Raw genomic sequence first — 56,286 nt, 5'->3', positions numbered from 1 at the left:
GAGGCGAATGTCCAGCAAACAAGCTTCGCCGCGGGAGCAGAGCCGAGAGTATCCCCACAAAAAAACACAAAAAAACAAGCAGGCGGGCCGCAACAAAACTGTCGATCATGCCAGCCCCATCGAGCCGAAAAGTGCACAGACCGGTGACAAAAACCAACAGCATGACCCATGAAATAAGCATCACGTATCAAATTACGCGAAAAACGAAAAAGCGCCTTGCGGCGCTTTTTCAGATGTCAAGATAATACTTTTGTGAAACACTACGAATTAACCACCCGTGGCAGCCTTGGCAACAGAACAAGTACCCGAAGCCATGTTGCAAGTCACGGTACCGGTACCCGGCTTTTTAGCAACAACGGTAAAGGTTCCGCTCAAGGCTGTCGGTGTGGCGATGGTAGTGTTACAAGCTGCGGCGGTGTGAGCCGGAACAACACTATTACCGTCCGTCAAGGCAACAAAAGCAGCATTGGCATATGCCTTGGCTTCAGCCAGACAGGCATTATCGCCAGCCTTTCGTGTGTAGTCGTTATAGGCCGGCAGTGCGACAGCAGCCAGAATACCGATAATCGCCACAACGATCATCAGTTCGATCAGGGTAAAACCTTGTTGAACCTTTTGCATTTGAATCTCCTTTGTAAAGGCGGGAAAACCGCTGTTTAACTACGAGCACCATCTATGCCAAACAACCACAACTCCCACAAAAACACAATAAACACGATAAATCATATAGTTAAAAGACAAATGGGCTTTGCGAAGCCAGAACAGGAATGAGGAACTGACTTATTTTGTCACCCTAACAGTGCCGCGAATTGGCAATTTTCGGATATCACTTCCTTTTCGAAGTCCTATCAATCAACTGCTTTAACAAGCTTCTGTCAGAAAACTCTCGGCATACGCCTGAAAAACACGCTCCGAGACAAATAACCGATACAAGTCAGGATCAATGTGCCCGTCGCCGCATAGACGATCCATGATTTTCAATGCCTCTGGCAAACGCATCCCAGCCTTGTACGGCCGATCCTTGGCGGTCAACGCTTCAAAAATATCGGAAATGCCCATCATGCGGGCCTGCCAGCTCATTTCTTCGCGCTTGAGGCCTTTCGGGTAGCCTTTGCCGTCCATGCGTTCGTGGTGGCCGCCAGCGTATTCCGGCACATTTTTCAGGTGCTTCGGCCAGGGCAGTTGTTCCAGCATGCGGATGGTGGCGACGATGTGGTGGTTGATGATTTCGCGCTCGTCGGCGGTCAATGTCCCGGCCCGGATACTGAGGTTTTCCAGTTCGTTGTCGCTCAGGAAGGGCACCTCTTCGCCCCGCTCATTACGCCAGTGATAGTTCTGCGCAATTGCGCGAACGCGCGCAAGGTCCTCATCGCACATGCGCTCGCTACCCATGTTGGCAAAGCGCAGGAATTCGCGCTCGGCGTCCAGCGTCGCATTGTTTGCCGCGAGTTTTTCCCGGACCTGGGCCGCATCGGCGCCATCGATGATTTCTTTCAGCGCGGCGATTTCGGCATCGCGCTTGAGCACTTCAAAACGCGTATCAACCAGATGGATACGGTCAAAGATGGTTTGCAGCTTGGTGGCCTTGTCGACAACGTGAACCGGTGTCGTGATCTTGCCGCAATCGTGCAGCAGGGCAGCGATGCGCAGTTCGTAGCGATCCTTGTCGGTCAGGTGGAAGTCGGCGAGCGGACCTTCGCTGGTCGCATTGACCGCCTCGGCGAGCAGCATGGTCAGCTCCGGCACGCGCTGGCAATGACCGCCGGTATAGGGCGACTTTTCGTCAATCGCCAGATTGATCAGTTTGATGAAGGACTCGAACAAGCCCTCCAGTTGCTGCACGAGTTGGCGGTTAGTCAGCGCGATCGCGGCTTGCGAGGCGAGCGACTCGGCAAGGCGTTGATCCGCCTGGGAAAACTCGACGACGTCGCCGGTTTGCGGACTGAGTGCGTTGATCAGCTGCAGGACACCGATGATTTCGCCTTCGTGGTTCTGCATCGGCACGGTCAGGAAGGAATGCGAGCGATAGCCGGTCCGTTCGTCGAATTTGCGCGTGCCGGAGAAATCGAAGCCGGCTTCGCAGTAGGCATCGGCAATATTGACCGTTTTGCCATTAATTGCGGCGTGGACCGCCACCATGCTGTCGTTCGCAGAACCATCTTCGCGATACAGCGCCAGATCGGGAAACTTGCCCGACGTCGGTGGCGCATCGCTGCCACCGAAGGCAATGTCCAGCGAGTCGGTGCGCACGATCTCGAAATGCAGGCGCTGCCTGTCTTCGGAAACCAGATAGAGCGTACCGCCATCGGCGCGGGTAATGGTCTTGGCAGCAAGCAGGATTTTTTCGAGCAGCCGGTTCAGGTTACGCTCGTTGGAAAGCGAAGCGCCGATGTCATTGAGCTGTTCAAGACGGCAAAAAAGATCATCAAGGGTTTCCATGCTCGGTTCCTATTTGATACACACCGCTCTGACCTGCTTGCTATCGGTGATGCCCTGCATGATCTCGTCGATGCCATCCATTTTCAGGGTTCGCATGCCTTCGTTCAAGGCACAGGCAAGAATATCGGCGACCCGGGCCTTTTCCTGAATAATTTTTCCGTGGCATCGCTGCCGGCCAGCCATTCGTGCAGACCGACGCGCCCCCGCTAGCCGGTAGCGCTGCACGCCGGGTAACCGCAAGCGCGACAAAGCGTGAACTGTCCATCCTTGGCGTAGCGACTGTGCCACTCCTGCCGAATCGCGTTCAAACGCGGCTTCCGGATCCTTTTTCCAGGCATCGGCGTGGGCCAACTCGGCACAGCATTCCTGCAGCAAAGCCTCGATCTCGCCAGCGTCCGGCTGATAGGCCTCCTTGCAATCCTTGCACAGGCGCTTGCCGAGACGCTGGACGAGAATGCCGAGCAGCGCATCGGAAAAGTTGAACGGATCCATGCCCATGTCGAGCAGGCGGATGATCGATTCCGGCGCCGAGTTGGTATCCAGTGTCGCAAAGACCAAGTGCCCGGTCAGCGATGCTTCGATGCCGATACCGGTGGTTTCCGGATCGCGCATTTCGCCGACCATGATGACGTCCGGATCGAAGGTCAATACCAGCAGGCCTTCTACCATCTCTTCGAGCGGCAACCAGGCATTGGCATCGACGTAGTCACGCTTGATGTTGCGTAGGAGATCGACCGGCTTGATGCGATCCGCACGAAACAGCTTGCAGATGTCCTGCGATAGTTCGAGCATGATCTGGTCGACATTGCTCGTCGCATGCACCCGGTTGGTCACGGCCTGCAACTTTTTCAGAAACAGCAGGCGGCTGGCGACATCAGTCATTTCTTCTCCAATTATCCAGTCGACCGGACAGACAGCCTTTGCGGCGAGACCAGGCAAGCTGGTGGTGCACCATTCAGCGGCATTTCAAAACTCGAAAACTTGATTGTTCTGCAGCATGCGCGGCCGGTAATCGGCGAGGCCGGTTTCGATTTCTGTCATGGTCAGTTCAATCTGCCCCGGCTTCAGGTGCGTGATGTGGATTTCACATGCACGCGCCAGGCTCTGCAATTCCGCCGCCAGCAGGCTGGGGCAAAGATGCTGCGACAACCTCGCCAGCCCCTCCTCGCGATTGGAGAAGGCGCATTCGATGAGCAGGTATTTGAGATTCTCTATCCGGTTGACCGCCTGCCAGAACGCAGGACAGATGCCGGTATCGCCGGAGAAAACCAGGCTGCCGGCACCGGAATCAAGACAATAGCCGACCGCCGGCACCGTGTGCTCGACCGGCAAAGCGGTGATGCGGCGACCATCAATGCTCAGTGTTTCCGCCAGCGCAATGCTCTGGAAACGCATGACCGGATGCTCGGCATTTGGAATCTCGGTAAAGTCAGGCCAGATCGACCAGTTGAAGATGTGTTTCTTCAAGACGGTCAACACGGCGGCAGAGGCATAAACGGTCAGCGGCTTCTCGCGCCGGTCGGCCACGGTATCGATCAGCAGCGGCAATGCGGCGATGTGATCAAGATGGCAGTGGGTCAGGAAAACGTGGTCGATGGCGGCCAGCTCGGCGATCGACAGATCAGCGACACCGGTCCCGGCATCGATCAGGATATCGTGATCGACGAGCAGCGAAGTGGTCCGCAGGTGCTGCCCGCCGATGCCGCCGCTACAGCCAAGGACTCTGAGTTTCATCGCTATTTCACCTGGAAGACGGTTACCCCATCCCAACCTTCACCCGGCGGATGCGCCCGCAGATGGGCAATCCGCTCGATATACAACTCGTACAGCCGGCACGCCGAAAAGCGCTCGCGCAGGATGCACAGTTGCAGTTCGGCCTGATCCCAGTCCTGCACCCGGTAACGGCTCAGCGCATGCTGCCACAAGCCCAGCTCATCGCGGCTGGCGGCCGGCAATTCGGCGCTCAGGCCAAGCGGCTCGTAAATCGCGACCGGTGCGTCCTTGCCCTTGACACGTACCCGGTCAAGTTCGCGGAAGGTGATGTCATCGACCTGGCGCCGTGTTTCCTCACCGACCACGATGTCGACACCGTATTCCTTGGTGATGCCTTCGAGACGCGAAGCGAGATTGACCGCATCGCCCATCACCGTATACGCCTTGCGGACCGGCGAGCCCATGTCGCCGACCGTCATCGTTCCGGTATTGATCCCGATGCCGGCCTGCAAGGCCGGCCAGCCACGCGCCCTGAACGGTTCAGCCAGCTCGCGCAGGCGCTGCCGCATGCCCAGGGCGGTCAACACCGCGTGGCGGGCATTTTCCGGATCATTCACCGGCGCCCCCCAGAAAGCCATGATGGCATCGCCGATATATTTGTCGAGCGTGCCGCGCTGCTGCCGGATCACTTCGGTCATCGCCCCGAAATACTCGTTCATCAGCCGCGCCAATTCCTTCGGCTCCATCCCCTCGGACATGCTGGTAAAGCTGCGGATATCCGAGAAAAGCACGGTCAGTTCCTCGTTCTGCCCTTCCATGCTGTAGCTCTCGGGATTCTTCGCCATTTCGTCGACCAGTTCCGGCGGCACGTACTGCCCGAACAACTCGGCGAATTGCCGCTTGGTCCGCGATTCGACGAAATAACCCCAGGACATGTTGAGGCCATAGAGAATCAGCACCGACAGCACGCTGGCCGCAAGCGGCATGACCAGATTGGCCGACGACCACAGGAGCATGTTGATGCCAAGCAGCGCGAACAGCGTCGCGACGGCCAGCAGGGTTGCCCGGAAAGGCGAGAGCAAGGGCAGCAACACGACCAGCATGCCGCCAAAGAGCAGCAACTGGATGACGTCGATGGCCAGAACGAAGCCCGGCTTGTCCTTGATGCTGCCTTCAAGCATGCCGGCAATCAGGTTGGCATGCACCTCGACCCCGGGAAAACTCCCCCCCACCGGCGTCGACCGCAAATCCATCAAGCCTGGCGCCGTTGTCCCGACCAGCACGATGCGCCCGGCTAGTTGCTCGGCAGAAACCCGGCCACGCAGCACGTCGACCACCGAGATGTAGGGGAAGCTGCGTTCATAGCCACGATAGGGAATCAGCGCCGAAACATGTTCGTCGACCGGAATGCGCAGCGAGCCACGCGGCGAATCGACCTCCAGCCACTCGATTGCCGACTCGGCATCGGGAAAACCGGGACGGAGTTCGCCATGACCAAGCAAGGTACGCACTACCGCCAGGGACAGCGCCTCGTAATAGGCCCCCTGGTATTCGACGACCAGCGGCACCCGCCGCGAATTGCCGTCGAAATCGACCAGCGGATTGAAATGCCCGGCACTGCTGGCCGCCGCCTGCAAGGCCGGCAGGTTGGCACCGTAACCGGACCACGAAACGAAGGGGATCCGCCGCCCGGCAAAGGCACCAGGCGGAAAGGCCGGCGCCGGCAGGGCACCGTTACGCTGGGCGTTGTCCTGGCTGGAAAAATAATAGCCCAGCACCACCGGTCGACCGCGCAGGGTATCGGCAAATACGCGGTCGTAATCCAGCGTCGAGCGCAGATCCTGCAAGGCCCGCTGATAGCTCGGCTCGTTTTTCAACTGCTGGCGACCGATGCTCTCCAGCACCTTCAACCCGGAACTCTCGTCCGGCTCGGCAAACACGACGTCGAAGCCGACCACCGCAACCTTGTAATCGTCGGTCAGGCGCCGCACCAGCTCGGCCAGCGTATTGCGCCCCCAGGGCCAGCGCCCGACTTCGGCCAGGCTCTTCTCATCGACGTCGACGATGATGATGCGCTCATCGACCGTGCGCGGCATGGTCAGACGCAGGCGGACATCGTAGAGATAGGCATCCAGCGCCGAAACAAAGGGAATTTGCCAGGCACGCCCGGCATGACCGAGCAGTACCAGCATACAGAGCGCGCCGAGCACGAAACGAACGAGATGTTTTTTCATGGCCGCGGCGCGCCGGACATCAGGTCTTCAGGAAAAATTCCATCTTGATGCCGGCAATCTCGATAACATCGTGATCCTTGAGCTGATAGGCTTGGGCATCGAGCACCTCGCCATTGACGATGGGAAATTGCGTCCCTTCGACATGCGTGATGAAAAAGCCGTTCGGCCGCTTGGCGATCACCGCCACCTGCAGACCAGGCTTGCCCAGCGTGGTCAGTGTCTTGGTGAGTTCCAGCTCCTTGCCCATGTTGGCACCGCTGAGCAGTTGCACGGCGGCCGAGGCAACGGCAACGCCAGCCACGTTGCTGCGCGTCCCGACATTGCTGCGCGTGGCGCTCTCGACCAATTGCATGTCCTCCGGACGCAGGGGCGTGGCGCGCGGCGCGGCAGCCCTTTCATGCTCGTCGATGGTGGCAGCGGTATCGCTGAGATCTGCCATGTACTTGAGCTTGTACTTGCCCAGTTCGACAACATCGTTGTTGCGCAGGAAGTGCTTCTTGATCGGCTGGCCATTGACCAGCGTCCCGTTGGTGCTGTTCATGTCCTCGAGAAAAGAGTCGTTGAGGATGGTGACAATCGCCGCGTGCTCGCCGGAGATGGCGAGATTGTCGATCTGGATGTCGTTGTGCGGCTTGCGACCGATGGTCAGGCGCTCCTTGTCGAGCTGAATTTCCTTCAGTACCAGACCGTCCATTGAAAGGATCATTTTTGCCATGTTGCCAGCCTCATCTCATTTGAACCGGGCCAGCAGCTTTTGCCACCAGCCGCGTGGTACGGCAAAACTGCTGTGTACCCGTACCAGAATTACCGAAATATTATCCCGACCGCCATTGCCGTTGGCCAGTTCGACCAGTTCCTCGGCCGCCAGCGACAAATCGCCCCCCAGCACCCGCAGGACATTGGCGATTTCCTCATCGTCGATCATGTCGTTCAGACCATCCGAACAAACCAGGAAAAGATCGCCCGGCAACACAGCATGTGCGTGGATTTCCGTTTCGACAAAGGGATCGACCCCGAGCGCCCGGGTCAGCAAATTCTTGTTGTGCGAATGACGCGCTTCCTCTGCGCTAATCATGCCACCATCAAGCTGTTCCTGTAAGAGGGAGTGATCCCGTGTCAGTTGCTCGAAACGACCATTGCGCAAGCGATAAAGCCGGGAGTCACCAAGATGCGCGACCAGCACCCGGTTATCGTAAAAGTGGGCAGCAACCAGGGTTGTTCCCATGCCGGCGTATTGCGGCTGGCTCTCGGACGCGTTGAACACCGCCACATTGACGGCCGAAACTTCGTCAAGCAGGCGCTGCTGCAAGAAATCCGCCGTCATGACCTCGCCATCCGGCACGGATGGCGGGCTCAGGAACTGGGTCAGGTTGCTGGCCAGCAGGGTGGTGGTCATGCCACTCGCCACTTCGCCGGCGTTGTACCCGCCCATACCGTCAGCCAGGATGGCCAGTCCGAGACTGGCATCGGCAAAAACCGCATCTTCGTTATGCGAACGAACCATACCCGGATCGGTACGGGTAACCATTTCCAGCGCGTCGGCAAGCCTCATGGGCTGCACTCCAGACGTATTTTTTTCAAGAGACGTGACTTTCTGGCGAATTCAGGCAGGCACGCAGGGCAGCAGCCATTTCCGCCCCCTGCTGGTAGCGCTGCGCGGGGTTCTTGCTGAGCGCCTTGGTGATGACCGCCACAATACCAGCAGGCAAGTCAGGTTTGATACTCAAAATATCCGTGGGCGACTCGTTGGTGATCCGGAACATCAGTTGTGCCATGGATTCGCCGCTAAACGGCAGTTGACCGCTGCACATCTGATAAAGCATGACGCCGAGCGAAAAGAGGTCGGAACGGCCATCGATCTTCTTGCCGGCGAGTTGCTCGGGGGACATGTATGAGGGCGTGCCCAGCACCATGCCGGTCCGCGTCCGCGACGAGTCGGTGATCCGGGCGATGCCGAAATCGGTGACCTTGAGCTGGTCGCTGTCTGGTTCATACATGATGTTGGCGGGCTTGATGTCGCGATGCACGACATGGTTGCGGTGCGCATAATCCAGCGCATCGGCTACGCGGGCGACAATCGACACCACTACGGGCAAGGGCAACAGTCCAGCCGGCCTGGTCTGCGGCACGAGATCGCGTCCGCTCAGGAACTCCATGGCGATGTAGGCCAGATCATGCTCTTCGCCGGCATCGTAGATGGTGACGATATTGGGGTGATTGAGACGCCCGGCCGTTTCTGCCTCGCGGAAGAAACGCTGTTTGACCTCGTCCAGCTCGTCGGCGTCGAACTCCTGCGCCAGCGCCATGGTCTTGATCGCGACGACGCGATTGATCTTCGGATCGCGCCCTTGATAGACCACGCCCATCGCGCCCTTGCCGAGTTCCTTCTCGATCTTGTAGCGCCCCAGCATGGCCTGCTCGACGCCCATGACCAGCGTGCCGTTAACCGTCTTGCCGTTCGCACCGGCGAGTAGCACGGCTTCCGACATCTGCTTGGCGCGCTGCAGGCGTTGTGCCACATCGCGGAATTGCGGGTTGAAGTCGGCGACATAGCGGAACACTGCCTCGGCCTTGTTGAACTGCCGCTTGCGCTCGTAGTCGAGCGCCAGGTTGTACATGTTTTCCAGCAGGCCGGCGTCCATCGGACACTTGCGGAACTTGTCGAAGGCCATGTCGAGCTGGCCCTGCCCCTGAAAAGCCAGTGCCAGCATGCGGTTCGACTCGGCGGAATCGAGTTCCGATTTTTCCTTGCTGCGCTCGGTGACGAGATAGCGCTTGGTGGTCAGCAGGAGATGGCCGAGCAGCAACAAGCTGGTCGCACCCATCAATTGCACCCAGATTCCGGCTCCCAGCATCAGCCCGAAGTGACTGCCGAGCAGCGCAAAAAGGCAAAGCAGCGTCAGCAAACCGCCGGCGGCGGCTGACAGACGCGGCAACAGCAGGATCAGATAGAGGCCGACCGCGACCTTCGCCGCCAGGCTGGCCCATTCAGCCCAGGCCGGCGTCAGGAAAAAGTGCTCCTGCAGGATGCTCGACACGGCATGCGCCAGGGTCAACACCGGCGCCATGCTTGGCGAAACCGGCGTCACCTGCGCCGAGCCGACACCGGCGGCCGTGGCACCAATCAGGACGATCTTGCCGGCATACTTGCCGGGCGGAATCTTGCCGGACAGGACATCGTAGAAAGAATCGACCGGAAACGCCGGTCGACCGTCCCGATCCTTGTAAAAATAGGTATGCATCGCCGTCGACCGGTCGGTCGGGATACTCAGCTTGCCGAGCCGGACTTCGCGCCCCAGTTGCACCGTGATGTCGGCCGGCCCGAGATTCAGGCTGCGCGCGGCAATCGCCAGCGACAGCGCCGGGTAGAACTGATCGAAATACTGCACGACCAGCGCTTCCGCCCGGATCCCGCCATCAACGTCAGGCAAGGTATTGAGGTGGCCGAGCGCCTGCGCCTTGCTGCCCAGCAGCTCGATCGGCATTTGCACCTGCGACGCCGGCAAGGCCATGCCGCCGCCATCCGCCACCTGCGCCAAACGATTGGCCTGGATGAAATCCGGCAAGGGTTTGTCCGGCCGCCCCTGCGCCGCTTCCAACCGGAAAAGCAGCGGCAACAGGACATTGCCGGCATTGGCATAACTGCTCGCCAGGCGGACATCGGTATTGAGCGCCGCCTCGGCTTCGCCGAGCACGGCCGATATTTTTTCCAACTCGGGCGATGGTGCAGCATTTTCACCCTTGCTCTGCTCGACCATGTCGATCAGGCGGGTAACGTAGCCATAGCCGGCATCAAGCTGCGGCTCGGAGAAGAAGATGGTGTTGGCGACCAGCTTGACCTGCGCGCCGGCCAGCCGATCGGTCAGGCGGGCATGCATATCGCGTGACCATGGCCAGCGACCAAGGTTGGCAATACTCTGGTCATCGATGGCGATCACAGCAATGCGATCGGAAGCGGTCTTGTCTGAAGCCTGCACCGCCAGGTCGTAGGCCTTGCGCTCCAGGCTCTGCAGCAGATCGCCGCCACCGGCGAGCAGCATCAGCAGGGTGAGGACAACCCCGAGAAACCAGTCCGACTTCCAGAACGCGGCTTTCGCCATCCTCCCAACCCCTTAAAATCACCGCTGGCATATCGCCCGGGCATCTTTTTACGCCAGGCAAGGCCGGCGGTCAAACCTTACCGCAAGGGAATCTCCACCCCCAGCCCCTGCGCCTCGGCCGCGGCCAGCACGCGCAACGCCACCGCCAGATCCTGGATGGCCATGCCTTGCGATTCGAAAACGGTAATCTGGCCGGCGTCCGTACGGCCGGGATGCCGACCGATGATCACATCACCCAGTTCGAGCATCTGCCGCGGATGCAGACGCCCCTTTTCGAGCAGCGGCAGCAGGTCACCCGCTTCGGCCAGCGCCGTCGGCACGGCATCGACGGCAATCAGGTCGCAACGCTTCAGGGCCGCTTCCGACAACTCCTGGCGAATCAGCGCATTCGAACCGGCTGCATTGATATGCGTTCCCGGCTCCAGCCATTCGGCGTCAAACAACGGCTGCGCTGCGGTGGTTACGGTTCCGATCAAGTCGCTGCCACGCACGAGTTCTTCGGCATTGGCCGCCGGCTCGACCGCAACACCGGTCGCCTCGCTCATGCGCTGGCAAAAAGCCTGCAACTTGTCGGTCTTGCGACTGAACACCTTGACCCGCTCCAGCGGCAGGGCGGCGCAGATAGCGCGCACATGGCCTTCCGCCTGCCAGCCGGCACCAAACACGCCGGCCACGGTCGAATCCGGCCGCGCCAGCCAGCGCGCAGCCAGGCCGCTGGTCGCCCCGGTCCGGATCATGCCGAGATAATCAGCCTCGATCACGGCGCGCAATTGACCGCTGGCCGCATCGAACAGGTGCACCAAAAAACGGTTGCCGCTGCGATTGCTGGTATAGGCCTTGTAACCAAGTACGCCCTGGGCCGGCAAGGCACCTTGCAGGATATGCAGTACCGTTTGCGGCAAGCGCGAGCGGGCGCGCGGCGTATCCAGGGCTTGACCGAGCGCCAGGTCACGATGTGCCGATTCGACCCCTTCCAGAGCCATCTCAACGGTCAACAGCTTTTTTACATCATTTTCCGAGAGAAACAGGGCCACGCCGAACTCCTAACATCTCTAAAATCATTACATCAAACGATGGTGACATCCTGACGCGCCAGCATCCGCTGCTCAAGCCAGCGTCCAAGCACCACGACCAGCAGCGCACCAACGGCGCCAGCCACCTTTGCTGACCAAAGCGGCAGCGGCGGCAGCAAATCAAGTACACCGGGGTCGGTGAATATCATCTGGCCGGCGACATAGCCGAGCAAGGCAGCACCAAACAGCACGATGGACGGGAAGCGCTCCATCCAGTGCAGGATCAACTGGCTCGACCAGACGATGAGCGGAATGCTGACCGCCAGCCCGAAGAGCAGCAAGGCCAGACTGCCGTGGGCAGCACCGGCGACGGCAATCACGTTATCGAGGCTCATGACGAAATCGGCAACAACGATCGTCTTGACCGCTCCCCACAAGTGGGAGGATGGCTTGATGTCGTGCCCCTCTTCGTCTTCCGGCAGCATCAGCTTGACGGCAATCCAGATCAGCAGCAAACCGCCGCCCAGCTTCAACCAGGGCAGGTTCATCACCAGCGCCGCAAAGACAGTCAGCACGACGCGCAGGCTGACGGCACCGGCCACCCCCCAGAAAATACCTGTACGCCGTTGTTCCGGCGCCAGATTGCGACAGGCAAGTGCAATCACCACGGCGTTATCGCCAGAGAGAACGATATCGATCAGGATGATCTGACCGACGGCAATCCAGAATGCAGCAGAGAAAAAATCAAGTTCCATGAATACCAGACGAAAAAAAGGCGGACATGCAGCCCGCCTTTTTGGTTGAGCAAGGCTCGAATTTTACAGCAGAGCCTTCAACAGCTTGGCCATTTCGGACGGATTGCGCGTCACGGTGAAGCCGCAGGCTTCCATGATTTCCAGCTTGGCATCTGCCGTATCGGCACCACCGGAAATCAGGGCGCCAGCGTGGCCCATACGCTTGCCGGCCGGTGCGGTAACACCAGCGATGAAGCCAACCACCGGCTTCTTCATGTTTTCCTTGCACCACATGGCAGCTTCGGCTTCGTCAGGACCACCGATTTCGCCGATCATGATGACAGCGTCGGTATCCGGATCGTCGTTGAAAGCCTTCATGACGTCGATGTGCTTCAGACCGTTGATCGGGTCACCACCGATACCGACGGCAGACGACTGGCCCAGACCGATTTCGGTCAATTGGCCAACGGCTTCGTAGGTCAGGGTGCCGGAGCGCGAAACCACGCCGATGCGACCCTTGCGGTGGATGTGACCCGGCATGATGCCGATCTTCACTTCATCCGGGGTGATCAGGCCAGGGCAGTTCGGGCCGAGCAGCAGGGTCTTCTTGCCGCCAGCGGCTTCCTTGGCCTTCATCTTGTTGCGCAGGATCAGCATGTCGCGAACCGGGATGCCTTCGGTGATACAGATGGCCAGATCGAGGTCGGCTTCAACGGCTTCCCAGATCGCGGCAGCGGCACCCGGGGGCGGCACGTAGATCACGGAAACGGTAGCGCCGGTTTCGGCGGCAGCTTCCTTGACCGAAGCGTAGATAGGAATATTGAAGATGGACTCGCCGGCCTTCTTCGGGTTCACGCCGGCAACAAAGCATTCCTTGCCGTTTGCGTATTCCTGGCACTTTTCCGTATGGAACTGACCGGTCTTGCCGGTGATGCCCTGGGTAATGATACGGGTGTTCTTATTGATGAAAATGGACATTCAATAGCTCCTTACTTGACCGCAGCGACGATCTTGGTGGCGGCTTCGGCCATGGAATCGGCAGAAATGATAGGCAGACCGGAATCCTTGAGGATCTGCTTGCCCATGTCTTCGTTGGTGCCCTTCATGCGGACGACCAGCGGCACGGCCAGATTGACTTCCTTGGCAGCGGCAACGACGCCGGCAGCAATGGTGTCGCACTTCATGATGCCACCGAAGATGTTGACCAGAATGCCCTTGACCTTGGTGTTCTTGAGCATGATCTTGAAGGCTTCGGTCACCTTCTCGGTCGTGGCACCGCCACCGACGTCGAGGAAGTTGGCCGGCTCGGCGCCGAACAGCTTGATGGTGTCCATCGTGGCCATGGCCAGACCGGCACCGTTCACCAGACAGCCGATGTTGCCGTCGAGGGAGATGTAGGCCAGATCGAACTTGGAAGCTTCGATTTCGTCGGCATCTTCTTCATCCAGGTCGCGCATGGCGACGATTTCCTGCTGACGATAGAGGGCGTTGGAGTCGAAGTTGAACTTGGCGTCAATGGCCTTGACGGTGCCGTCGCCTTCGTGGATCAGCGGATTGATTTCGGCCAGCGAAGCATCGGTTTCCATGTAGCAGGTGTAGAGCTTCTTCAACGTGTCGATACACTGCGGAATGGAGGCTTCCAGCATACCCATGCCCTTGGCCAGTTCCAGGCCTTGCTCGTCGGTCAGGCCGACCAGCGGGTTGACGAAGACCTTGACGATCTTTTCCGGGGTGTTGTGGGCAACTTCTTCGATGTCCATGCCGCCTTCGTAGGAGGCCATGATCGCGACAGACTGCGTGGCGCGGTCGGTCAGCGCTGCAACGTAGTACTCGTGCTGGATGTCAGCGCCTTCTTCGATCAGCAGGTGACGAACCTTCTGGCCTTCCGGACCGGTCTGGTGCGTGATCAGCTGCATGCCGAGAATCTGGCTGGCGTATTCGCGCACTTTTTCCAGGGAGGTTGCGACCTTGACGCCGCCACCCTTGCCACGGCCACCGGCGTGAATCTGGGCTTTGACGACCCAAACCTTGCCGCCCAGGGTTTCTGCTGCCTTGACCGCGTCATCGACGGTCGTGCAGTGAATCCCGCGCGGAACCGTAACGCCGAATTTTTTCAGGAGTTGTTTGCCCTGATATTCGTGAATTTTCATGCGCTTTCCTTGCGTTTAGTTGAGTTGCGAGCAATGAGCAGTGGCCGAGTTTCCCCCTGACCCCGCCCGGTTATACCGTCTTGGACCCAAAATATTACCACATACGGCAAAAATCATTGCGGGCCAAAATTCATAATTACGGCGCCGATTCCGTACCTCGAACCGCCTGCCATAGCAACGGCCCCAGCAAGAGCGCGGCACACACCAGGCTGGCCACCGAGCCGAGCCAGAAACCGTCGATGCCGAGCGGAGGCGAAGCGTGATAACACAGCCACCAGCCGCCCCACAGGCCGACACCCCAGAAACAGAAAGTCTGGATCAACATCGGCACGAAGGTCACCCGGTAGGCACGCAAAACATGGCCGGCAACCGTCTGCAAGGCATCAAAGAACTGATAGAGGGCAATATAGGCAACCAGACTCATGGCCACCGCCCGCACACCAGGATCATCCGTGTAGGCAGCCACCAGCGGCGCTGCTGCCAGCCAGAGCAATCCACCGAGCAGAGTCGACAAGCCGGCGGCGAGCAGCAGGCCGGCACCGATCACGGCATGCGCCCGCGGCCAGTCGCGCGCCCCGACCGCCTGCCCGACAGCGGAAAGCGTCGCAATCGCCAGCGACAGGGGAAGCATGTAACAAAGCGCGGCCAGATTGGCGACGATACGATGCCCGGCCACGATCTCTGCCCCCAAGGGCGCGACAAACAGGGCAATCAGCGTAAACGCCGTAATCTCCACCAGATTGGAAAAGCCCATCGGCAAACCAAGGCGCAACAACTCCCGCCAGGTTTTCCCGTCCGGCTTTTTCCAGTCGGAGAACGGCCGGTAACGCACCCCCAGCGGCCCGTAGGCGAGATACGCGCCGGCCGCCAGACAGGCCACCCAGGCGATCACGATATTGGACAGGGCGCAGCCGGCCACACCCAATGCTTCGCCCAGCCAGCCTTGCAGGGCGAAGCCCCAGGCCAGGACAGCATGCAGCGGCAGCGCCGCCAACCCGATCACCATCAGTACGCGCGGTCGCCCCAGTGCATTACAGAAGGCATAGAAAGTCCGATAGCAAAGCGAGGCCGGCAAACTCCAGGCCAGCATCGCGAGGTACAACCGGACCTTGCTCTCGACCGCCGCTTCCATTCCCGCCATGCCGAGTACAGCACCGGGATGGGTCAGAAACAGCACGCCCGGCACACTCAGCAGCAAGGCCAGCCAGAATCCCTGCTGCAGGACACCGGCCACCTCCCCGTCGCGCCGCGCGCCGTGCAGGTGCGCAACCAGCGGCGCCACCGCCTGCAGAATGCCGACCAGCGCGAACACCACCGAAATGTGAATACCGCCGCCAATGGCCACCGCCGCCAGGTCGAGCGGACTGACATGGCCGAGCACGGCGGTATCGACCACCATCATGCCGATGGAGGAAAGCTGGGCGATCAGGATCGGGAAGGCATGGGCAAGAAGCCCGCGGACGGCGGCAAGAAGCATGACGGGAATTGTCGCATGCGGCATTTGCCGGCCAGCGGTCGACCGGCAAAAACATGCAGAATTGATCTGGCTCAAGCGCGGCTTCCGGTCGGCAAACGAAAATTCGGGGCTGAGGAGGAGTTACATAATGAATAAAGGCCTGCACGCCATAGAAACCGCCAGCCGCGACGAAATCGTGGCACTCCAGACAGAACGTCTCAAATGGACACTGCAGCACGTCTACGCCAATGTGCCGCACTACAAGGCAAAGTTCGACGCCGCCGGCGTCCATCCGGATGACTTCCGCCAGTTGTCCGATATCGCCAGATTTCCGTTCACCACCAAGCAGGATCTGCGCGACAACTACCCCTACGGCATGTTTGCCGTACCGCGCCAGGACGTCGTGCGCATCCACGCCTCGAGCGGCACGACCGGCAAGCCGACCGTCGTCGGCTACACGCAGAAGGACATCGACACCTGGGCTGAGTTGATCGCCCGTTCGATCTACGCTTCCGGCGGGCGCAAGGGCGACATCGTGCATGTCGCCTACGGCTACGGCCTGTTCACCGGCGGCCTGGGCGCCCACTACGGCGCCGAAAAGCTCGGCTGCACGGTGATCCCGATGTCCGGCGGGCAGACCGAAAAGCAGGTCCAGCTGATCTGCGATTTCAAGCCGAACATCATCATGGTGACGCCGTCCTACATGCTCAACATCGCCGACGAGTTCCGCCGCCAGGGTATCGATCCGCGCAGCACCGAATTGCGCATCGGCATCCACGGCGCCGAACCGTGGACCGACGCCATGCGTGGCGAGATCGAAAAGGCCTTTGATATCGACGCCATCGACATCTACGGCCTGTCCGAAGTGATCGGCCCGGGCGTCGCCAACGAGTGCGCCGAGACCAAGGACGGCCCGGTGATCTGGGAAGACCATTTCTACGCCGAAGTCATCGACCCGCTGACCGGCGAAGTCCTGCCCGATGGCAGCGAGGGCGAACTCGTTTTCACTTCGCTGACCAAGGAAGCGATGCCGGTCATCCGCTATCGCACCCGCGACCTGACCCGGCTGCTGCCGCCAACCGCCCGCTCGATGCGTCGCATCGGCAAGATCACCGGCCGTTCGGACGATATGCTGATCATCCGCGGCGTCAATGTCTTCCCGTCGCAGATCGAAGAGTTGATCCTCCGCCAGCCCAAGCTGTCGCCGCATTACGTGCTGGAAGTCACCCGCGACGGCCACCTCGACTCGATGAAGGTGAATGTCGAGCTGAAGCCCGAATTCGAGTTTGCCAGCGGCCCAGAAAAGGAATTCGTGGCGCACGACCTGCAGCACCACATCAAGTCCTACATCGGCATTTCGGCCAAGATCGACGTGGTCGAAATCGGCGGCATCGAGCGCTCGGTCGGCAAAGCCAGGCGCGTCATCGACAAGCGGCCAAAATAAGCGACAAGCTGAAAAACGGCGGCACATGGCCGCCGTTTTTCATTGCACTCAGACGATGCGCGCCTGCAGGCGCGCCACGCCGTCAACTCCTGCCGCCAGCACATCACCCCGCAGCAGAGGGCCGACACCGGCCGGCGTACCGGTATAGATCAGGTCGCCGGCCGCCAGACATACCGACTGCGACAGATTGGCAATGATGTCCGCCACTTTCCACATCATCGAGGCGAGATCGCCGTCCTGACGGACCTGCCCATTGACCGTCAGCCAGATCCGTCCACTGTCCGGATGGCCGCACTGCGCAACCGGCTGGATCACGCTGATCACCGCCGACTGGTCGAAGCCCTTGCCCATGTCCCAGGGATGGCCTTTCTCCTTGGCGCGCGCCTGCAGATCGCGCCGGGTCAGATCGAGGCCGACCGCGTAGCCGAAAATCAGCTCTTTTGCCGCGTCGACCGCTACGTCGGCACCGCCGGCGCGCAATGCGACAACCAGCTCGACTTCATGGTGCAGATTGGCCGTCTGCGGCGGATAGGCCACCGCCAGTTCACCGTCACCACCCACAAGCGCATCGCCCGGCTTCATGAAAAAGAACGGCGGCTCGCGTCCGTCGGCCTGATCGATCGCGCCCATTTCGCGCGCATGCTCGGCGTAATTGCGCCCGACACAAAACACGCGGCGCACCGGAAACAACTGATCGCTACCCGCAACCGGCAAAGCCGAATTGGCAACCGGAGAAAAAACAAATGGCATAAAATTCACCCTGAACGAAAAAGCAGCTGAGAAGTGTGCAATATTTCACCCATCTGTCGCCAGTACAATGCCGGAATGGAATTAACGAGAACAACAGGCCGCCTCGCAAAAACAAAGCGAGCCACCCTGCCCCTGATGCGCCGCCTCATGCTCGCCAGCACCTTGCTGAGCAGCGTTGCCGGCGCTGCAGGGCTCGGTGAAATCAACCTGCACTCGCGCATCGGTGAGGAATTGCTGGCGGAAATCCCGCTGACCGGCAACGCCAGGGAAATCAACGATGCCGCCTGTTTCACGCTGGCCCCGATCCCTGGCGCCGACCTGCCGGTCATCACCAATGCCCGCATTCGCTTGGTGCAGAACAGGAATGGAACACACCTGCTGCTCATCGGCAGCAAGCCGCTCGCCGAACCGGTCTTCAGCATCAATCTGAAAGCCGGTTGCGGCATTGACTTGCAGCGCACTTACGTTCTGATGCCGGAAGCGCCGCTACCGGGAACCGTCGCAATCGAAAGCAATCCCGCGCCTCGCAGCACACCGCCGCGGCCAGCACTCGCCCCGGCCTCGCCGCCCGCGACCAAGACAAGCCAGGCGCCCAACCGCGGCAAACAGGCTAAAGCCGCGCCGCCCTCCAAGGCACCTGAACGCCGCGCCGCCGCCAATTCGACGCCACCGCGCCCGCAGACAAGCAGCGAAATCGCACCGCGCAGCACGCAAGCCATGCCGAGCACAGGCGACCGTCTGGTACTGAGCGCAGCACCGGTCGACTTCGGTATAGCCGAAAATCCACCGGCGGCCGGCAATCCGGGCTCCGAGATGGAACAACGCGTACTCAGGATGGAAACCTCGCTGAGCACGCTCAACCAGGAAATGGATGCCCTGCACACTTCGCTGACCCTGAGTACCGAAATGCTGACCGCCAAGCATGAGCTGCAACTCGCGCAAAGCCTGCAGCAGCCGGCCATCACGACCAGCGCACCGGTCCCGGCGGCAGCCCGCAGGGGATCCGGCAACAACTGGCTGCAGCTCCTGCTCAGCACGCTGGTCGGCGGCCTGGTCGCCGCCGGAGTTGCCCATTTCGTCAGCCGCCGCCCGACGACGCGGGCCGCCCGCTAGACCGGATTGTCGATATCGATGAAACGGCAGTCGAGAGCGAACTTTTCGCTCAGATGCGCCGCCAGTGCCTGCACCCCGAAACGCTCGGTCGCATGGTGGCCGCAAGCCAGGTAGGCGACGCCGCTTTCCCTCGCCAGATGCACGGTCTGTTCGGAAATCTCGCCGGAAACATAGGCATCGACCCCGAGCGCGATCGCCTGCTCGAAATAGCCCTGCGCACCGCCTGAACACCAGGCAATCCGCCGGATCGGCCGCGCCGGGTCGCCGATCAGCAAGGGCTGGCGTCCCAGCAATTTTTCCAGCCTGGCGGCCAGTGCGCCGGCATTGTCCGTAGCGGTCGACTGCCCCAGCCAGGCAATTTCCTGCTCGCCAAAACGCCCCTCCGGCAGCCAGCCCATGCGACTCGCCAGTTGGGCGTTGTTGCCGAGCAGCGGATGGGCATCGAGCGGCAGATGATAGGCCAGCAGATTGATATCGTGATTGAGCAAGGTACCCAGGCGGCGTTTGCGTATGCCGGTGATACGCCCATCCTCGCCTTTCCAGAAATAGCCGTGATGCACCAGAATGGCATCAGCAGCACAGTCGACCGCTGCGTCGAGCAGCGCCTGACTGGCCGTCACCCCGGCCACGATGCGCCGGATGACCGGGCGTCCTTCCACTTGCAGGCCATTTGGGCAATAATCCCGGAACTTGGCGAGCTCAAGTAATCCATCCAGATATTCCACCAGCGCTTCACATTTCACGATACGGTCTTTCATGCAGAGGTTGTGGCTGATTTTTGCACAAACGGTGACTGTTGCGGTCGCCATTCTGTTCGTCGTCACCACCCTGAAACCCGAGTGGCTGCCCCATCGCGGCGGCGTCGTCGCCCTCCAGGAAGCGCCCGCCATTGCCGGCGAAGAAGCGCGCACCCCGGGTTCCTACCGTGATGCCGCGCGCTCGGCCCTGCCCTCCGTCGTGCATATCTACACGACACAGGAAATCAAGGCGCAACGCCATCCGCTGTTCGATGACCCGATTTTCCGCCATTTCTTCGGCGACCGCCCGGAAGGCCAGCCGCAGCGCAATTCCGGGCTCGGCTCGGGCGTCATCGTCAGCGCCAACGGCTATGTCCTGACCAACTACCACGTCATCGAAGCGGCCGACGACATCCAGGTTTCATTGAACGACGGGCGCACGCTCAAAGCAAAAGTCATCGGCAGCGACCCCGAGTCCGATCTCGCCATCCTGCAGATCAAGGCCGACAAGCTGCCGGCCATCTCCTTCGGCCAGATGGACAACCTGCGCGTCGGCGATGTCGTCCTCGCCATCGGCAATCCGTTCGGCGTCGGCCAGACGGTGACCATGGGCATCGTCTCGGCACTCGGCCGTTCGCACCTCGGCATCAACACCTTCGAGAATTTCATCCAGACCGATGCGGCGATCAACCCCGGCAATTCGGGCGGCGCCCTGGTCGATATCTACGGCAACTTGGTCGGCATCAACACTGCGATCTACTCGCGCACCGGCGGCTCGCTCGGCATCGGCTTCGCCATACCGGTCTCCAGCATCAAGAGCATCATGGAGCAGATCATCCAGAACGGCGCCGTCACGCGCGGCTGGATCGGCGTCGAAGCCCAGGAAATCACCGCCGAACTCGCCGAGTCCTTCGGCCTGCCCGACACCGAGGGCGCGCTGATCGCCGGTGTCGTACGCAGCAGCCCGGCCGACAGCGCCGGCATCCGCCCCGGCGACGTCCTGCTCGCAGTGGCCGGCAAACCAGTCAAGGATCCGCAGGTCATGCTCGACCTGATCGCCGCCCTCAAACCGGACGAGCGCACGCCCTTCCGCCTGCGCCGCGACAAGAACATTCTCGAAGTCCAGGTCAAGATCGGCAAACGGCCGGCCCTGCGGGCACCCCAGGAGTAAGCCATGTGCCAGCTACTGGGCATGAATGCCAACGTCCCGACCGATATCTGTTTTTCGTTCACCGGCTTCCAGGCCCGCGGCGGCGCCACCGACGTGCATTCCGACGGCTGGGGCATCGCCTTTTTCGAAGGCCGGGGCACGCGGCTCTTCCTCGACCCGAATCCCTCCTGCACCTCACCGGTGGCCGAACTGGTTCGCCAGTATCCGATCAAGTCGACGAACGTCATCGCCCATATCCGCAAGGCGACCCAGGGGGCCATCGGCCTCGAGAACACGCATCCCTTCCGGCGTGAACTGTGGGGGCAATACTGGATCTTTGCGCACAACGGCAATCTGCTGAATTTCGCGCCCGAACTGGATGGCAACTTTCTCCCGGTCGGCCTGACCGACAGCGAGCGCGCCTTCTGCTGGCTGTTGCAGCAATTGCGCCAGCGCTTCGGCAGCCATTGCCCGGCGCATGCCGAATTGTTTGCCGCCCTGCACGCACTGACTCTTGAGGTCGCTCGCCACGGCGAGTTCAATTTCCTGCTCTCGAATGGCGACTGGCTGTTTGCGCATGCCTCGACCCGGCTCAGCTACATCATCCGGCAGGCGCCGTTTGCCGAAGCACACCTGAACGATCAGGACATTACGGTCGACTTCCGTGCCCTGACCAATTTCCATGACCGGGTTGCCGTCATTGCCACCCTGCCGCTGACCGACAATGAACGCTGGCAGGAAATGCCGCCCGGCACCCTGTGGTGGTTTGCCGAGGGCGATGTCGTGGAGAGGCGGGAAACCATGCCCGGCCCCGTCAAGAAGGCCGGCTGACTACTTTTCCAGGTTGCGGAAAGCGGCTTCGGCAGCATCCATTTCGGCCTCGGCAGCCGCGTCGACCGCTGGGGCGCGAGGCTTGGAAACCAGATGCGAGGCCAGGATGCCCAACTCGTAGAGCAGGCACATCGGAATCGCCAGTGCCAGTTGCGACACCACGTCCGGCGGCGTCACCACCGCAGCGACGACAAATGCGCCGACGATGAAGTAGGAGCGCCATTCCTTGAGCTTTTCCACGGTCACCACGCCGAGCTTGACCAGCACGACGAGCGCCACCGGCACCTCGAAAGCCAGGCCGAAGGCGAGGAACATGGTCATCACAAAGGACAGGTAGGCTTCGATATCCGGCGCCGGCGTGATGCTCTTCGGGGCAAAACCGGTGATGAAATGGAAGACCTGGCCGAACACGAAGTAGTAGCAGAAGGCCATGCCGAGCATGAACAGGAAGGTGCTGGAAATGATCAGCGGAATGCCCAGGCGCTTTTCATGGTCGTACAGACCGGGCGCGATGAAAGCCCAGGCCTGGTAAAGGATGAACGGCAGGGCAAGCACGAAGGCGACCATGGCGGTCACCTTGAGCGGCACCATGAACGGCGTGATGACGCCGATCGCAACCATCTTGGTCCCTTCCGGCAGGGCGCTCGTCAGCGGCGCCGCCAGGAAATCGTAGATATCACCAGGACCGGGGTAGAAGCAGAGAATGCCGAGCACCACGCCAACCGCGATCAGGCTGCGTAGCAGGCGATCGCGCAATTCGACCAGATGCGAAATGAAAGACTCTTCCGGGCTGTCGCTCATGCTGCGGTTTTTTCCGGCGGGGTAACGACAGACGGGGTGGCAACAGGCGACTCTTGCACGGCAGACTGGGCTGTTGCCTCAAGCTCGGCAACCGCCGACTGAGCTTCCTGGAAGGGCGAAGCCAGCGTACTCTGGGCTGCGTCAAACTCGCTGCGCACCGAGCTTTCCAGCGTGCGGGCCGATTCGGCAACCTGGGACTGCAGCTTTTTCAGCTCGTCCAGTTGCATCTCGCGACTGATGTCGGATTTGACATCATTGACGTAGCGCTGCGCCCGCCCGAGCAGGAGGCCGAGCGTGCGCGCCACCTTGGGCAGGCGCTCGGGACCGATGACGACCAGCGCCACGATGGCGATGACGATGAGTTCAGAAAAGCCGATATCGAACATAGATTCCTGGGATCGAGGATTCAGGAGCGCGGATCGAGCAACATATTCACTCGATCCTCAATCCTGACAACTGGCTCCTAGCCCTTGGTCTTTTCCTTGACTTCAACATCGATGGTCTGGCCACTGACCTGCTGCGTCGCCTGCTCTTCAGCCGGTTTGTTGTCAGCCGTGGCTTCCTTCATACCATCCTTGAAACCCTTGACGGCGCCGCCCAGGTCCTGGCCCACGTTACGCAATTTCTTGGTGCCGAAGACCAGCATGACGATGACCAGAACGATCAACCAGTGCCAAATGGAAAAACTGCCCATGACTTTCTCCTAGATACGTTTCAGCATCGGACCGACCGGGTCCGGACCGCCGACGATATGCGCGTGTAGATGCGGCACTTCCTGCTGCCCCACACGACCGGTGTTGATGATGACACGGAAGCCGTCCGGGCTTCCTTGCGCAACGGCAATTTCGTTGGCCTTGGCGAGAATCTTGCCGAGCACCAGCGTATCCTCGGGCGTGGCCGTGGCCAGTGAGGTAATGTGCTTTTTCGGGATGACCAGCACGTGGACCGGTCGGGCCGGGTTGATGTCGTTGAAGGCGAGGATGTCTTCGTCCTCGAACACTTTCTTCGCCGGAATCTGGCCCGCCACGATCTTGCAGAAAATGCAGTCGCTCACTTGGCGCCCCGTGCCGCCTTTTCGTCGATACCGGAAATGCCTTCACGCCGGCGCATTTCCTGGGAAACGTCCTCGATGCTCAAGCCGTAGAAGGCGAGCAGGACGAGTACGTGGTAGATCACGTCGGTCGATTCCCAGACGATGTTCAGACGCTTGCCATCCTTGCCGGCCATGATCAGCTCGGCGCACTCTTCGCCGATCTTCTTCAGGATCGAATCCGGGCCTTCGGAGAACAGCTTGGCGGTATAGGATTTTTCCGGGTCGGCGTTGCGACGGGAAGCCAGCGTCTCGGAGAGACGGTGCAGGATGTCATGCGTGCTCATTTTGCGTAGATTTCCTTAGGGTCTTTCAAAACCGGATCGACGGGAACCCATCGTTCCGCCTGTAATTCATTGAAGAAGCAGCTTACCCGTCCTGTATGACAGGAAATATTGCCGACCTGTTCAATCGACAGCAGCAGGACATCACCATCACAGTCGGTACGGATCGACTTGATTATCTGGAAATGTCCGGACTCTTCGCCCTTGCGCCACAGGCGCTTGCGCGAACGCGACCAGTATACCGCGTTGCCCGAACTGACCGTTTCCTGCAGCGACTCGCGATTCATGAAAGCGAACATCACGACGCGCCCGTTCTCGTCCTGGGCAATCGCCGGAATCATGCCGTCGGCGTCCCACTTGAGCGCCTCCAGCCAGGGCAACGCGTTATCGAGGTCGCTCACAGGCGAACCTCGATGCCGCGGCCGGCCATGTATTCCTTGGCCTGGCGCACGGTGTATTCGCCGAAATGGAAGATGGAAGCGGCGAGCACGGCATCGGCCCGACCTTCGGTGACGCCGTCGGCCAGGTGCTGCAGATTGCCGACCCCGCCCGAGGCGATCACCGGAATCTTTACGGCATCGGAAACGGCGCGAGTCAGCGCCAGATCGAAACCATTCTTGGTGCCGTCCCGATCCATGCTGGTAAGCAGGATTTCACCGGCGCCGAGCATTTCGACCCGTTTTGCCCAGTCGACCGCATCGAGGCCGGTATTGTTGCGACCGCCATGCGTAAATACCTGCCACTGGCCCGGTGCCGTCTGCTTGGCATCGATCGCCACGACGATACATTGCGAACCGACCTTGCTCGACGCGTTGAAGACGAGATCCGGATCATTGACCGCAGCGGTGTTCATCGAAACCTTGTCGGCCCCGGCGTTGAGCAGGCGCCGCACGTCCTCGACCTTGCGCACGCCGCCACCGACGGTGAGCGGAATGAAGACCTGCTCGGCGCAGGCTTCGATGATGTGCAGGATGATGTCGCGCTGGTCGCTGGACGCCGTGATATCGAGGAAAGTCACCTCGTCGGCGCCCTGCTCGTTGTAGCGGCGGGCGATCTCGATCGGATCGCCGGCATCGCGCAACCCGACGAAATTGGTCCCCTTGACGACCCGGCCAGCCGTGACATCAAGACAGGGAATGATGCGCTTGGCGAGCATCAGGCGCCCAACTCGTCGGCCAGCGCCTGCGCTGCCTTGAAGTCGAGGGAACCGTCGTACACGGCACGCCCGGCGATGGTACCGACCACGCCTTCCTTTTCAACGGCGCACAGCGCCTTGATGTCGTCGAGGTTGGACAAGCCGCCGGATGCGATGACCGGAATGGTCAGCGCCTGGGCGAGACGCACGGTAGCTTCGATATTGAGGCCGGAAAGCATGCCATCGCGACCGATGTCGGTATAGATGATGGACTCGACGCCGTAATCCTCGTACTTCTTGCCGAGGTCGACAACGTCATGACCGGTCAGTTTCGACCAGCCGTCGGTCGCCACCTTGCCGTCCTTGGCGTCGAGACCGACGATGATGTGACCGGGGAAGGCGACGCAGGCATCGTGCAGGAAGCCAGGATTCTTGACCGCGGCGGTACCGATGATGACGTAGCTCAGGCCAGCATCGAGGCAGCGCTCGATGGTATCGAGATCGCGGATGCCACCGCCCAACTGGACCGGAATTTCATCGCCGACTTCAGCCAGGATGGCCTTGATCGCCACCTGGTTCTTCGGCTTGCCGGCAAAGGCGCCGTCCAGGTCGACCAGATGCAAACGACGGGCGCCCTGTTCCAGCCAGTGCCGGGCCTGTTCGGCCGGGCTGTCGGAGAAGACGGTGGCCTGTTCCATCAGGCCTTGCTTGAGACGGACACATTGGCCGTCCTTCAGGTCAATTGCGGGAATAATCAGCATGGGATATCAGAAGAAGGGGAAGGCAACAGGAGGCGTCTCAGGGACGCCACTCAACAAAGTTTTGCAGTAGCTGCAGGCCGTCGCGGGCGCTTTTCTCGGGGTGGAACTGAACCGCGAAGATATTATCCCGGCCCACCGCACAGGTAAAGGGGACGCCATAGTCGCAGGCGCCCATCACCAGCGCCGGATCGGCGGGTTCGACGAAATAGCTGTGCACGAAATAAAAGCGTGCACCATCGGCGATGCCACGCCACAACGCGTGTGGTGTCTGGCGCACCTCATTCCAACCCATGTGCGGCACCTTCAGGCGCTCGCCACTCGGCAGGTACATTTTTTCGTCGGGGAAACGTTTGACATTGCCCGGGAACACGCCCAGCGCCGGCACATTGCCCTCGTCGCTGTGTTCGAAAAGCATCTGCTCGCCGACACAGATGCCGAGGAACGGCTTATCCCTGGCGGCAGCCAGCACGGCAGCGCGCAGGCCGCGGTCATCCAGTTCGCGCATGCAGTCGGGCATCGCGCCCTGGCCGGGGAACACGACCCGCTCGGCAGCCGCCACAACCGCCGGATCGGCAGTCACGATAACCGGCTTGCCGCCGGCGACATGCTCCAGCGCCTTCGACACGGAACGCAAATTGCCCATGCCGTAGTCGATAACGGCGATGCTCACAGCGACCCCTTCGTCGACGGCATGGCGCCGGCCATGCGCTCGTCAGGCGTCACCGCCATGCGCAGGGCGCGACCGAAGGCCTTGAAGATGGTCTCGGCCTGATGGTGGGCATTCTTGCCACGCAGGTTGTCGATGTGCAGCGTCATGCCGGCGTGGTTGACCAGGCCGTGGAAGAATTCGGAAACCAGGTCGACATCGAACTGGCCGATCACGGCGCGCGTGAATTCGCAGTTGAGTTCGAGTCCGGGACGCCCGGACAGGTCGATGACGACGCGCGACAGCGCTTCGTCGAGCGGCACGTAGCTGTGGCCGTAACGGGTCAAGCCTTTCTTGTCGCCCCAGGCCTTGGCCAGCGCCTGGCCAAGCGTGATGCCGATATCCTCGACCGTGTGGTGCGCATCAATGTGCAAATCGCCCTTGGCCACGATGTCGAGATCGATCAGGCCATGTCGGGCGATCTGGTCAAGCATGTGGTCGAGAAAGGGAACGCCGGTGGCGAATTTGCCCTGACCGGTGCCATCAAGATCGAGACGCACGGTGATCTGCGTCTCCAGGGTATTGCGTGTGATTTCGGCTTGCCGCATGGGTAAAGGCTGCAAAAGGCATTTGATCGGAGGGCCATGATACCATTTCGGCCTACTTTTAAGCTTCCCGTGAAAACCCCATGAGCCGCTTCTGGAGCCAGGTCGTCAATGACCTTACCCCCTACGTCCCGGGCGAACAGCCCAAGATCGCCAACCTGATCAAGCTCAACACCAACGAAAACCCCTACCCGCCCTCCCCCCGGGCGCTGGCGGCGATCCAGGCCGAGCTCGGCGACAACGCGGCGCGCCTGCGCCTCTACCCGGACCCGAACGCCGACCTGCTCAAGAACGCCATCGCCCGCACGCATGCGGTGACGGCCCGCCAGGTGTTCGTCGGCAACAGCTCGGACGAAGTGCTGGCCCACGTGTTCATGGCGCTGCTCAAGCACGAGCAGCCCATCCTCTTTCCGGACATCACCTACAGCTTCTACCCGGTGTATTGCGGCCTGTACGGCATCGCTTACCAGACCGTGCCGCTCGCCGACGATTTCAGTATCAATCCGGCCGATTACACCGGTCGACCGAACGGCGGCATCATTTTCCCCAACCCGAATGCGCCGACCGGCCGCCTGCTGCCACTTGACGCCATCGAACAGATTCTCGTCGCCAATCCGGATTCGGTGGTCGTCGTCGATGAGGCCTATATCGACTTCGGCGGAAAATCGGCCATTTCCCTGGTCGACCGCTACGACAATCTGCTGGTCACCCACACGCTGTCGAAATCACGCTCCCTGGCCGGCCTGCGCGTCGGTTTCGCGATCGGCCACCCGGTGCTGATCGAGGCACTGGAGCGGGTCAAGAACAGCTTCAACTCCTACCCGCTCGACCGCCTGGCCATCGTCGGCGCCGTCGCCGCGATGGAAGACAGCGCCTGGTTCGAAGAATGCCGCACCAAGGTGATCGCAACGCGCGAAACACTGAGCGCGGAACTGGGCGAACTCGGTTTCGAGGTTCTGCCGTCCGCCGCCAATTTCATTTTTGCCCGCCACCCGCAGCACGACGCCGCCGAATTGGCCAAGGCGCTGCGCGAACGCAGCATCATCGTCCGCCACTTCAAGCTGCCGCGCATCGACCAGTTCCTGCGCATCAGCATCGGCACCGATGCCGAATGCCAGGCTCTGACCACGGCCCTGCGCGAAATCCTCGGCTGAAGCCCATGGAAACCATCTGGAAACGTCCGGACGGCAGCATCGTCGCCTGCACCGAGAAAATCAAGGTGCTGCGCGAGAACCTCGAAGAACTGCGCCAGATGGCGCAGGACGCCTTCGAGGATGCACTGCTGATGGAATGCGAGGAAGGCCAGATCCGCGCCGTCTTCCAGGAAGTCATCGCCGGGCTGCACAACCCTTACCAGCAGTCCTAGCGGTCGACTGCCGTCCGGCAGGCAAAATCAGACGAGCCCAGCCAGACCGAGCGCCGCGCCGATGCCGATGAACCACAACGGATGCAACTTGCTGCGCAGACTGGCAAACAGCGTCGCGCCGACCAGCAACCAGGCCGACCAGCCGAAACCCGCCGCCTGCGCGATCAGCGTTGCGCCGGAGAAGATCAGGCCGACCGCAAGCGGCGCCACACCAAGGCTGATCGCCTTTTGCCAGCGCTTGCCGGCGAAGCTTTCCCAGCGGTCGATCAGCAGATAAATCAGTACGCTCATCGGCGCACACATCGCCAGCGTGGTTGCCAGTGCCCCGACCAGACCGGCAATCTCCCAGCCAATCAAGGTAACGACCAGCACGTTCGGCCCCGGCGCCGCCTGGGCGATGGCGTACAGATGCGTGAAGGTGGTGTCATCGAGCCAGTGATGCTGCTCGACCACGACGCGATGCATCTCGGGCAGCAAGGCCGTCGCGCCGCCAAAGGCGACGCCGGAGAGCAAGACAAACTCAAGGAAGAGTTCGAGGACGAGGCTCATTTTTTACCCAGCCGCCACCAAGCCACGCCGCCGGACAGCACCAGGCCGCCGAGCATGACCAGCGGCATCGGCCAGCGCAGGAAAGCAATGGCGCCAACGGTCAACAGCGTAAAAGGCAGGAAAAAGACTTTTTCCTTGATCGCCGCGCCCATGCGCCAGGCCATGGCAAAGAGCAGGCCGCAACCGACCGCCGCAATGCCGCGCAACATCGCCTGCGCCTGCGGCAGATTGCCATAACGGTCGTAGATCATGGCCAGCAACAGCACAATGGCAAACGGCCCGGCCAGCAGACCGAGCGGCGCGACGATGGCACCGGCCAGGCCGCCGTAACGCTTGCCAACCACCACCGCCAGATTGACCACGTTCGGACCCGGCAGAAACTGGCAGAGACCGAGTTGGGCGTTGAATTCCTCGGCCGTCATCCACTGCTTTTCCTCGACCAGCATGCGCCGGGCAAAGGGCAGCACACCGCCAAAACCGGACAGGCCGACCGCGGAAAAGCCGAAAAAAAGCGCCCGGAGGTCCGGGCGCTTGGGCATCAATTCAGTCGCAGCGGTCAACGGCTTTTCCGGCTCAGTTTTCCAGCCGGAACTCGGCCGACTTGGCGTGCGCCGGCAGACCTTCACCCTGCGCCAGCGTCGAAGCGATGCGCCCGAGCGTCTGCGCGCCGGCCTTCGACACCTTGATCAGGCTGGTCCGCTTCTGGAAGTCATAGACACCGAGCGGCGAGGAGAAACGCGCGCTACCGGAAGTCGGCAACACGTGATTCGGACCGGCACAGTAATCGCCGAGCGACTCGGAGGTGTAGTGACCGATGAAGATGGCGCCAGCGTGGTGGATCTTGCTGACCCACGGATCGGGCTCGGCGAGCGCCAGTTCGAGATGCTCCGGCGCGACGCGGTTGGCGATGGCAATCGCCTCTTCCAGATCGCGCACCAGGATGAAAGCGCCGCGATTGGTCAGCGAGGTTTCGATCGTCTCGCGACGCGGCATGCTCGGCAGCAGCTTTTCGATGCTGGCCTGCACCTGCTCGATGAAAGCCGCGTCGGTACAGATCAGGATGGATTGCGCCAGTTCGTCGTGCTCGGCCTGCGAGAACAGGTCCATCGCCACCCAGTCCGGATTGCCCGAACCATCGGCGACAACGAGAATTTCCGACGGGCCGGCCACCATGTCGATGCCGACGATACCGAACACCCGGCGCTTGGCCGTGGCGACATAGGCATTGCCCGGCCCGACGATCTTGTCGACCTGCGGCACGCTCTGCGTTCCGTAGGCGAGCGCCCCGACCGCCTGCGCCCCGCCCATCGTGAACACGCGGTCAACGCCGGCCAGACAGGCCGCCGCCAGCACCAGCGCATTCTTTTCGCCGCCCGGCGTCGGCACGACCATGATCAGTTCCTTGACGCCGGCCACCTTGGCCGGAATCGCGTTCATCAGCACGGACGACGGATAAGCCGCCTTGCCGCCCGGCACGTAGAGACCGACACGGTCGAGCGGCGTGATCATCTGGCCGAGCATGGTGCCGTCGGCTTCGGTGTAGGACCAGCCTTCGAGCTTTTGTTTCTCGTGGTAGACGCGCACGCGCTGCGCGGCCGCTTCGAGCGCCGCACGCTGCTCAGCCGGCAAACCGTCGAGTGCCGTCTGCATTTCTGCCTTGGACAGTTCAAGGTCAGCCATGCCGCCTGCGCTCAGGCGATCGAAACGATTGGTGTATTCGACCACCGCCGCATCGCCGCGCGCCTTGACGTCGGCGAGGATGCCGGCGACGGTGCGCTCGATGCCTTCATCGGACGCCGCCTCGAAGGCGAGCAGCGCGTTCATTTTTGCCGTGAAATCGGCGTCGACCGTTGAAAGACGCTTGATGGCGACCATAGGGATTATTTCTCCACCGCCTGTGCGAAGGCGTCGATAATCGGTTGCAGGGTTTCGCGCTTGACCTTGAGGGAAGCCTGATTGACCACCAGACGGCTGGAAATGTCCATGATGTGCTCGCAGGCCACCAGCTTGTTGGCCTTCAGCGTGCCGCCGGTCGACACCAGGTCGACGATGGCATCGGCCAGACCGGCCAGCGGCGCCAGTTCCATCGAGCCGTACAGCTTGATCAGATCAATATGGACGCCCTTGCTGGCGAAATGTTCCCGCGCTGTCTGGGTGTATTTGCTGGCGACCTTGAGGCGATTGCCCTGGCGCACGGCATTGGCGTAATCGAAGCCTTCGGGCACGGCAACCATCATCCGGCACTTGGCGATCTTGAGATCGAGCGGCGAGTACAGGCCTTCGCCACCATGCTCGATCAGCACGTCCTTGCCGGCCACGCCGAGATCGGCGGCGCCGTATTGCACGTAGGTCGGCACGTCGGTCGCGCGCACGATGACAACACGGACTTCAGGACGATTGGTCCCGATGATCAGTTTGCGCGAGGTTTCCGGGTTTTCGGTCGGAACGATCCCTGCCGCTGCCAGCAAAGGCAGGGTTTCGTCGAAAATGCGGCCCTTGGACAGGGCAATGGTGATGGTCGTCACGGGGAATCTTGCTCGATTGGCGAAACCGCTATTTTAGCAGAGCCGGCAAATCCCCGAGACGCCAGGGCACTTCAGATCGTGCTTATTGGTGGCGTGCAGCGTAAGCCACGGCAGAACGCTCGTCCTTGTGACGGAAGCTGATGCGCGCCTTGGTCAGATCGTAAGGCGACATTTCCAGCGTCACACGATCGCCGGCGAGAATACGGATGCGGTGCTTGCGCATCTTGCCCGAGACATAGGCGACAACTTCAACACCGTTTTCCAGCGTGACGCGGAAACGGGTATCCGGCAAAACCATGGCGACAACGCCCGGCAGTTCAATGATTTCTTCTTTAGCCATGCAATGATTCTCCTGCACAGGCTACGACACAGCCAATGCGATATTTCTGGAAACAAAAAAGCCCGGCGGACGCCGGGCTTTTGTCGAAGCTTGCGCTTTCGCCTGACTTATTCAGCAGGGCGAATGTTGGCAGCTTGCTTGCCCTTCGGGCCGGTGACGATGTCGAACGTCACTTTTTGGTTTTCGGCCAGGGTCTTGAAGCCGTTGCCTTGAATGGCAGAGAAGTGAGCGAAGAGGTCTTCGCCGCCTTCAGACGGGGAGATAAAACCAAAACCTTTGGAGTCGTTGAACCACTTGACGGTACCAGTTGCCATGAATAGCTTCCTTGGAAAAAACAGTAGAACAGGCCGGCTAAACACAAGCCCGAGAAAAATACGAGAATCAAGACCGAGGAGCTGACAAACCGAAAAGCAGGTAACGAATAAACGCTACTAGCCGGGTACGGCGTAGGCACAAAACACTGCCTGGAAATCCCGAAGCCCGCAGTATGCCCTCTTCAATCAGTAATGCAAAGACATTTTTACGTCAGCCGGAGGTCGACCGATGAAAAGCATCCGATTCAACGAATAAACAACACTCCGGACAGGGTTAAGCCCCGCCCGGCCTTGTCGCACAACGCTTAATGGACGCGCTTGACCTGCGCCCCGAGACGCGCCAGCTTTTCCTCGATCCGCTCGTAACCGCGATCGAGATGATAGATCCGGTCAATCAGCGTCTCACCCTGGGCGACCAGAGCGGCAATTACCAGCGAGGCCGAGGCGCGCAGATCGGTGGCCATGACCGTTGCCCCTTCCAGGCGGTCGACGCCGCGCACGATGGCATTATTGCCTTCGATCTGGATGTCGGCCCCCAGGCGCACCAGTTCGCTGACATGCATGAAGCGGTTTTCGAAAATGGTTTCACGAATCGTCGCAACGCCCTCGGCGACGCAATTGATCGCCATGAACTGCGCCTGCATGTCGGTCGGGAAAGCCGGGTACGGCGCCGTGCGCAGGCTGACCGCCTTGAGGCGCTTCGGCGCGACCAGACGGATTGCATCGCGCTCGACGGTGATGTCGCAACCGGCATCCATCAGCTTGTCGACCACGGTATCGAGATAGGCGGCCGAAGTCTTGAGCAGACGAACGTCGCCGCCGGTCGCCGCCGCCGCACACAGGTAGGTGCCGGTCTCGATGCGGTCGGGCATGATGGCGTGCGTTGCACCATGCAGCTTTTCGACGCCCTGGATACGGATGATGTCGGTGCCGGCCCCGGAAATACGTGCCCCCATGCTGACCAGGCAGTTGGCCAGATCGACCACTTCCGGCTCGCGCGCCGCGTTTTCGATGATCGTTTCGCCTTCGGCGAGACAGGCAGCCATCATCAGGTTCTCGGTGCCGGTCACGGTAACCATATCGGTACAGATGCGGGCGCCCTTCAGACGCGCAGCCTTGGCATGAACATAGCCCTGCTCGACCTTGATTTCGGCGCCCATCGCCTGCAGGCCCTTGATGTGCTGGTCGACCGGGCGCGCCCCGATGGCGCAGCCGCCAGGTAACGACACCCGCGCCTCGCCGCAGCGCGCAACCAGCGGACCGAGCACGAGGATCGACGCACGCATGGTCTTGACCATCTCGTAGGAAGCCACCGGATTGTTCAGGCCGCCACCATTGAGTTCGAGGCCATCAACCCCGTCGATAGTCACGCCAACGCCCATGTCGCCGAGCAGACGCAGCATCGTCGAAATGTCGTTGAGATGCGGCACATTGGTAAAATGCACCGGATCGGAGGTGAGCAGCGAAGCGCAGAGAATCGGCAGCGCTGCATTCTTGGCACCTGAAATCGAGATTTCGCCGGAAAGGGCATTACCGCCCTGAATCAATAACTTATCCACGCTGGGCGCTCCATTCTTCCGGGGTCAGGGTTTTGAAGGAAAGGGCATGCAACTCCCCGGTCGCGAGCTTTTCCTTGAGGGTTTGATAGACACGTTGCTGACGCTGAACGCGGCTCTTCCCGATAAACTCAGCACTGACCACGAGCGCCTCGAAATGCTGGCCATCGCCGTCGAGCGAAAGATGATCGCAGGACATGCCGGCGAGAATGAGTTCCTTGATTTGATCGGGATGCATGGGTTCAGGCTCTTAGTTTCCAGCCACGCTTGAGCAGATTGAGCGTCAGCAACGACACTCCTGCAAAGCAGGCAAAGACGACAGCCAGACTGATTTCGGGCGCCACGTCGGAGACGCCGAAAAAGCCATAGCGGAAGCCGTCTATCATGTAAAAAACGGGATTGTAATGCGACAGGCGTTGCCAAAACGTCGGCAACGAGTAAATCGAGTAGAAGACACCGGACAACATGGTCAGCGGCATGATCAGGAAGTTCTGGAAGGCAGCAAGCTGGTCGAACTTTTCCGACCAGATGCCGGCAATCATGCCGAGCGCCCCGAACATCGCACCGCCGCACAGGGCAAACGCAACGATCCAGAGCGGCGCCACTACCTGCAAATGGGTAAACCAGACTGTCGCCAGCAAGACCCCCGCCCCGACCATCAGGCCGCGCGCCACCGCGGCCAGGACATAGGCGGCGAAGAATGCACTGTAGGGAATCGGCGGCAGCAGCACGAAAACAATCGAGCCGGTGATCTTGGCCTGGATCAGACTGGATGACGAGTTGGCAAAGGCATTCTGCAGGACCTGCATCATGACCAGGCCAGGCACCAGGAAAGTCGTATAGCCGACACCGTGCACCTGCACATGCTCATCAAGCACATGACCGAAGATCATGAGATAGAGCAATGCCGTGAGCACCGGCGCCCCGACGGTCTGAAAGGCGACCTTCCAGAAACGCAGCAACTCCTTGTAGAACAGGGTCGAGAAACCAATCATTGATTCATCGCCTGCACAAAAACATCCTCCAGCGAGCCGCCGGGATGCGCCGCCATCAGATTGGCGGTGCTGTCGAGCTTGATGACCCGCCCCTGCTTCATCAGGGCAATGCGACCGCACAGGGCTTCCGCTTCCTCCAGGTAATGCGTAGTCAGGATAATGGTGTGTCCCTCGCCATTGAGACGACGGACAAATTGCCACAAGCCCTGACGCAACTCGACATCGACCCCCGCCGTCGGCTCGTCGAGGACGATGACCGGCGGCTTGTGCACCAGCGCCTGGGCGACCAGCACGCGGCGCTTCATGCCGCCCGACAGGCGGCGCATATTGACGTCAGCCTTGCTGGTCAGATCGAGGTTGTGCAGGATCTCGTCGATCCAGTCGTCGTTCTTGCGAATACCGAAATAGCCAGACTGAATCTGCAGGGTTTCACGGACGTTGAAAAATGGATCGAAGACCAGTTCCTGCGGCACAACACCAAGCAAACGGCGCGCCTCGCGAAAATCCTTGATCACGTCGTGGCCGAGCACTTTCAGCGAACCCGAATCCGGCCGCACCAAGCCCGCCAGCGAGGAAATCAGCGTCGTCTTGCCGGCACCATTCGGACCGAGCAGACCAAAAAACTCGCCTTCGGCGATTTCGAGGGAAACCCCGGCCAGCGCCTGCAGCGAGCCAAAATGCTTGACGACGTCAACGATGGAAACGGCAGCCGGCATAGCACTCCCCTCAGGCGAGGGGCAACAGTTCGGAAACGCCGTAAAGCTCAGCCAGGGAACGCACGCCGGTTGGAATATGGGCAAATTTGAGCGTCGACCGTGTCGCTGGTGCCGCACGCAACCACCCCAGCATCACCGCCACGGCGGAGGAGTCAGCCTCGGTCACACCGGAGAAATCGAATATCTGTTCACCTTCCGCCAAAGCGGAACAGCCTGCTTCAAGCAGGCTGCGCGCATTGGCGATGATCAGCGGCACCTTGACAACAAGGCGCCCGGCTTCACGCTCGATCATTTTTTCTCGGCCTTGACTGCGGGATCAAGCGACTTGTTCTTCGCTGAAATGGAGGCAATCAGACCATCGATGCCGGCATTGCGAACCTCCTGCCCGAACTGTTCGCGATAATTGGTGACCAGACTGATCCCCGCCACCGTCACGTCGTACACCTTCCAGCCCGACTCCAGCTTTTCCAGGTTGTAGTCGAGCTGAACCGGCTTGCTGCCCGGCTGCAGGATATCGGTACGCACCAGCACGTCGGATTCACCCGGTGCCATCTTGAACGGCTTGTAAACGACCTTCTGATTCTTGTATCCGACCAGAGCATTCGAGTAGGTACGCACCAGCAAGGTCTTGAACTCGACCACCAATTGCTGCTGCTGACCGGCACTGGCCTTTTTCCAGTCCTTGCCGACAGCAAGCGCCGTCATGTGGGGGAAATTGAAGTGCGGCAGGACCTTCTTGTCGACCAGATCGATAACCTTGTGGGTATTGCCGTTCTGGATATCCTTGTCCTTGCGGATAATATCCAGCACCTCTTCCGTCACCTGCTGAATAAGCGCATCCGGCGCCTCCTGAGCACAAGCAGAGGCAGCGACAAAACCGGCAAAGAAGAGGGCAAATAGCTTTTTCATCATCGTTAATCTAAGTTGAATCAATCGTCCAGCCGCGGCGGGCGGCCATCGAAAATCTGGTTGCGGCGACGTTGCAGATAGGCATCGCGCACGTAAGCATACTTGTCCAGCGCAGCCTCTTCGACCACCTTGTCGGCCGGCAGCAAACTGGCCCGAATATCGACGATACGCAGCGCACTCATGCTGTTGCGAACAGTAACCGGCCGCACATAACGCACAGGATCGGCAAAGGAATCAGCCCCCCAGCCCGCAGTATCGCGCAGCGTGCGCGGCCCGATGATCGGCCAGTAGAGATAGCCGCCATCCGCCACACCCCACACGGCGAGCGTCTGCCCGAAGTCCTCATCATGCTTTTCCAGGCCGAGTTCGCTGGCAACATCGAAGAGACCCAAAATACCCACCGTCGAGTTGATCAGCAAACGCCCGGCATCGATGCCGGCATCGGAAAACTTGCCCTGCATCGCACTATTAACACCGATCCAGAGATCACTCGTATTACCGAAAAAATTGCCGACACCGGCCTTCACCGGCAACGGTGCGACCTTGTCGTAAGCCTGCCCGAGCGGTTTGATCAGCGCCTTGTCCACGGCCTCATTGACCGAGAACATGGTGCGATTGAAGCCCTCATACGGATCACGCGGATTATCTTCAGCCGAAACCCCTCCGGCGAACGTTAACGCCAGCAGGGCGCCAACCAGAAGTCGGCCTCGCGAACCAAGCCTCAGCAATTCAAGCTTCACCGTCATTTTTTATCCTGTCCTTCTGCCGCCTTGCTGAAAAGAAACTGACTGATCAGCTTTTCGAGAACCACAGCCGACTGCGTTTTGGTAACGGTGTCGCCCGCCTGCAACATCTTTTCATCACCACCGACATCAAGGCCGACATATTGCTCACCGAGCAAACCAGCCGTGTAAATCGAAGCGAAAGTATCCTTTGGGAAACGGAAGCGACCATCGATGCTCAGGGTCACAACAGCCTCATAGCTCGTCGGATCAAGCTTGATATCGGTAATCCGGCCAACCAGTACGCCGGCACTCTTCACCGGCCCACGCACTTTCAACCCACCGATGTTATCAAACTTGGCCTGCAGCGTATAAGTTTCAGACAGATTGGCCGATGAAAGGTTGCCCACCTTTGTCGCCAAAAACAACACGGCAGCAAGGCCCAGCGCCACAAAAAAACCGACCCAGAGGTCGAGAGCGGTACGGTTCATGAAGTTCCCCGGAACATGAACGAAGTGAGAACGAAATCGAGTGCAAGGATGGTCAAGGCCGATGTCACCACGGTACGCGTAATTGCCCGTGACACCCCCTCGGCCGTCGGCACCGAATCGTAACCTTCGAAAACGGCAATCAGCGATACCGCGATGCCAAAAACAAAACTCTTGATGATGCCGTTCCAGATGTCGTAGCGCCAATCAACGCCAGCCTGCATTTGCGACCAGAAGGCACCATCATCAACACCGATGAACACCACGCCGATCAACCAGCCGCCAAGCACACCCATCGCAGAAAACATCGCCGCCAGCAAGGGCATCGAGATGACGCCCCCCCAGAAACGCGGCGCCACAACACGGGCAATCGGATTGACTGCCATCATGTCCATGGCCTTCAACTGCTCGGTTGCCTTCATCAGGCCAATCTCTGCAGCCACCGAGGTACCGGCGCGCGAAGCAAACAGCAAGCCGGCAACCACCGGCCCCAACTCCCGCGTCAAGGACAAGGCCACCATGATCCCCAGTGCCTCGGTCGACCCGAAGCGCTGCAGGGTTTCAAACCCCTGCAAGCCAAGCACCATGCCGACAAAAAGACCGGACACCAGAATGATCACCAGCGAAAGCACGCCGCTGAAATATATTTCGCGCAAAGTCAGCGGCAGGCGACGGAAGGCCGTACCGGAATGGGTCAGGATCGCGAACAGAAAACGGGTCGCAAAACCCAGTCGCCAGATACGTTCCACAACAGCATGACCAAGCTTGCGCAACAACACCGCCGGACTAAACATGCGTATCTCCGGCCAGAAACTGCTGCTTCACCGAGGGCGCCGGGTAATCAAAACGCACCGGACCATCAACCTCGGCATGCACAAACTGGTGCACAAATGGATCGCGCGAGGCCCGGATTTCATCCGGCGTACCCTCTGCAACAATCTGACCATTCGAAATGAAGTAAATGTAATCAACGATCTGCAAGGACTCCTGCACATCATGGGTCACCATGATTGAGGTCGCCCCCAGAGCATCATTCAACTTGCGGATCAACTGCCCAATGACACCCAGTGCAATCGGATCAAGACCGGTGAAAGGCTCGTCATACATCACCAGCATCGGATCAAGCGCAACCGCACGCGCCAGCGCAACACGCCGCGCCATGCCCCCTGACAACTCACCAGGCATCAGCTTGTGGGCGCCGCGCAGACCAACCGCCTCAAGCTTCATCAAGACGAGGTCGCAGATCATTTGCTCGGAGAGGTCAGTGTGCTCACGCAACGGAAACGCGACATTCTCGAACACGGAAATATCGGTAAACAGCGCGCCAAACTGGAAAAGCATGCCCATTTTGCGCCGCAGACGATAAAGCTCCGCCTCCGACATTTCACAAACCTGATGCTTTTCCAGACGAACGCGCCCGCCGGTCGGTCGCAATTGACCACCGATACAGCGCAGCAAGGTTGTCTTGCCACAACCTGACCCCCCCATGATGGCAACCACCTTGCCGCGCGGGATCTTCATGTTGATCCCCTGCAGCACCGGCCGCCCGTCATAGTTGAACTGAAGGTCTTCGATATCGACCAGAATGTCGTCCGACAAAGCACCACCCTCGAAAAAGTCATGCGATTTTAGCAGACTCGCCCGCCAACACTGCCATTCAATATCGCGAAACCGACTTGGGATCTGCTCTGAGAACTTGGCTGATCATTGCGACCACCTTGAGCAAACGTCAATCGAAACTTCGCTGATGCACGAAGGGACAGATCAGGCTGGATACATTAGGGCGACACAAGCAACCGGAGCATCACAAAAATTTACAAATCCAAAATGAATAATTTAATGGCAATAGTCTAAATTTCACCGAGAGAAGTTCCGTCACAAAACCCCTATCCGATGAGATCAAGCTCGATGAGAGTCGGTGTTACCACGTTGGCACCTCATTGTCTGATGCTGATAGCCTGTTCAAACACAGCACCATACGCACTACCAAAAGGGCACCTGAGCAGCGAACCCGCCCAACAGACTCGACCTCAAGTACCACACAACTCGCCAGCAACACGCACACCATCTGCAGAAAACAGGGAAAACATCCCCTCCCCGGAAACTTACAGCGTCATCGTCAACAATGTCGCTGTTCACGACCTGCTGTTCGCCTTGGCCAGAGATGCAAAAATCAATATTGACATCCACCCCGGCATCACTGGTCTGGTCACATTGAATGCCATAGACCAGACGCTGCCGCAACTACTGGCCCGAATCACGAAACAGGTGGACATGCGCTTCGAGATGGAGGGCAAAAACCTGGCGATCATGCCCGACACGCCTTTCCTGCGCCACTACGGCGTGGACTACGTAAATATTTCCCGCAACATGACCGGCACTATTGCCGCGAACAGCCAGATCACAAGCGGCCTGCCCGGAAGCGCATCGACGTCATCCAGTTCGGGCAACTCGGCCGGCAACGTCTCGAACACCCGGATAGAGAACACCTCGAAAAACCAGTTTTGGGAAACACTGGAACAAAACATCAAGGACATCCTGCGCGAAACCGACAAAATATTCCCGGAAGGCTCCAGCGAAACACTGATCGAACAAAGCAGCAACCAATCCGCAACCGGTCTGGCTGCGCTCACGCATAGCAGTGGCAAACGTACAGCCCAGAACGGCCAGTTGCTTCAACCCATACCAACCGCCAACGCCAGCGCTCAAGCCAGCGGCAACGCCACCCTGCGCCGCAGCACTTTTCGCGAAGCAGCATCAGTGATCATGAATGCGGAAAGCGGCGTGATTGCCGTACGAGCAACCCAGCGCCAGCATGATCGCATCCACGAATTCATCGAGCAGGTGGCCAACTCAGCACGACGCCAGGTGCTGATCGAAACCACCATCGCAGAAGTGACGCTGAAGAATGGCTACGAGCAGGGCATCGACTGGACACAACTGGGCGGCAAAGGCCTCATCGAATACTTGGGCAATCCCCTTAAAAGCACCGTCAACATGCGCTACACCCGGGATCAGAATCCCAACGCGCTGATCAGCTTGCTCGAAACATTCGGAACAACCAAAGTACTCTCCAGCCCCCGCCTTTCGGTACTCAACAATCAGACCGCACTGCTCAAGGTTGTTGAGAACTATGTCTACTTTACGGTCAAGGCCGACACCACCAGCACCGCCAACGTTGGCACATCAATCACGTACACGACGACACCGCAAACCGTATCGGTCGGACTGGTCATGGGCGTCACACCGCAAATCAGCGCCAACGACATGGTTACCTTGAACATTCGACCAACCATCACCAGCGTAGGCCGTGAAATCGCTGACCCCAACCCGGATCTACGCAAAAATGGCATCGAAAACCTCGTCCCCATGATTCGCACCCGTGAAGTGGAATCTGTCATGCGCATCGCCAGCGGCGACATCGCCATTCTGGGCGGACTGATGGAAGACCGGATTGACTATCAGACGCAGCGCGTCCCACTGCTCGGGCAAATACCGATCGCCGGCGAATTGCTGAACAACCGCAACAACCTGAGTCAGAAATCGGAACTGGTCATATTTCTCCGCCCGATCATCGTCAAGGATGCAGACATCAATGGCGACTACCGAAACTTGCGCGAGATGCTCCCCGAGAAAAATTTCTTCAGGCAACCCGATGAAGCCCGACCTCTCAGTTTCCTCCCGAACCATTAAGGGAGGCACTTACGAAACAGGTGGCGCACGCTTGCCGCTTGGTCGAAAGCTGATCGAGGAAGGACTACTCTCAGAAGACCAGCTACGTATCGCACTGCAGGAGCAAATGCAGCAGGATCTGCCGCTCGGAAAACTGCTGGTTGCACTTGGCTTCATCTCGGAAACCGTCCTGCGCGATGCCTTGTCGGCAACACTGGGGCAACGCAGCATCGATCCGGGCAAGGCCATCATCGATCCACAAGCCATCCGGATGGTTCCCCATGACGTGGCAAAACGCCACCATATCCTCGCCGTGGCTTACGACGAGCAGCAGCAACGCCTGACCCTAGCCATCCCCGATCTCCACAATATCGTTGCCCTTGATCAGGTGAGTGCCGGACTGGCAGAAACGGTAGAGATCGAAACCTGGCTCGCCGGCGAATCGGAAATCGACCAGGCGATTGATCGGCATTACGGCCACGAATTATCGATAGACGGCATTCTGCACGAGCTCGAAACCGGCGAAATCGACTGGTCCAGCCTGTCGACCGCCGGTGACGAATACCGCCAGCCGGTCGTCCGCCTGGTTGACGCAATTCTCAGCGACGCCGTCAAACGGCGCGCGTCGGATATCCATTTCGAACCGGAAAACAGTTTCCTGCGCATCCGCTACCGGATCGACGGCATGCTGCGCCAGATTCGCGCCCTGCACAATTCCTGCTGGCCACCCATGATCGTGCGCATCAAGGTGCTCGCCGGAATGAATATTGCCGAGAACCGCGCCCCGCAGGATGGCCGGATCAGTCTGAGCATTTCCGGGCGAGCGGTGGATTTCCGGGTTGCCAGCCAATTGACCCTGCATGGCGAAAACATCGTGCTGCGCATCCTTGACCGCCACAAGGGCATCGTCCCACTCGAGCAGTTAGGCCTGAGCGAAAAACAATTGGTGCTGTTGCAAACCATGATCGCGCGCCCGGAAGGCATCATCCTGGTGACCGGCCCGACCGGCAGCGGCAAGACAACGACGCTCTATTCGATACTGAACCACCTCAATGTCGAGGGGGTCAATATCATGACCCTGGAAGACCCCGTCGAATACCCACTGCCGCTGGTCCGCCAGACCTCAATCTCGGAAGCGACCCGCCTGGATTTTGCCAGCGGCATTCGCTCAATGATGCGCCAGGATCCCGACATCATCCTGGTCGGCGAAATCCGCGATGCCGACACCGCCGAAATGGCGTTGCGAGCGGCAATGACCGGCCACCAGGTGTACTCCACCCTGCATACCGGCTCGGCAATCGGCGCCATTCCCCGGTTGCTCGACATCGGCATGCAGCCGGGCATCATCGCCGGCAACATGATCGGCATCGTTGCCCAGCGTCTGATCCGTCGCCTCTGTGCACACTGCAAGTCGCCCCATTCGGCAACACCGGATGAAGTGCGACTACTTGCCCTACCGGTCGACACCGAGAAAACCACGCTTTTCCGCGCAGCCGGCTGCACCCACTGTGATTTTCAGGGGTATCGCGGCCGCCTGGCGATTATGGAAATACTGCGTATCGATGCCGCGATTGACGAACTCATCGCCCGCCAGGCAAGCGCCCGCGAGATCTTTAGCCAGGCATTGCAAAGCGGATTCGTTCCATTGATTGACGATGGCTGCCGCCGTGTCCTTGACGGCAGCACATCGCTGAGCGAGCTGGGCCGCGTCGTCGATCTAAGCAACCGGATGTAGCGATGCGTTTCAAGTATCGCGCCATCGATGAAACCGGACGTCGTTCCAGCGGCCGCCAGGAGGCTGCCAACCCCATTGATCTGGAGATGCGACTCAAACGCATGGGGCTGGAACTCATCGATTGCTCCCCCGTTCGTATTCGCCCAACACTGATCCGACGCGGCATTCCCCGCCAGGAGTTGATCAACTTCTGTTTCCATCTCGAACAACTGACCCAGGCTGGCGTCCCTCTGCTCGACGGGCTGAAAGATCTGCGCGACTCGCTCGAACAGGCCCGCTGGCGCGAGATTGTCAGCAGCCTGATCGAACGCATCGAAGGCGGCCAGACACTGTCGCAGGCAATGGCCGCCCAAGCCGGCACATTTAATCAGGTATTCACCAATCTCGTCCAGGCTGGCGAAAGCTGTGGCCAGCTTCCGGAAACTCTGGCCAGCCTTGGCGAATCACTGCGCTGGGAGGACGAACTCGCGGCACATGCCAGAAAGCTGCTGATTTATCCAAGCCTGGTCGCCACGATCGTCGGCGCCACCACATTTTTCCTGATGATTTACCTGGTGCCGCAACTCAAGCAGTTCGTGAAAAACATGGGCCAAACCTTGCCGCTGCAGACCCGCCTGCTGTTTTTCCTTTCCGATCTTCTGATCGGCAACTGGCCAGCCTTTCTGCTCGCCCCGCTCCTTCCCGTACTCGCCTGGCAAGTGCTCCTGCGGCGCAGCCCGCACGCCCGGCTTTACCTCGACAAGGCCAAACTGCGCCTGCCACTGATCGGCAACATCCTCAAAAAAATCGTGCTGTCCCGCTTTGCCAACACCTTTGCCCTGCTCTACGCGGCAGGCATCCCCATCCAGGAGGCCATCCGCACCACCCGCAACACCCTGGGCAATCGTGCCATGAGCCAGGCGGTCGCGCAGGCAGAGCAAGCCATTCACGAAGGCCGCAACGTCGCCGGGGCATTTCTCGATACCGGCCTCTTTCCACCTCTTGTCATCCGCATGCTGCGGGTTGGTGAAAGCACCGGGCGGCTCGACACGGCGCTGCGCAATGTCAGCTACTTCTACAACCGCGACGTCCGTGAATCGGTCGGCAAGGCACAAGCCATGATCGAGCCCATACTGACCGTCATCATGGGCCTGCTGCTCGGCTGGATCATGCTGGCAGTCATCGCCCCCATCTACGATGTGATCAGCCGGATCAAGCTATGAGCCGATGCCGCCTGCTCCACCTCGACCGCCATCACAGACTGACCGCTTATCGCCAGCAAGGTGGCGAGTTGCACCAGGAAGGCAGCTTCGTCGCCGACGAAGCCGGGTTGAACAGTTTCTCTGACTACTTGCACGCGCCCCCTGCCTTGCCCTGTCGGCTGCTGAGCGACCTTGGTGACGAGGAGCTGGTCGTCGACAACATTCCCCTCCTCCGCGGCAAGGATCGACAAACCTTGATTCAGCGCAGGACTCAGCAACACCTGAACGGAGCACAGTTGCACACGGTGATTTCTCTCGGCCATATCAAGGCTCGGCGCAAAGAAGAAAAGCTGCTATTCATCGGATTGAACAAGGTACCGGACCTCACCCCTTGGCTACAACAAATCGCCGCAGCCGAAATCCCGCTCGCCGGCATTTACACGCCGCCGCAACTCAACGGCCTGTTGCTGCACCGACTCGCCCGCGACACCCAGCATTGCCTGCTGCTGACCCAACATGCACACACCCTGCGCGAAAGTTACTTGCAACATGGTCAGACCGTTTTTTCGCGTGCAACAGCCCTGAGCACCGACGACATCAAGGGCAACGCATTTCTGATTGCCGGCGAAGCGACCAGGCTGCAGCAATACCTGCTCGGACAACGCCAGATCGAGCACGCGGCCTGCCTGACGGTCAACATCATCGCCAAGCCGGAAATCACGCAGGCGCTGCAGGCCAGTTGTCAAAACGATGCGAACCGACAATTCACGATCACCGACATCCCCAGCGCAGCCCGCCAACTCAAGCTGAATCACCCACCCGCTGACGCCGGATGCGAACATCTTTTCCTGCACCTGCTTGGCCATGCACCACCCCGGCAACAATTCGCGACCGCTGCCCAACGTCAGGATTTCCGCCTCTGGCAAACCCGACGCGCCTTGGCTGCGGCGAGTTTCGGCATCCTGTTTGGAAGCGCCCTCTATGCCGGCGAAGAAAGCTGGCGAGCTCAAAACCTGCACCAGGAAAGCGTCGAATACGCCACCAGCGAAATGCAAATGCAGGCGCGCTACGCAGAAATTGCAGCCACCTTTCCGCAACTCGATATCGACAACGAAAGCCTGCGCCACCTGACCAATCGCCATCGCGAATTGCAACGCCGGCAGGCCAGCCCCTCGGCAACGTTTCAATTCCTTGGCCAGGTGATGGACGAGCATCCGGGCATCGAACTTGAAAACATCAGATGGGAAATTACCGTTCCCGACACGTCGACCGCTGGCAACTTGCCTGCCGCTGTAGAAATCACCAGCATTACGGGCTCGATTCAGAGCGGAGAGCACTCTTCCCGACCGCAAAACCAAGCCAGATTCGAACAGTTCGTCGAACACCTGCAGCGAGCGCCGGCGACTCAACTCAGCCTGACCCGGCCACCCTATGCGATTTCGTCGGACAAGATCCTGCGCAGCAACGAAGCGCGAGATGGCGAGACCGGACGTTTTTCCCTGCGCCTGACCCGGCACGGATCACCATGAGCCAGCGCCAGCATCATTTCGTCCGACTGACGAAGCCACTGTTCGGACTGACCGCCTCTTTGCTTCTCGGCGTGGCCCTGGCCCTCTGGAGCCACAATCAGGCAGAGGAGGCAGAACAAGCGCGCGATGCGTGCCGGAAAAGCAAAAACCAGATCGAACTGCGTCTGCACCAGGCGGCGGCCGAAAAGAACGAACTCGGCGGACGGGCAAGCTTGTACCAGGAACTGCGAAGCACGGGCATCGCCGGCAAGGACAACCGTTTTATCTGGACTGAAATCCTGGACAGCATCGCCAAGGCTTTCCAGGTGCGAGACATCCACTACGAATTCGCCCCCCGCATTCCCTTGGACAAAACGTCGGGAAATGCCTGGCCTTATTTCAGCAGCACACTGCATCTGCAGTTCACGCCGCTGCACGAGGCAGACTTTCTCACCATCCTGGCGGACATACAGCGACAGGCACCAGCTCTGGTACTGCTGCGCAGTTGTCACCTGAGCAAAACTCAATCGCTGGAAGAGGGCGCTATCCGGCCATTGCACGCCGACTGCGAAATGCAGTGGCTGACCACTCAGCCGGACAGGAGGGAACAATGAGCTCCCGGCGACTCCTGCTGCTCCTGGTGCCGGGACTCACTTTCGGCTGCGCAAGCGATGCGAACGGACAAGAAAATCTGGGGCGACTCCTGCTGACACCAGAACAACGCAACGCCCTGGAACAACAACGCCGACAGGTACCCTATTCCGACGCCAATACAAGGGGCGTCAAGCTGACCGTCAACGGTGAAGTCCGGCGCAATTCCGGCAAAAGCACACGCTGGATCAACGGCGAGGCGAGCCACGACGGCAGCGGCGCCGAACTTCCTGTTGCCGTTGGGGATAGCTACGACGCCAATAGCGGCGAACGCGAAAGCCTGCTTCGCGATGGAAAAATCAGCATTCGGCCCGGCAAGGCGTCGCGATGAAACGAAAAGTGCACGCGCCGGCACAAAAAGGCATTGCGCTCTGGCTACTGCTGGTCATTGTCTTCATGCTTGGCAGCTACGTCTTTTTTGCTGAGAGGCACAACTTTTTCAGCCAAAACAAGCAACAACAAACGCTTGCCGAAACCCTGCTGCGCGCCAGGGACGCCCTGATTGCACGCGCCGTGACCGATGACAACCGCCCGGGCAGTTTGCCCTGTCCCGATCTTGTCACTGACAGCACCGGCTGGAACAACTACCCGGATGACGGAAAGGCGGACATGTTCACCATGACTCGCTGTCCAAGCTATATCGGCCGCCTGCCCTGGCTGACACTGGATCAGCCCGAACTCCGGGACGACAGCAACAATCACCTCTGGTATGCCTTGTCACCGTCCCTGCGCGACGACGACAGCGCCCAGCCGATCAACAGCGAGAGCAGCATGGCCGTGCAGGTCGACAGCCAGAAGGAGATCGCGGCCATCATTTTTGCAGCGCAAACACCTCTGCCTGGCCAGCTACGTCCGTCGAACAAGCCAGCCGATTATCTCGATGGCGAAAATGGCAACGGCGATGATCACACCTACGTCAGCGGCCCGCCCGGAGCCCGGTTCAATGACCGCTTGCAGGTCATCAGCCGCCAGGACCTGATGGCTGCCGTCGAAAAGCGGGTAGCCAACGAAGTCAGGAACTGTCTCGACCGGCATGCCGACGCCCCCGGCAACACGGCTCATCGCTACCCCTGGCCTGCACCGCTTTCCAGCACATCAGGACAAGGCAAAGCAGGCAGCTTCTTTGGCCGGTTACCCGTCTCTCAACCCGGCCCCGGCCTGGAAGCCATGCTGCACGACAGCATTGCCCGACTCGAGAAAACCGGGGCAACAATTGCCCAGACAAGCAATGCGAACGAACAACTCGCTGCACTGCAAATGCTTGGCAACAAACTCGTGCTGGCAAGAAATTTATTCGACAGCCTATTTCTCGATAGCAGCAAATTGAAGCAGCGAGCCGACACGCTCCTCGCCCAACTCATGAGAATCGACACCGCGGTCGGCGAGGCGATTGCCAACGACAGGATCAGCCGCAACGAAGGCAGCAGCATTCGCATGCTGAACGAGAACAGCAAAGTGGCCAGTGAAGAACTCCCAGAGCTGCTCGGCCAACTGGGCAGCGATGTCTTTCCTGCCGAACTTGGACGCCGTAGCCAGATGTTCGCCCAAGCCACCTCGACAACCGAGTTGCTTGCAATCACACAAGGCATCCAGGAATTATTGCTGGCGACCAGCACCGCTCGCCCAGACATCCAGCCCGCCCTTGGGGCGGCGACTGATGCCGCGATTGCTGCCGGACAGGCGGCCAGCGCAGCGGCAAGCACCAACACGTCCCCCGAGACGGAAGCAGCCAGATCGGCAATCGCGACCTTGCAGATTCTAATTGACGAATTACAAGCCCGCATTGCCGCCAGCAGGAGCAACCGCCTGTCCAACGAAATTGACGAACAGGCAAAGGCACTTGCGTTGCTCAATACGGCAATATCCCGAGAGGCCACCCCGGCAAGCCGCGCTGCCCTGGCTTTTCGCCTCGAAACCGCCAGCAGATCGATCACCGACCTGAGATCAGGCATGGACAGTATCAATACTGGCAAAAGCAACGCACTGGCTGCCCTGAACTCCGCTGTTCTGGCAACCCGCGCGACCTTTCCGGATGATCGACTGATAGCAAGCCAGGCCAGCCTGGCCAGCGAAAAACTCGTGCTACTCGCCACGGCCATCGCCAACAATGAGACCGTCGACAACAACCTGACCCGCAGCAGCCTGCTGGCAACCCTTGCCGCCTACCTGAGCGCCGGCAGCGACTTCGTGCAGATTGACACGGCGACGCCTCGCCCGCTGCAGAGCGCCATCGTTCCTTATGCCGAAACCGTTGGCCGCACAGCGGTCAACGTCGCTTTCTGGGCCAAAACCATTGCCGACAACGCAGCCATCAGCGCCCCCCTTGCCAAGGCGGCAGCGTTGGCAGAGGGAACTGATCCAAGCAAGGCAATAGCCCTCGATGCCTCCGCTTACAAAGCCGCGACAGATACGCTGATCAGCATCAACGGAAAAAAGGGCGCCATTGAGTTACTGCAAGCCGACCTCGACAAACCGGGGAGCACCGCTCGAGCCAGTGCCGAGAAAGCCGTAAATACCACTACAACGCTACTCAGCCTCTTGCTCGCAAAGGCACGGGCCGTTCAAGCCGCAGCGCCCGGCACGATCGCCAGCGCCCAGAGCATGATCTGGGCGAGCAGCAGTTGTGACTTCCTGCTGCCCATCAAAAATGACTGGTGGCCACAAAATGCATGGGCAACAACACTTTTCTACCAGATCGGAAACCCGCTCAAGTCCGCACCGGGCAAACTGAAAGTCAATGGCAACGGCTCCTACCCTCTGGTCGTGATTGCCGCCGGAGCCGCGCTCTCCGGCCAATCGCGCGCGACACCAGGAATTGCCGCTTTTTTTGAAGGACAGAACGCCCACAACTCGCGAAACGCAGATGCGACAAATCCCTCGCCGGAATTTTCCGAGCACTCGCCATCCGTCACATTCAATGATCGTCTTGCCTACTGAGACCGCCCGATGCACCCACCCAATAACCGCGGATTCTCCCTGATCGAGCTCAGCATTGTTCTGCTTGTTGTGGCACTGCTCTCAAGCAGCCTGATGCTCAATTTTTCCGCCCAGCAGGACAACACTGCCAATTTTGAAGCCCGTCACCAACTGGACGAGGCCAAGGAGGCCCTGCTTGGTTTTGCAATCGCTCAAAATCGTCTGCCCTGCCCCGCCGCACCAGGCAAAAATGGCATCGAATCACCGGAGGGAGGTGGAAACTGCAGTAATCCATGGGACGGTTACCTGCCGGCAGTTAGCTTGGGGATTCAGCCGGTCAACGCACAAGGCTATGCCATCGACCCTTGGGGGAACCCCATCCGCTATGCCCTCTCCGCCTTCAAAAACCCGGCCTGCGGTGCCGATTTCTGCCTGGCAACACAAAATGGCGTGCGCAATGCCTGGCACAGTAGCGCACCGCCCGCCCCTGACCTGCGCGTCTGCAACACGGCCAACAACAGCACGGGTAGCGCGGGCAGCGCCGAGTGCGCCAGCGATACCGCGCTCATCAAGGATGCGACTGCCATCATCTTTTCGCTGGGTAAAAACGGCACTCAGACACCGGTCGACAAGGACGAAATCGCCAATCTGAATGGAGACCGTCTTTTTGTTGCAAGCACGTTCGGTAGCAACTCACAACAATTTGACGACCATCTGGTCTGGCTCTCGAGCAACATCCTCTACAGCCGTCTGATCGCGGCGGGACGCCTGCCTTGACACGCCGTGCAGCACGTTAATTCCAAATTCATAAATCTTTACAACACACAAGGTCCGCAAAAAATATTCCATACGTATAATTTCTCAGGGATATTCCCGTAAAACAAGACAGGAGAGAATTATGCAAAGGAGTCAACGTGGTTTCACCCTGATCGAAATAGCGATTGTTCTGGTCATTATCGGCCTCTTGCTCGGGGGCGTCCTGAAAGGGCAGGAAATGGTCAACAGCGCCAAGGTCAAGAATCTGGCCGGAGACCTGCGTGCCATCCCGCTTTTCATTTACGGCTATCAGGACAAGTTCAAGGCACTGCCGGGTGATGACATTAATACGGGGAGCCATTTAACGGGAGCCAAGATAGCCAGTGGCCCAACCACGCACGCGCTCGGCAACGGCATTATTGAAGGCGCATGGGATTCGAAAGTGATCGACGATGAAAATGTGTTGTTCTGGCAGCACATCCGATTGGCCGGCCTCGCCACCGGCAGCACCGATTTCACAGACTCGACCAAGGCCGGGCTACCGACCAATGCCGAGGGCGGACGTGTTGGCATTCAGATGGGAACACCTCCCATCGCCGATCTGAGCGGCACCTATTTTGCCTGTAGCGGCGGCATCAGCAGCAAGTTGGCGCAACAACTGGACAACACGATTGATGATGGCGCAGCGAACGGCGGCTCGTTACGTGCGATGGACAGCAGCAAAACCGCCGCCACAAAATACGAAGACAACAAAATCTATACGGTCTGCCTCGGCTTCTGAAACGGGCAGCAACTATCTCGGCCCGCCCCGGCGGGCTTTTTCATTTTTCAGCAGGCGCTCTTCCGCCGCAGTGACCATTTCCGGATCACCCAGCACAACGACCACGTCACCTTCTTCCAGGCGGGTTTCTGGTGCCGGTTCGACGGCACGGATGCCACGCCGACGAATCGCGCTGACCTCGCAACCGAAGTTTTCGAGATCAAGCTCTTGCAAGGTCTGGCCTATTGCCGCAGCCCCCGGTGTCAGCCACACGGAATGCAAGCGGGGCTGCTGCTCCTCGTCTTCATCCCGATCCGAAAGCCCGCGGTAAAAACCGCGCAACAGGCGATAGCGCTGGCTGCGGATCAGGCGAATACGCTTGAGAACGCGGTTCAGCGGCACCCCGACCAGAACCAGCGCATGCGAGGCCAGCATCAGGCTGGCTTCCAGGGTTTCCGGGACGACCTCGGCGGCACCGGCCTTGGACAAACGCCCCATGTCACGCTCATCCGAGGTCCGCACGATCACCGGCAAATCCGGTCGCAACGCCTGCACGTGGTGCAAGACCTTTTCGGCAAGCGGCGTGTCGCTCATCGTGAATATGACAACACTGGCCCGCATCAGGCCGGCAGCAATCAGCGCCTCCTTGCGACCGGCATCGCCAAAAACCACGGTTTCGCCGCCGGCCGCGGCTTCGCGAACGCGATCCGGATCAAGATCGAGCGCGATGTAATTGATACCCTCTTCCGTCAGGAAGCGCGCCAGATACTGGCCGCTACGACCGAAACCGCAGAGGATCGCGTGCTTTTCGGTACCCATGGAAAGTGCGGCAATCTGCGTCAGTTGCATCGAGCGCAACAGCCATTCACTGGCAACGAAACGCATCACCAATTTCTCGCTGTACTGGACGACAAACGGAGCAACCAGCATGGAAAGGACCAGAATGGTCAGGGCCAATTGTTCGATGACTTTCGGTATATGGGCGATTTCGCCCAGCAGCACGAAGCCGAATTCACCACCGGCACAAAGCCAAAGGCCGGCACGTATCGCGTTACCGGGCGTCGAACCCAGGCGCCACGAGAGCAAGCCGACCACGGCGCTTTTCAGGACGAGCAGGGCAACCAGGCCGAGCAGCACCTGCCACCACAAACCAACGACGATATTGAGATCGAGCTTGACGCCGATCGTGACGAAGAACAGCCCCATCAGCACATCACGGAATGGCTTGATGTCTTCTTCCACCTGCAGACGGTATTCGGTCTCGGAAATCAGCATGCCGGCGACGAACGCGCCCAGCGCCTGCGACAGGCCGGCCAGTTCGGTGACGGTGGCAAGCCCCAGCGTGATCAGCAGTACGTTGAGGACGAACACCTCGGATGACTTGGCCCGGGCGACAAAATAGAACCATTTGCGCATCAGCTTCTGGCCAAAGACCAGAATGATGGAGAGAACGACGACCGCCTTGAGCAAGGCGATACCGAGCAGGATCGCGAGCTTTTCCGGCGGTTGGGTCAGTGAAGGAATAAGGACCAGCAAGGGCACCACGGCCAGATCCTGGAAGAGCAGGACGCCCATGATTTCGCGCCCGTGCGCCGAGTCGAGTTGCATGCGCTCGGCCAGCAACTTGGTCAGGACCGCCGTCGATGACATCGCGAAAACGCTACCCAAGGCGATGCCGAGCTGCCAATTGACGCCGAAGAACATGACCAGTGCCGCAATCAGTACCAGACTGAGCAGCACCTGCAGCAAGCCCAAGCCGAACACGATGCGTTTCATGGCATAGAGCTTGGGCAGCGAGAATTCCAGGCCGATCGAGAACATCAGGAAAACGACGCCGAACTCGCCCAGGTATTCGGCGCGATGCACATCGCGCAACAGGTTCAGCGCATGCGGCCCGATGATGCTGCCGACCAGCAGATACCCGAGCACCGGCGGCAGGTTGAATCGGCGAAAGACGATCACGGCCAGGACCGATGCACCAAGCAGCAGGAGGATAAGGGAGAGTGCGCTCAAGGCCGTTTTCGCGATTCAGGTATACTTCGGCCATCATAACCGCAGCCAGCCCATGAACCCAAGCCAAACAGCTTCTCGATTTTCACCGGAACGCGCTCTGGAACTGGGTCGCCAGACCCTGAGCATTGAAGCGGCAGCGGTCGACGCCCTGAAAAACCGGATAAACGATGACTTCGCCAAAGCGGTCGAACTGATTCTTGCCAGCAAGGGCCGCCTGATCGTCAGCGGCATGGGCAAATCCGGCCATATCGCGCGCAAGATCGCGGCGACCATGGCCAGCACCGGCACCCCCGCCTACTTTGTTCATCCGGGCGAAGCCAGCCATGGCGACCTCGGCATGATCACGCGTGAGGACGTGCTGCTTGCCCTGTCCAACTCCGGCGAATCCGAAGAGCTGCTGCGCATCGTGCCGCTGGTCAAGCGTTCCGGCGCCCGCCTGATTTCGATGACCGGAGTGCCGACATCGACCCTGGCCCGCGAAGCCGACATTCACCTCGATGCCGGTGTCGCCCAGGAAGCCTGCCCGCACAATCTGGCACCAACTGCCAGCACCACGGCTGCGCTGGCACTTGGCGATGCGCTGGCTGTTGCTTTGCTCGACGCCCGCGGCTTCAGCCCGGAAGATTTCGCCCGTTCGCACCCGGGCGGCTCGCTCGGCCGGCGTCTGCTCACCCATGTGCGCGACGTCATGCGCGCCGGCGAGCAAGTACCCAGCGTGGGGCCGGAAACTGGCATCACCGATGCGATCATCGCGATGTCACGCGGCGGCCTCGGCCTGGTTGTCATCACGGATACGGCTGGCAAGGCGCTCGGCATTTTCACCGACGGCGACCTGCGCCGCGCCTTCGAAAAACGTCTCGACCTGCAGCAAGGCAACATCGCCTCGGTCATGCATCCGGCGCCGCGCAGCATCGGCCCCGACCGCCTCGCCGTCGAAGCCGTCGAGATGATGGAGCGCCTGCGCATCAATGCCCTGCTCGTCGTCGATACTGATGGCTGCCTGGTTGGCGCCCTCAACATGCATGACCTGTTCACGGCCAAGGTCATCTGATGAATACCCAAGCCCGCGCCACCAATCTCGAAACGCAATGAAAAACTGGCCCAGCCAAGTCATCCCCGTCATTCTGCTGGCTCTGCTGGCAGGGTTCAGTTTCTGGCTGCAAAGAGCAGTCGACCGGGAGGAGCCGAAGCCCAGTGCCAAGTTGCGTCACGACCCGGATGCCTATGCCGAGAATTTTGTCGTGCGCCGCTTCGACAACACCGGCAAGGTCAAATACCGTCTGACCTCGCCCTACCTCGTCCATTACGGCGACGACGACAGTTCGGAACTGAAGTCGCCCACCCTGATCAGTTTTCGCCCGGACTCGCCACCGGTCACCGTGACCAGTGATCGGGCGACGGTCACCGCCAAGGGTGAAACCATCTTCCTGCGCGACAATGTCAGTGTGACTCGTGCCGCCCTGCCCGACCGGGCCGAAATGGTGGCACGCATGCCCGACCTGACTGCAAACCCCGATGCCGGCACGGCTTTCACCCAAAGTCCGGTTGAAATCACCCAGGGCCAGTCCTGGATCAAGGGCGTCGGGGCGCAACTGGACAACAACGCATCCACTTTCGTGCTGCAATCACAGGTTACCGGCCTGTACATCCGACCCAGGGCAACGCCATGAACCTTCGTCTCGCCACTCTTACCCTCTGCCTGTTGGCCGCCTCGAGCGCCTTTGCCGAAAAGGCAGATCGCGACAAGCCGATGCAACTCGAAGCCAACCGTATTTCGATTGACGATGCCAAGAAGATTCAGATTCTTGAAGGCGACGTCGTGATCATCAAGGGAACGATGCTTCTCAAGGCCGATCGGGTGGTAATTACCGAAGACCAGTACGGCTTCCAGAAAGGCGCCGCCTTCGGTGGCAAGAACGGCCTGGCCCGTTTCCGCCAGAAACGCGAAGGGCGCGACGAATACACCGATGGCGAAGCCGAGCGCATCGAATACAACACCAATAGCGAGATTGCCGAATTCTTCCACCGCGCCTGGGTCAAGAGTGGTGAGGATCAGGTTCGGGGTGACTACATCTGGTACGACGCGGTCAGCGAGAAATATCTCGTCACTGCCGGTGAAACGCGCGATCCGAAAGGTCCGCCAGCACGGGTACGCGCTGTCATCCAGCCGAAAAGCAAGGGAAGCCAGCCGGTACAACCCGCTGGGCGCGGTGAGCGCCTTGAATTGAAGGGTGCTGGCGGCTTGACCGACATGCCTGCACGCGAATAGTGCATTGCCCCATAAAGTCCTGGCGAAAGCCGCATCAGACCAGCCTCCGGAAAGAACTTAACGAACTGATTTAAAAGTGATTGCGAGCCATTGGTGCACCGCACAAAATATTTGTTGACAATGCAACAATCACTTCTATAATTCAAGCCATGGTGCAGTGCAACATCAGACACCGCACCGCAAAATTGTTCCCAAAGTTCGCAGCATTTTCCAGGAGATATACCCATGACTTTCTTCAACACCCCCGAGCAGTTCGCTTCCGCCAACAAGACCGCTGTTGATTCCCTGCTGTCCCTGGCCAACACCGCCCTGGCTTCGGCCGAGCGCATCGCTGCCCTGAACCTGAACGCCGCCCGTTCGGTTCTGGAAGATTCCGTTTCCGGCACCAAGGCCCTGCTCGGCGCCAAGGACGTACAAGAAGCCATCTCCATCCAGGCTTCCCTGGCCCAGCCGAACGTTGAAAAGGCTGTTGCCTACTCGCGTTCCGTTTATGAAATCTCGGCCCAGGCTCAAGAAGAGCTGTCCAAGACCCTGGAAGGCCAGTTCGGCGGTTTCCAGAAGCAAGTTGCCGACCTGCTCGACAAGGCTGCCAAGTCTGCCCCGGCCGGTTCTGACGTTGCCGTTGCTGCCGTGAAGTCCGCCATCGCTGCTGCCAACTCCGCTTTCGACAACCTGAACAAGGCTGCCAAGCAAGTTGCCGAAATCACCGAAGCCAACGTTGCCGCCGCAACCAACGCAACGGTCAAGGCTGTTGGCGCTTCCGCCGCTGCCAGCAAGAAGAAGTAATCAGCTTTAAAAATGCCCCCGCCAGCGTGCGGGGGCTTTGTTTCATCCACACTGACCAAAACTGACTGGAGATGATGATGAGCAACCCGAATATTGAACAACTGACCGCCGCACAAAAAGCCAACGCGGAAGTGATGATGGCCCTCGTCCGCACCGCCTTCAACGGCGTCGAGCGTCTGACCGCCCTCAACCTGGCCGCCTCCCGCGAGTTATTCAACAACACCGTCGCCGGCACCCAGCAGCTGATGGCCGCCAAGGATGCCAGCGAAGTCGCCAAGCTGAACAGCGAACTCGCCAAGCCGGGCGTCGACAAGTGGATGGACTACTCGCGCAACGTCTACGACCTGGTCACCGAGATGCAGAAGGAAGTCAC

General features: G+C 59.9%; 62 protein-coding genes and 1 pseudogene (2 of these 63 cut by a window edge). 20 read left to right on the top strand and 43 right to left on the bottom strand.

Going from position 1 to position 56,286, the window contains the following annotated elements; translation table 11 throughout:
* The 14 genes from KIG99_RS13970 to KIG99_RS13905 form a co-directional block, all read right to left on the bottom strand.
* Positions 1–181, bottom strand: partial view of a methyltransferase family protein gene (locus tag KIG99_RS13970; RefSeq protein WP_226460707.1) — the beginning only. The gene continues 998 nt to the left of window position 1, outside the view; 181 of the gene's 1,179 nt are visible here — the first part of the coding sequence; it begins with the start codon at positions 179–181; its stop codon lies beyond the left edge, outside the window.
* An 86-nt stretch (positions 182–267) separates the two neighbouring features.
* Complete coding sequence (locus tag KIG99_RS20770; protein ID WP_319002388.1) at positions 268–621, bottom strand: pilin; 354 nt, start codon at positions 619–621, stop codon at positions 268–270.
* Positions 622–861: 240 nt separating this feature from the next.
* Entirely contained in the window at positions 862–2,439 is a 1,578-nt protein-coding gene (locus KIG99_RS13960; protein WP_226460706.1) for an HD domain-containing phosphohydrolase, read from the bottom strand.
* A gap of 9 nt (positions 2,440–2,448) precedes the next feature.
* Entirely contained in the window at positions 2,449–3,321 is an 873-nt protein-coding gene (locus KIG99_RS13955) for an ATPase, T2SS/T4P/T4SS family (protein WP_226460705.1), read from the bottom strand.
* 84 nt (positions 3,322–3,405) lie between these two features.
* The gene (locus tag KIG99_RS13950; RefSeq protein ID WP_226460704.1) at positions 3,406–4,173 is read right to left on the bottom strand and encodes a 3',5'-cyclic-nucleotide phosphodiesterase; all 768 of its coding nucleotides are present in this window, start codon (positions 4,171–4,173) and stop codon (positions 3,406–3,408) included.
* A 2-nt stretch (positions 4,174–4,175) separates the two neighbouring features.
* Entirely contained in the window at positions 4,176–6,386 is a 2,211-nt protein-coding gene (locus tag KIG99_RS13945) for a CHASE2 domain-containing protein (RefSeq protein ID WP_226460703.1), read from the bottom strand.
* A 19-nt stretch (positions 6,387–6,405) separates the two neighbouring features.
* Positions 6,406–7,101, bottom strand: coding sequence for an FHA domain-containing protein (locus tag KIG99_RS13940; RefSeq protein WP_226460702.1), 696 nt, complete (start codon positions 7,099–7,101; stop codon positions 6,406–6,408).
* Between the two features lie 15 nt (positions 7,102–7,116).
* Complete coding sequence (locus KIG99_RS13935; protein ID WP_226460701.1) at positions 7,117–7,938, bottom strand: Stp1/IreP family PP2C-type Ser/Thr phosphatase; 822 nt, start codon at positions 7,936–7,938, stop codon at positions 7,117–7,119.
* A gap of 25 nt (positions 7,939–7,963) precedes the next feature.
* Entirely contained in the window at positions 7,964–10,486 is a 2,523-nt protein-coding gene (locus tag KIG99_RS13930; protein WP_226460700.1) for a CHASE2 domain-containing serine/threonine-protein kinase, read from the bottom strand.
* A gap of 77 nt (positions 10,487–10,563) precedes the next feature.
* Entirely contained in the window at positions 10,564–11,520 is a 957-nt protein-coding gene (locus KIG99_RS13925; protein ID WP_226460699.1) for an ornithine cyclodeaminase family protein, read from the bottom strand.
* A 32-nt stretch (positions 11,521–11,552) separates the two neighbouring features.
* Positions 11,553–12,254, bottom strand: coding sequence for a TerC family protein (locus tag KIG99_RS13920; RefSeq protein WP_226460698.1), 702 nt, complete (start codon positions 12,252–12,254; stop codon positions 11,553–11,555).
* 63 nt (positions 12,255–12,317) lie between these two features.
* Positions 12,318–13,211: a succinate--CoA ligase subunit alpha gene (sucD, locus tag KIG99_RS13915; RefSeq protein WP_226460697.1), complete on the bottom strand. Its 894-nt coding sequence runs from the start codon at positions 13,209–13,211 to the stop codon at positions 12,318–12,320.
* Positions 13,212–13,222: 11 nt separating this feature from the next.
* Entirely contained in the window at positions 13,223–14,383 is a 1,161-nt protein-coding gene (sucC, locus tag KIG99_RS13910; protein ID WP_226460696.1) for an ADP-forming succinate--CoA ligase subunit beta, read from the bottom strand.
* 136 nt (positions 14,384–14,519) lie between these two features.
* On the bottom strand, positions 14,520–15,860 hold the full coding sequence (locus KIG99_RS13905) for an MATE family efflux transporter (RefSeq protein WP_226460695.1): 1,341 nt from the start codon (positions 15,858–15,860) through the stop codon (positions 14,520–14,522).
* Between the two features lie 127 nt (positions 15,861–15,987).
* Between KIG99_RS13905 and paaK the strand changes: the two genes are divergently transcribed.
* Positions 15,988–17,283 (top strand): phenylacetate--CoA ligase PaaK, encoded by a 1,296-nt coding sequence (paaK, locus tag KIG99_RS13900; protein ID WP_226460694.1) that lies wholly within the window; start codon positions 15,988–15,990, stop codon positions 17,281–17,283.
* A 48-nt stretch (positions 17,284–17,331) separates the two neighbouring features.
* On the opposite strand, the gene KIG99_RS13895 is transcribed toward paaK, so the two are convergent.
* Positions 17,332–18,033 (bottom strand): fumarylacetoacetate hydrolase family protein, encoded by a 702-nt coding sequence (locus KIG99_RS13895; RefSeq protein WP_226460693.1) that lies wholly within the window; start codon positions 18,031–18,033, stop codon positions 17,332–17,334.
* Between the two features lie 135 nt (positions 18,034–18,168).
* Here KIG99_RS13895 and KIG99_RS13890 point away from each other — a divergent pair, with 135 nt between their 5' ends.
* Positions 18,169–19,146 (top strand): type IV pilus assembly protein FimV, encoded by a 978-nt coding sequence (locus KIG99_RS13890; protein ID WP_226460692.1) that lies wholly within the window; start codon positions 18,169–18,171, stop codon positions 19,144–19,146.
* Here KIG99_RS13890 and KIG99_RS13885 read toward each other — a convergent pair.
* Positions 19,143–19,889, bottom strand: a complete 747-nt coding sequence (locus tag KIG99_RS13885) for a Nif3-like dinuclear metal center hexameric protein (protein ID WP_404817905.1) — start codon at positions 19,887–19,889, stop codon at positions 19,143–19,145. The genes KIG99_RS13890 and KIG99_RS13885 overlap by 4 nt on opposite strands.
* Before the next feature lie 13 nt (positions 19,890–19,902).
* Here KIG99_RS13885 and KIG99_RS13880 point away from each other — a divergent pair, with 13 nt between their 5' ends.
* Positions 19,903–21,054: a Do family serine endopeptidase gene (locus tag KIG99_RS13880; RefSeq protein WP_226460690.1), complete on the top strand. Its 1,152-nt coding sequence runs from the start codon at positions 19,903–19,905 to the stop codon at positions 21,052–21,054.
* A 3-nt stretch (positions 21,055–21,057) separates the two neighbouring features.
* Positions 21,058–21,864, top strand: a complete 807-nt coding sequence (locus tag KIG99_RS13875) for a class II glutamine amidotransferase (protein ID WP_226460689.1) — start codon at positions 21,058–21,060, stop codon at positions 21,862–21,864.
* Here KIG99_RS13875 and tatC read toward each other — a convergent pair whose 3' ends face one another.
* From tatC to hisB, 10 genes are all read right to left on the bottom strand, one after another.
* Positions 21,865–22,665, bottom strand: a complete 801-nt coding sequence (gene tatC, locus KIG99_RS13870) for a twin-arginine translocase subunit TatC (RefSeq protein WP_226460688.1) — start codon at positions 22,663–22,665, stop codon at positions 21,865–21,867.
* Positions 22,662–23,051 (bottom strand): Sec-independent protein translocase protein TatB, encoded by a 390-nt coding sequence (tatB, locus tag KIG99_RS13865; RefSeq protein WP_226460687.1) that lies wholly within the window; start codon positions 23,049–23,051, stop codon positions 22,662–22,664. The genes tatC and tatB overlap by 4 nt, the downstream gene beginning before the upstream one ends.
* A gap of 77 nt (positions 23,052–23,128) precedes the next feature.
* Positions 23,129–23,359: a Sec-independent protein translocase subunit TatA gene (tatA, locus tag KIG99_RS13860; protein ID WP_226442541.1), complete on the bottom strand. Its 231-nt coding sequence runs from the start codon at positions 23,357–23,359 to the stop codon at positions 23,129–23,131.
* A 9-nt stretch (positions 23,360–23,368) separates the two neighbouring features.
* Positions 23,369–23,719: a histidine triad nucleotide-binding protein gene (locus KIG99_RS13855; RefSeq protein ID WP_226442540.1), complete on the bottom strand. Its 351-nt coding sequence runs from the start codon at positions 23,717–23,719 to the stop codon at positions 23,369–23,371.
* Positions 23,716–24,042 (bottom strand): phosphoribosyl-ATP diphosphatase, encoded by a 327-nt coding sequence (locus tag KIG99_RS13850; RefSeq protein ID WP_226442539.1) that lies wholly within the window; start codon positions 24,040–24,042, stop codon positions 23,716–23,718. The genes KIG99_RS13855 and KIG99_RS13850 overlap by 4 nt, the downstream gene beginning before the upstream one ends.
* Positions 24,039–24,440, bottom strand: coding sequence for a phosphoribosyl-AMP cyclohydrolase (gene hisI / locus KIG99_RS13845; protein ID WP_226460686.1), 402 nt, complete (start codon positions 24,438–24,440; stop codon positions 24,039–24,041). The genes KIG99_RS13850 and hisI overlap by 4 nt, the downstream gene beginning before the upstream one ends.
* Positions 24,437–25,195 carry an imidazole glycerol phosphate synthase subunit HisF gene (gene hisF / locus KIG99_RS13840; protein ID WP_226460685.1) on the bottom strand — a complete coding sequence of 253 codons (759 nt, stop codon included), beginning with the start codon at positions 25,193–25,195 and terminating at the stop codon, positions 24,437–24,439. Before hisF ends, hisI begins: the two co-directional genes overlap by 4 nt.
* Entirely contained in the window at positions 25,195–25,935 is a 741-nt protein-coding gene (gene hisA, locus KIG99_RS13835) for a 1-(5-phosphoribosyl)-5-[(5-phosphoribosylamino)methylideneamino]imidazole-4-carboxamide isomerase (RefSeq protein ID WP_226442536.1), read from the bottom strand. The genes hisF and hisA overlap by 1 nt, the downstream gene beginning before the upstream one ends.
* A gap of 37 nt (positions 25,936–25,972) precedes the next feature.
* Positions 25,973–26,605, bottom strand: a complete 633-nt coding sequence (gene hisH / locus KIG99_RS13830) for an imidazole glycerol phosphate synthase subunit HisH (RefSeq protein ID WP_226460684.1) — start codon at positions 26,603–26,605, stop codon at positions 25,973–25,975.
* Positions 26,602–27,189: an imidazoleglycerol-phosphate dehydratase HisB gene (hisB, locus tag KIG99_RS13825; protein WP_226460683.1), complete on the bottom strand. Its 588-nt coding sequence runs from the start codon at positions 27,187–27,189 to the stop codon at positions 26,602–26,604. The genes hisH and hisB overlap by 4 nt, the downstream gene beginning before the upstream one ends.
* A gap of 80 nt (positions 27,190–27,269) precedes the next feature.
* Here hisB and hisC point away from each other — a divergent pair, with 80 nt between their 5' ends.
* Positions 27,270–28,340 carry a histidinol-phosphate transaminase gene (gene hisC / locus KIG99_RS13820; protein ID WP_226460682.1) on the top strand — a complete coding sequence of 357 codons (1,071 nt, stop codon included), beginning with the start codon at positions 27,270–27,272 and terminating at the stop codon, positions 28,338–28,340.
* Positions 28,341–28,345: 5 nt separating this feature from the next.
* The gene (locus KIG99_RS13815; RefSeq protein ID WP_226460681.1) at positions 28,346–28,552 is read left to right on the top strand and encodes a hypothetical protein; all 207 of its coding nucleotides are present in this window, start codon (positions 28,346–28,348) and stop codon (positions 28,550–28,552) included.
* Between the two features lie 27 nt (positions 28,553–28,579).
* On the opposite strand, the gene KIG99_RS13810 is transcribed toward KIG99_RS13815, so the two are convergent.
* The 16 genes and pseudogenes from KIG99_RS13810 to KIG99_RS13735 form a co-directional block, all read right to left on the bottom strand.
* Entirely contained in the window at positions 28,580–29,101 is a 522-nt protein-coding gene (locus tag KIG99_RS13810) for a chromate transporter (protein ID WP_226460680.1), read from the bottom strand.
* A complete protein-coding gene (locus tag KIG99_RS13805) occupies positions 29,098–29,661 on the bottom strand; it encodes a chromate transporter (protein ID WP_226460679.1) in 564 nt (187 codons plus the stop codon). The genes KIG99_RS13810 and KIG99_RS13805 overlap by 4 nt, the downstream gene beginning before the upstream one ends.
* A gap of 13 nt (positions 29,662–29,674) precedes the next feature.
* Positions 29,675–30,976 (bottom strand): histidinol dehydrogenase, encoded by a 1,302-nt coding sequence (hisD, locus tag KIG99_RS13800; RefSeq protein WP_226460678.1) that lies wholly within the window; start codon positions 30,974–30,976, stop codon positions 29,675–29,677.
* A gap of 5 nt (positions 30,977–30,981) precedes the next feature.
* On the bottom strand, positions 30,982–31,626 hold the full coding sequence (gene hisG / locus KIG99_RS13795) for an ATP phosphoribosyltransferase (protein WP_226442528.1): 645 nt from the start codon (positions 31,624–31,626) through the stop codon (positions 30,982–30,984).
* 82 nt (positions 31,627–31,708) lie between these two features.
* Complete coding sequence (gene infA / locus KIG99_RS13790; RefSeq protein ID WP_226442527.1) at positions 31,709–31,966, bottom strand: translation initiation factor IF-1; 258 nt, start codon at positions 31,964–31,966, stop codon at positions 31,709–31,711.
* A gap of 107 nt (positions 31,967–32,073) precedes the next feature.
* Positions 32,074–32,280, bottom strand: coding sequence for a cold-shock protein (locus KIG99_RS13785; RefSeq protein ID WP_226442526.1), 207 nt, complete (start codon positions 32,278–32,280; stop codon positions 32,074–32,076).
* Positions 32,281–32,585: 305 nt separating this feature from the next.
* The gene (gene murA / locus KIG99_RS13780; RefSeq protein ID WP_226460677.1) at positions 32,586–33,839 is read right to left on the bottom strand and encodes a UDP-N-acetylglucosamine 1-carboxyvinyltransferase; all 1,254 of its coding nucleotides are present in this window, start codon (positions 33,837–33,839) and stop codon (positions 32,586–32,588) included.
* Complete coding sequence (locus KIG99_RS13775) at positions 33,832–34,074, bottom strand: BolA family protein (protein ID WP_226460676.1); 243 nt, start codon at positions 34,072–34,074, stop codon at positions 33,832–33,834. Before KIG99_RS13775 ends, murA begins: the two co-directional genes overlap by 8 nt.
* A 4-nt stretch (positions 34,075–34,078) precedes the next feature.
* A complete protein-coding gene (locus KIG99_RS13770; protein ID WP_226460675.1) occupies positions 34,079–34,831 on the bottom strand; it encodes an ABC transporter permease in 753 nt (250 codons plus the stop codon).
* 53 nt (positions 34,832–34,884) lie between these two features.
* Positions 34,885–35,547, bottom strand: a pseudogene (locus KIG99_RS13765) (ABC transporter ATP-binding protein); the annotation flags it as partial.
* Positions 35,548–35,557: 10 nt separating this feature from the next.
* The gene (locus KIG99_RS13760) at positions 35,558–35,839 is read right to left on the bottom strand and encodes an STAS domain-containing protein (RefSeq protein WP_226460674.1); all 282 of its coding nucleotides are present in this window, start codon (positions 35,837–35,839) and stop codon (positions 35,558–35,560) included.
* A complete protein-coding gene (locus KIG99_RS13755; RefSeq protein ID WP_226460673.1) occupies positions 35,836–36,459 on the bottom strand; it encodes an MlaC/ttg2D family ABC transporter substrate-binding protein in 624 nt (207 codons plus the stop codon). Before KIG99_RS13755 ends, KIG99_RS13760 begins: the two co-directional genes overlap by 4 nt.
* A gap of 17 nt (positions 36,460–36,476) precedes the next feature.
* Positions 36,477–37,202, bottom strand: a complete 726-nt coding sequence (locus KIG99_RS13750) for an MlaA family lipoprotein (protein WP_226460672.1) — start codon at positions 37,200–37,202, stop codon at positions 36,477–36,479.
* Positions 37,199–37,669: an outer membrane lipid asymmetry maintenance protein MlaD gene (mlaD, locus tag KIG99_RS13745; protein WP_226460671.1), complete on the bottom strand. Its 471-nt coding sequence runs from the start codon at positions 37,667–37,669 to the stop codon at positions 37,199–37,201. Before mlaD ends, KIG99_RS13750 begins: the two co-directional genes overlap by 4 nt.
* Positions 37,666–38,460 carry a lipid asymmetry maintenance ABC transporter permease subunit MlaE gene (gene mlaE / locus KIG99_RS13740; RefSeq protein WP_226460670.1) on the bottom strand — a complete coding sequence of 265 codons (795 nt, stop codon included), beginning with the start codon at positions 38,458–38,460 and terminating at the stop codon, positions 37,666–37,668. The genes mlaD and mlaE overlap by 4 nt, the downstream gene beginning before the upstream one ends.
* On the bottom strand, positions 38,453–39,265 hold the full coding sequence (locus KIG99_RS13735) for an ABC transporter ATP-binding protein (RefSeq protein WP_226460669.1): 813 nt from the start codon (positions 39,263–39,265) through the stop codon (positions 38,453–38,455). Before KIG99_RS13735 ends, mlaE begins: the two co-directional genes overlap by 8 nt.
* A gap of 348 nt (positions 39,266–39,613) precedes the next feature.
* Here KIG99_RS13735 and KIG99_RS13730 point away from each other — a divergent pair, with 348 nt between their 5' ends.
* From KIG99_RS13730 to KIG99_RS13690, 9 genes are all read left to right on the top strand, one after another.
* Complete coding sequence (locus KIG99_RS13730; RefSeq protein ID WP_226460668.1) at positions 39,614–41,359, top strand: type II secretion system protein GspD; 1,746 nt, start codon at positions 39,614–39,616, stop codon at positions 41,357–41,359.
* A 31-nt stretch (positions 41,360–41,390) separates the two neighbouring features.
* Complete coding sequence (locus KIG99_RS13725; RefSeq protein ID WP_226460667.1) at positions 41,391–43,073, top strand: GspE/PulE family protein; 1,683 nt, start codon at positions 41,391–41,393, stop codon at positions 43,071–43,073.
* Positions 43,074–43,075: 2 nt separating this feature from the next.
* A complete protein-coding gene (locus tag KIG99_RS13720) occupies positions 43,076–44,275 on the top strand; it encodes a type II secretion system F family protein (RefSeq protein WP_226460666.1) in 1,200 nt (399 codons plus the stop codon).
* Positions 44,272–45,783, top strand: a complete 1,512-nt coding sequence (locus KIG99_RS13715) for a hypothetical protein (RefSeq protein WP_226460665.1) — start codon at positions 44,272–44,274, stop codon at positions 45,781–45,783. Before KIG99_RS13720 ends, KIG99_RS13715 begins: the two co-directional genes overlap by 4 nt.
* Positions 45,780–46,376, top strand: a complete 597-nt coding sequence (locus KIG99_RS13710; RefSeq protein WP_226460664.1) for a hypothetical protein — start codon at positions 45,780–45,782, stop codon at positions 46,374–46,376. Before KIG99_RS13715 ends, KIG99_RS13710 begins: the two co-directional genes overlap by 4 nt.
* A complete protein-coding gene (locus KIG99_RS13705) occupies positions 46,373–46,744 on the top strand; it encodes a hypothetical protein (RefSeq protein WP_226460663.1) in 372 nt (123 codons plus the stop codon). Before KIG99_RS13710 ends, KIG99_RS13705 begins: the two co-directional genes overlap by 4 nt.
* Entirely contained in the window at positions 46,741–49,350 is a 2,610-nt protein-coding gene (locus KIG99_RS13700; RefSeq protein ID WP_226460662.1) for a hypothetical protein, read from the top strand. The genes KIG99_RS13705 and KIG99_RS13700 overlap by 4 nt, the downstream gene beginning before the upstream one ends.
* A 9-nt stretch (positions 49,351–49,359) precedes the next feature.
* Positions 49,360–50,106 (top strand): type II secretion system protein, encoded by a 747-nt coding sequence (locus tag KIG99_RS13695; protein WP_226460661.1) that lies wholly within the window; start codon positions 49,360–49,362, stop codon positions 50,104–50,106.
* 121 nt (positions 50,107–50,227) lie between these two features.
* On the top strand, positions 50,228–50,866 hold the full coding sequence (locus KIG99_RS13690) for a prepilin-type N-terminal cleavage/methylation domain-containing protein (protein WP_226460660.1): 639 nt from the start codon (positions 50,228–50,230) through the stop codon (positions 50,864–50,866).
* Positions 50,867–50,878: 12 nt separating this feature from the next.
* Here the strand turns inward: KIG99_RS13690 and KIG99_RS13685 are convergent, their stop codons facing one another.
* Positions 50,879–52,858, bottom strand: a complete 1,980-nt coding sequence (locus KIG99_RS13685) for a monovalent cation:proton antiporter family protein (protein WP_226460659.1) — start codon at positions 52,856–52,858, stop codon at positions 50,879–50,881.
* Positions 52,859–52,910: 52 nt separating this feature from the next.
* Between KIG99_RS13685 and KIG99_RS13680 the strand changes: the two genes are divergently transcribed.
* The 5 genes from KIG99_RS13680 to KIG99_RS13660 all read left to right on the top strand — a co-directional run.
* A complete protein-coding gene (locus KIG99_RS13680; RefSeq protein WP_226460658.1) occupies positions 52,911–53,909 on the top strand; it encodes a KpsF/GutQ family sugar-phosphate isomerase in 999 nt (332 codons plus the stop codon).
* A gap of 37 nt (positions 53,910–53,946) precedes the next feature.
* A complete protein-coding gene (gene lptC / locus KIG99_RS13675; protein WP_226460657.1) occupies positions 53,947–54,528 on the top strand; it encodes an LPS export ABC transporter periplasmic protein LptC in 582 nt (193 codons plus the stop codon).
* Positions 54,525–55,127: a lipopolysaccharide transport periplasmic protein LptA gene (gene lptA, locus KIG99_RS13670; protein ID WP_226460656.1), complete on the top strand. Its 603-nt coding sequence runs from the start codon at positions 54,525–54,527 to the stop codon at positions 55,125–55,127. Before lptC ends, lptA begins: the two co-directional genes overlap by 4 nt.
* Positions 55,128–55,352: 225 nt before the next feature.
* Positions 55,353–55,913, top strand: coding sequence for a phasin family protein (locus tag KIG99_RS13665; RefSeq protein ID WP_226442503.1), 561 nt, complete (start codon positions 55,353–55,355; stop codon positions 55,911–55,913).
* A 77-nt stretch (positions 55,914–55,990) separates the two neighbouring features.
* Positions 55,991–56,286 carry the 5' portion of a phasin family protein gene (locus tag KIG99_RS13660; protein ID WP_226460655.1) on the top strand. 271 nt of this gene lie beyond the right edge of the window, so 296 of the gene's 567 nt are visible here — the first part of the coding sequence; it begins with the start codon at positions 55,991–55,993; the stop codon falls past the right edge of the window.

The organism is Quatrionicoccus australiensis, assembly GCF_020510425.1.
GTDB lineage: Bacteria > Pseudomonadota > Gammaproteobacteria > Burkholderiales > Rhodocyclaceae > Azonexus > Azonexus australiensis_A.
This window is presented reverse-complemented; position numbering and strand designations above follow the sequence as displayed.

Excerpts from the sequence above, each read along its gene's own strand:
- KIG99_RS20770 (WP_319002388.1), bottom strand. The coding sequence starts at position 621 with ATGCAAAAGGTTCAACAAGGTTTTACCCTGATCGAACTGATGATCGTT.
- KIG99_RS13960 (WP_226460706.1), bottom strand. The coding sequence starts at position 2,439 with ATGGAAACCCTTGATGATCTTTTTTGCCGTCTTGAACAGCTCAATGAC.
- KIG99_RS13955 (WP_226460705.1), bottom strand. The coding sequence starts at position 3,321 with ATGACTGATGTCGCCAGCCGCCTGCTGTTTCTGAAAAAGTTGCAGGCC.
- KIG99_RS13950 (WP_226460704.1), bottom strand. The coding sequence starts at position 4,173 with ATGAAACTCAGAGTCCTTGGCTGTAGCGGCGGCATCGGCGGGCAGCAC.
- KIG99_RS13945 (WP_226460703.1), bottom strand. The coding sequence starts at position 6,386 with ATGAAAAAACATCTCGTTCGTTTCGTGCTCGGCGCGCTCTGTATGCTG.
- KIG99_RS13940 (WP_226460702.1), bottom strand. The coding sequence starts at position 7,101 with ATGGCAAAAATGATCCTTTCAATGGACGGTCTGGTACTGAAGGAAATT.
- KIG99_RS13935 (WP_226460701.1), bottom strand. The coding sequence starts at position 7,938 with ATGAGGCTTGCCGACGCGCTGGAAATGGTTACCCGTACCGATCCGGGT.
- KIG99_RS13930 (WP_226460700.1), bottom strand. The coding sequence starts at position 10,486 with ATGGCGAAAGCCGCGTTCTGGAAGTCGGACTGGTTTCTCGGGGTTGTC.
- KIG99_RS13920 (WP_226460698.1), bottom strand. The coding sequence starts at position 12,254 with ATGGAACTTGATTTTTTCTCTGCTGCATTCTGGATTGCCGTCGGTCAG.
- sucD (WP_226460697.1), bottom strand. The coding sequence starts at position 13,211 with ATGTCCATTTTCATCAATAAGAACACCCGTATCATTACCCAGGGCATC.
- sucC (WP_226460696.1), bottom strand. The coding sequence starts at position 14,383 with ATGAAAATTCACGAATATCAGGGCAAACAACTCCTGAAAAAATTCGGC.
- KIG99_RS13905 (WP_226460695.1), bottom strand. The coding sequence starts at position 15,860 with ATGCTTCTTGCCGCCGTCCGCGGGCTTCTTGCCCATGCCTTCCCGATC.
- paaK (WP_226460694.1), top strand. The coding sequence starts at position 15,988 with ATGAATAAAGGCCTGCACGCCATAGAAACCGCCAGCCGCGACGAAATC.
- KIG99_RS13895 (WP_226460693.1), bottom strand. The coding sequence starts at position 18,033 with ATGCCATTTGTTTTTTCTCCGGTTGCCAATTCGGCTTTGCCGGTTGCG.
- KIG99_RS13890 (WP_226460692.1), top strand. The coding sequence starts at position 18,169 with ATGCGCCGCCTCATGCTCGCCAGCACCTTGCTGAGCAGCGTTGCCGGC.
- KIG99_RS13880 (WP_226460690.1), top strand. The coding sequence starts at position 19,903 with ATGCAGAGGTTGTGGCTGATTTTTGCACAAACGGTGACTGTTGCGGTC.
- KIG99_RS13875 (WP_226460689.1), top strand. The coding sequence starts at position 21,058 with ATGTGCCAGCTACTGGGCATGAATGCCAACGTCCCGACCGATATCTGT.
- tatC (WP_226460688.1), bottom strand. The coding sequence starts at position 22,665 with ATGAGCGACAGCCCGGAAGAGTCTTTCATTTCGCATCTGGTCGAATTG.
- tatB (WP_226460687.1), bottom strand. The coding sequence starts at position 23,051 with ATGTTCGATATCGGCTTTTCTGAACTCATCGTCATCGCCATCGTGGCG.
- tatA (WP_226442541.1), bottom strand. The coding sequence starts at position 23,359 with ATGGGCAGTTTTTCCATTTGGCACTGGTTGATCGTTCTGGTCATCGTC.
- KIG99_RS13850 (WP_226442539.1), bottom strand. The coding sequence starts at position 24,042 with ATGAGCACGCATGACATCCTGCACCGTCTCTCCGAGACGCTGGCTTCC.
- hisF (WP_226460685.1), bottom strand. The coding sequence starts at position 25,195 with ATGCTCGCCAAGCGCATCATTCCCTGTCTTGATGTCACGGCTGGCCGG.
- hisA (WP_226442536.1), bottom strand. The coding sequence starts at position 25,935 with ATGCTGATTATTCCCGCAATTGACCTGAAGGACGGCCAATGTGTCCGT.
- hisB (WP_226460683.1), bottom strand. The coding sequence starts at position 27,189 with ATGCGGCAAGCCGAAATCACACGCAATACCCTGGAGACGCAGATCACC.
- hisC (WP_226460682.1), top strand. The coding sequence starts at position 27,270 with ATGAGCCGCTTCTGGAGCCAGGTCGTCAATGACCTTACCCCCTACGTC.
- KIG99_RS13815 (WP_226460681.1), top strand. The coding sequence starts at position 28,346 with ATGGAAACCATCTGGAAACGTCCGGACGGCAGCATCGTCGCCTGCACC.
- KIG99_RS13810 (WP_226460680.1), bottom strand. The coding sequence starts at position 29,101 with ATGAGCCTCGTCCTCGAACTCTTCCTTGAGTTTGTCTTGCTCTCCGGC.
- hisD (WP_226460678.1), bottom strand. The coding sequence starts at position 30,976 with ATGGTCGCCATCAAGCGTCTTTCAACGGTCGACGCCGATTTCACGGCA.
- infA (WP_226442527.1), bottom strand. The coding sequence starts at position 31,966 with ATGGCTAAAGAAGAAATCATTGAACTGCCGGGCGTTGTCGCCATGGTT.
- KIG99_RS13785 (WP_226442526.1), bottom strand. The coding sequence starts at position 32,280 with ATGGCAACTGGTACCGTCAAGTGGTTCAACGACTCCAAAGGTTTTGGT.
- KIG99_RS13775 (WP_226460676.1), bottom strand. The coding sequence starts at position 34,074 with ATGCATCCCGATCAAATCAAGGAACTCATTCTCGCCGGCATGTCCTGC.
- KIG99_RS13770 (WP_226460675.1), bottom strand. The coding sequence starts at position 34,831 with ATGATTGGTTTCTCGACCCTGTTCTACAAGGAGTTGCTGCGTTTCTGG.
- KIG99_RS13760 (WP_226460674.1), bottom strand. The coding sequence starts at position 35,839 with ATGATCGAGCGTGAAGCCGGGCGCCTTGTTGTCAAGGTGCCGCTGATC.
- KIG99_RS13755 (WP_226460673.1), bottom strand. The coding sequence starts at position 36,459 with ATGATGAAAAAGCTATTTGCCCTCTTCTTTGCCGGTTTTGTCGCTGCC.
- KIG99_RS13750 (WP_226460672.1), bottom strand. The coding sequence starts at position 37,202 with ATGACGGTGAAGCTTGAATTGCTGAGGCTTGGTTCGCGAGGCCGACTT.
- mlaD (WP_226460671.1), bottom strand. The coding sequence starts at position 37,669 with ATGAACCGTACCGCTCTCGACCTCTGGGTCGGTTTTTTTGTGGCGCTG.
- mlaE (WP_226460670.1), bottom strand. The coding sequence starts at position 38,460 with ATGTTTAGTCCGGCGGTGTTGTTGCGCAAGCTTGGTCATGCTGTTGTG.
- KIG99_RS13730 (WP_226460668.1), top strand. The coding sequence starts at position 39,614 with ATGCTGATAGCCTGTTCAAACACAGCACCATACGCACTACCAAAAGGG.
- KIG99_RS13720 (WP_226460666.1), top strand. The coding sequence starts at position 43,076 with ATGCGTTTCAAGTATCGCGCCATCGATGAAACCGGACGTCGTTCCAGC.
- KIG99_RS13715 (WP_226460665.1), top strand. The coding sequence starts at position 44,272 with ATGAGCCGATGCCGCCTGCTCCACCTCGACCGCCATCACAGACTGACC.
- KIG99_RS13710 (WP_226460664.1), top strand. The coding sequence starts at position 45,780 with ATGAGCCAGCGCCAGCATCATTTCGTCCGACTGACGAAGCCACTGTTC.
- KIG99_RS13705 (WP_226460663.1), top strand. The coding sequence starts at position 46,373 with ATGAGCTCCCGGCGACTCCTGCTGCTCCTGGTGCCGGGACTCACTTTC.
- KIG99_RS13700 (WP_226460662.1), top strand. The coding sequence starts at position 46,741 with ATGAAACGAAAAGTGCACGCGCCGGCACAAAAAGGCATTGCGCTCTGG.
- KIG99_RS13695 (WP_226460661.1), top strand. The coding sequence starts at position 49,360 with ATGCACCCACCCAATAACCGCGGATTCTCCCTGATCGAGCTCAGCATT.
- KIG99_RS13690 (WP_226460660.1), top strand. The coding sequence starts at position 50,228 with ATGCAAAGGAGTCAACGTGGTTTCACCCTGATCGAAATAGCGATTGTT.
- KIG99_RS13680 (WP_226460658.1), top strand. The coding sequence starts at position 52,911 with ATGAACCCAAGCCAAACAGCTTCTCGATTTTCACCGGAACGCGCTCTG.
- lptC (WP_226460657.1), top strand. The coding sequence starts at position 53,947 with ATGAAAAACTGGCCCAGCCAAGTCATCCCCGTCATTCTGCTGGCTCTG.
- lptA (WP_226460656.1), top strand. The coding sequence starts at position 54,525 with ATGAACCTTCGTCTCGCCACTCTTACCCTCTGCCTGTTGGCCGCCTCG.
- KIG99_RS13665 (WP_226442503.1), top strand. The coding sequence starts at position 55,353 with ATGACTTTCTTCAACACCCCCGAGCAGTTCGCTTCCGCCAACAAGACC.